49 protein-coding genes and 1 pseudogene (1 of these 50 running past the window's edge) are annotated in these 57,671 nt (G+C 61.0%); 30 read left to right on the top strand and 20 right to left on the bottom strand.

Going from position 1 to position 57,671, the window contains the following annotated elements; genetic code table 11:
- Together arsA and NN484_RS23075 are read right to left on the bottom strand one after the other, a co-directional pair.
- Positions 1-987, bottom strand: the 5' portion of a protein-coding gene (gene arsA, locus NN484_RS23070) for an arsenical pump-driving ATPase (RefSeq protein WP_274657991.1). The gene continues 774 nt to the left of window position 1, outside the view; 987 of the gene's 1,761 nt are visible here — the first part of the coding sequence; it begins with the start codon at positions 985-987; its stop codon lies beyond the left edge, outside the window.
- Between the two features lie 130 nt (positions 988-1,117).
- Positions 1,118-1,222 (bottom strand): annotated as a pseudogene (locus NN484_RS23075) (oxidoreductase); the annotation flags it as partial.
- Positions 1,223-1,350: 128 nt separating this feature from the next.
- Here NN484_RS23075 and NN484_RS23080 point away from each other — a divergent pair.
- Positions 1,351-2,898 carry a sensor domain-containing diguanylate cyclase gene (locus tag NN484_RS23080; RefSeq protein WP_274657992.1) on the top strand — a complete coding sequence of 516 codons (1,548 nt, stop codon included), beginning with the start codon at positions 1,351-1,353 and terminating at the stop codon, positions 2,896-2,898.
- 247 nt (positions 2,899-3,145) lie between these two features.
- Here the strand turns inward: NN484_RS23080 and NN484_RS23085 are convergent, their stop codons facing one another.
- Positions 3,146-4,108, bottom strand: coding sequence for an AraC family transcriptional regulator (locus tag NN484_RS23085; RefSeq protein WP_274657993.1), 963 nt, complete (start codon positions 4,106-4,108; stop codon positions 3,146-3,148).
- A 67-nt stretch (positions 4,109-4,175) separates the two neighbouring features.
- On the opposite strand from NN484_RS23085, the gene NN484_RS23090 reads away from it, so the two are divergent.
- Positions 4,176-5,033 (top strand): sterol desaturase family protein, encoded by an 858-nt coding sequence (locus tag NN484_RS23090; protein WP_215500309.1) that lies wholly within the window; start codon positions 4,176-4,178, stop codon positions 5,031-5,033.
- The gene (locus tag NN484_RS23095; protein WP_274657994.1) at positions 5,030-5,623 is read left to right on the top strand and encodes an NADPH-dependent FMN reductase; all 594 of its coding nucleotides are present in this window, start codon (positions 5,030-5,032) and stop codon (positions 5,621-5,623) included. The genes NN484_RS23090 and NN484_RS23095 overlap by 4 nt, the downstream gene beginning before the upstream one ends.
- 89 nt (positions 5,624-5,712) lie before the next feature.
- Here NN484_RS23095 and NN484_RS23100 read toward each other — a convergent pair whose 3' ends face one another.
- Positions 5,713-7,839, bottom strand: coding sequence for a TonB-dependent siderophore receptor (locus NN484_RS23100; RefSeq protein ID WP_127646870.1), 2,127 nt, complete (start codon positions 7,837-7,839; stop codon positions 5,713-5,715).
- Positions 7,840-7,995: 156 nt separating this feature from the next.
- A complete protein-coding gene (locus NN484_RS23105) occupies positions 7,996-8,217 on the bottom strand; it encodes a hypothetical protein (protein WP_127646868.1) in 222 nt (73 codons plus the stop codon).
- A 383-nt stretch (positions 8,218-8,600) separates the two neighbouring features.
- Between NN484_RS23105 and gabP the strand changes: the two genes are divergently transcribed.
- Positions 8,601-10,001, top strand: coding sequence for a GABA permease (gene gabP, locus NN484_RS23110; protein WP_215500312.1), 1,401 nt, complete (start codon positions 8,601-8,603; stop codon positions 9,999-10,001).
- 140 nt (positions 10,002-10,141) lie between these two features.
- Positions 10,142-11,488, top strand: a complete 1,347-nt coding sequence (locus NN484_RS23115; protein ID WP_274657995.1) for a HEAT repeat domain-containing protein — start codon at positions 10,142-10,144, stop codon at positions 11,486-11,488.
- A 150-nt stretch (positions 11,489-11,638) separates the two neighbouring features.
- Here NN484_RS23115 and NN484_RS23120 read toward each other — a convergent pair whose 3' ends face one another.
- On the bottom strand, positions 11,639-12,352 hold the full coding sequence (locus NN484_RS23120; RefSeq protein WP_274657996.1) for a DUF695 domain-containing protein: 714 nt from the start codon (positions 12,350-12,352) through the stop codon (positions 11,639-11,641).
- Between the two features lie 194 nt (positions 12,353-12,546).
- On the opposite strand from NN484_RS23120, the gene NN484_RS23125 reads away from it, so the two are divergent.
- Complete coding sequence (locus tag NN484_RS23125; protein WP_127646849.1) at positions 12,547-13,038, top strand: DUF2059 domain-containing protein; 492 nt, start codon at positions 12,547-12,549, stop codon at positions 13,036-13,038.
- A 131-nt stretch (positions 13,039-13,169) separates the two neighbouring features.
- Here NN484_RS23125 and NN484_RS23130 read toward each other — a convergent pair whose 3' ends face one another.
- Together NN484_RS23130 and NN484_RS23135 are read right to left on the bottom strand one after the other, a co-directional pair.
- A complete protein-coding gene (locus NN484_RS23130; RefSeq protein WP_274657997.1) occupies positions 13,170-14,366 on the bottom strand; it encodes an MFS transporter in 1,197 nt (398 codons plus the stop codon).
- An 88-nt stretch (positions 14,367-14,454) separates the two neighbouring features.
- Complete coding sequence (locus tag NN484_RS23135; RefSeq protein WP_215500314.1) at positions 14,455-15,504, bottom strand: NAD(P)-dependent alcohol dehydrogenase; 1,050 nt, start codon at positions 15,502-15,504, stop codon at positions 14,455-14,457.
- 190 nt (positions 15,505-15,694) lie between these two features.
- On the opposite strand from NN484_RS23135, the gene NN484_RS23140 reads away from it, so the two are divergent.
- From NN484_RS23140 to NN484_RS23160, 5 genes are all read left to right on the top strand, one after another.
- Positions 15,695-16,627 carry an AraC family transcriptional regulator gene (locus tag NN484_RS23140; protein WP_274657998.1) on the top strand — a complete coding sequence of 311 codons (933 nt, stop codon included), beginning with the start codon at positions 15,695-15,697 and terminating at the stop codon, positions 16,625-16,627.
- Positions 16,628-16,714: 87 nt separating this feature from the next.
- Entirely contained in the window at positions 16,715-17,170 is a 456-nt protein-coding gene (locus NN484_RS23145; RefSeq protein ID WP_274657999.1) for a (2Fe-2S)-binding protein, read from the top strand.
- Positions 17,170-19,422 carry a xanthine dehydrogenase family protein molybdopterin-binding subunit gene (locus tag NN484_RS23150; protein ID WP_274658000.1) on the top strand — a complete coding sequence of 751 codons (2,253 nt, stop codon included), beginning with the start codon at positions 17,170-17,172 and terminating at the stop codon, positions 19,420-19,422. Before NN484_RS23145 ends, NN484_RS23150 begins: the two co-directional genes overlap by 1 nt.
- Positions 19,423-19,439: 17 nt before the next feature.
- Positions 19,440-20,792 (top strand): c-type cytochrome, encoded by a 1,353-nt coding sequence (locus tag NN484_RS23155; RefSeq protein ID WP_274658001.1) that lies wholly within the window; start codon positions 19,440-19,442, stop codon positions 20,790-20,792.
- A gap of 11 nt (positions 20,793-20,803) precedes the next feature.
- On the top strand, positions 20,804-21,808 hold the full coding sequence (locus tag NN484_RS23160) for an XdhC family protein (protein WP_274658002.1): 1,005 nt from the start codon (positions 20,804-20,806) through the stop codon (positions 21,806-21,808).
- A 9-nt stretch (positions 21,809-21,817) separates the two neighbouring features.
- Here NN484_RS23160 and NN484_RS23165 read toward each other — a convergent pair whose 3' ends face one another.
- Positions 21,818-22,405 carry a TetR/AcrR family transcriptional regulator gene (locus tag NN484_RS23165; protein ID WP_274659330.1) on the bottom strand — a complete coding sequence of 196 codons (588 nt, stop codon included), beginning with the start codon at positions 22,403-22,405 and terminating at the stop codon, positions 21,818-21,820.
- Positions 22,406-22,554: 149 nt separating this feature from the next.
- Here NN484_RS23165 and NN484_RS23170 point away from each other — a divergent pair, with 149 nt between their 5' ends.
- The 4 genes from NN484_RS23170 to NN484_RS23185 all read left to right on the top strand — a co-directional run bounded on the left by NN484_RS23170 (position 22,555) and on the right by NN484_RS23185 (position 26,476).
- Entirely contained in the window at positions 22,555-23,655 is a 1,101-nt protein-coding gene (locus NN484_RS23170) for an alkene reductase (protein WP_215500320.1), read from the top strand.
- 39 nt (positions 23,656-23,694) lie between these two features.
- Positions 23,695-24,483, top strand: a complete 789-nt coding sequence (locus tag NN484_RS23175) for an SDR family NAD(P)-dependent oxidoreductase (RefSeq protein ID WP_215500321.1) — start codon at positions 23,695-23,697, stop codon at positions 24,481-24,483.
- 78 nt (positions 24,484-24,561) lie between these two features.
- Entirely contained in the window at positions 24,562-25,431 is an 870-nt protein-coding gene (locus NN484_RS23180; protein WP_215500322.1) for an alpha/beta fold hydrolase, read from the top strand.
- 46 nt (positions 25,432-25,477) lie between these two features.
- Positions 25,478-26,476, top strand: coding sequence for an NADP-dependent oxidoreductase (locus NN484_RS23185; RefSeq protein WP_274658003.1), 999 nt, complete (start codon positions 25,478-25,480; stop codon positions 26,474-26,476).
- A gap of 65 nt (positions 26,477-26,541) precedes the next feature.
- On the opposite strand, the gene NN484_RS23190 is transcribed toward NN484_RS23185, so the two are convergent.
- The 3 genes from NN484_RS23190 to NN484_RS23200 form a co-directional block, all read right to left on the bottom strand.
- The gene (locus NN484_RS23190; protein ID WP_274658004.1) at positions 26,542-28,047 is read right to left on the bottom strand and encodes a sensor domain-containing diguanylate cyclase; all 1,506 of its coding nucleotides are present in this window, start codon (positions 28,045-28,047) and stop codon (positions 26,542-26,544) included.
- 362 nt (positions 28,048-28,409) lie between these two features.
- Positions 28,410-31,499 carry an efflux RND transporter permease subunit gene (locus tag NN484_RS23195; protein ID WP_274658005.1) on the bottom strand — a complete coding sequence of 1,030 codons (3,090 nt, stop codon included), beginning with the start codon at positions 31,497-31,499 and terminating at the stop codon, positions 28,410-28,412.
- Positions 31,496-32,605, bottom strand: a complete 1,110-nt coding sequence (locus tag NN484_RS23200) for an efflux RND transporter periplasmic adaptor subunit (protein ID WP_274658006.1) — start codon at positions 32,603-32,605, stop codon at positions 31,496-31,498. The genes NN484_RS23195 and NN484_RS23200 overlap by 4 nt, the downstream gene beginning before the upstream one ends.
- Before the next feature lie 214 nt (positions 32,606-32,819).
- Here NN484_RS23200 and NN484_RS23205 point away from each other — a divergent pair, with 214 nt between their 5' ends.
- Entirely contained in the window at positions 32,820-34,280 is a 1,461-nt protein-coding gene (locus NN484_RS23205; protein WP_274658007.1) for an efflux transporter outer membrane subunit, read from the top strand.
- A gap of 83 nt (positions 34,281-34,363) precedes the next feature.
- Here NN484_RS23205 and NN484_RS23210 read toward each other — a convergent pair whose 3' ends face one another.
- Together NN484_RS23210 and NN484_RS23215 are read right to left on the bottom strand one after the other, a co-directional pair.
- Positions 34,364-35,635: an OmpP1/FadL family transporter gene (locus tag NN484_RS23210; RefSeq protein ID WP_127646821.1), complete on the bottom strand. Its 1,272-nt coding sequence runs from the start codon at positions 35,633-35,635 to the stop codon at positions 34,364-34,366.
- A 196-nt stretch (positions 35,636-35,831) separates the two neighbouring features.
- Positions 35,832-36,458, bottom strand: a complete 627-nt coding sequence (locus NN484_RS23215) for a TetR/AcrR family transcriptional regulator (RefSeq protein WP_127646819.1) — start codon at positions 36,456-36,458, stop codon at positions 35,832-35,834.
- 400 nt (positions 36,459-36,858) lie between these two features.
- Here NN484_RS23215 and NN484_RS23220 point away from each other — a divergent pair, with 400 nt between their 5' ends.
- Together NN484_RS23220 and NN484_RS23225 are read left to right on the top strand one after the other, a co-directional pair.
- A complete protein-coding gene (locus NN484_RS23220; protein ID WP_127646817.1) occupies positions 36,859-37,554 on the top strand; it encodes an SDR family NAD(P)-dependent oxidoreductase in 696 nt (231 codons plus the stop codon).
- A 90-nt stretch (positions 37,555-37,644) separates the two neighbouring features.
- Entirely contained in the window at positions 37,645-38,664 is a 1,020-nt protein-coding gene (locus NN484_RS23225) for an AraC family transcriptional regulator (protein WP_274658008.1), read from the top strand.
- 5 nt (positions 38,665-38,669) lie between these two features.
- Here NN484_RS23225 and NN484_RS23230 read toward each other — a convergent pair whose 3' ends face one another.
- Entirely contained in the window at positions 38,670-39,083 is a 414-nt protein-coding gene (locus NN484_RS23230; protein WP_127646813.1) for a cupin domain-containing protein, read from the bottom strand.
- A 303-nt stretch (positions 39,084-39,386) separates the two neighbouring features.
- On the opposite strand from NN484_RS23230, the gene NN484_RS23235 reads away from it, so the two are divergent.
- A complete protein-coding gene (locus NN484_RS23235; protein ID WP_274658009.1) occupies positions 39,387-40,442 on the top strand; it encodes an alpha/beta fold hydrolase in 1,056 nt (351 codons plus the stop codon).
- Between the two features lie 25 nt (positions 40,443-40,467).
- Here the strand turns inward: NN484_RS23235 and NN484_RS23240 are convergent, their stop codons facing one another.
- Together NN484_RS23240 and NN484_RS23245 are read right to left on the bottom strand one after the other, a co-directional pair.
- Entirely contained in the window at positions 40,468-41,490 is a 1,023-nt protein-coding gene (locus NN484_RS23240) for a GlxA family transcriptional regulator (RefSeq protein WP_274658010.1), read from the bottom strand.
- Positions 41,491-41,556: 66 nt separating this feature from the next.
- Positions 41,557-42,483 carry a LysR family transcriptional regulator gene (locus NN484_RS23245; RefSeq protein ID WP_215500333.1) on the bottom strand — a complete coding sequence of 309 codons (927 nt, stop codon included), beginning with the start codon at positions 42,481-42,483 and terminating at the stop codon, positions 41,557-41,559.
- 124 nt (positions 42,484-42,607) lie between these two features.
- Between NN484_RS23245 and NN484_RS23250 the strand changes: the two genes are divergently transcribed.
- The 5 genes from NN484_RS23250 to phnE all read left to right on the top strand — a co-directional run bounded on the left by NN484_RS23250 (position 42,608) and on the right by phnE (position 46,412).
- A complete protein-coding gene (locus tag NN484_RS23250; protein WP_127646805.1) occupies positions 42,608-43,006 on the top strand; it encodes a RidA family protein in 399 nt (132 codons plus the stop codon).
- 157 nt (positions 43,007-43,163) lie between these two features.
- Complete coding sequence (locus tag NN484_RS23255) at positions 43,164-44,033, top strand: putative selenate ABC transporter substrate-binding protein (RefSeq protein ID WP_127646803.1); 870 nt, start codon at positions 43,164-43,166, stop codon at positions 44,031-44,033.
- Positions 44,030-44,827, top strand: coding sequence for a phosphonate ABC transporter ATP-binding protein (locus tag NN484_RS23260; RefSeq protein WP_274658011.1), 798 nt, complete (start codon positions 44,030-44,032; stop codon positions 44,825-44,827). Before NN484_RS23255 ends, NN484_RS23260 begins: the two co-directional genes overlap by 4 nt.
- The gene (locus NN484_RS23265; RefSeq protein WP_215500336.1) at positions 44,821-45,648 is read left to right on the top strand and encodes a PhnE/PtxC family ABC transporter permease; all 828 of its coding nucleotides are present in this window, start codon (positions 44,821-44,823) and stop codon (positions 45,646-45,648) included. Before NN484_RS23260 ends, NN484_RS23265 begins: the two co-directional genes overlap by 7 nt.
- The gene (gene phnE / locus NN484_RS23270; RefSeq protein ID WP_274658012.1) at positions 45,645-46,412 is read left to right on the top strand and encodes a phosphonate ABC transporter, permease protein PhnE; all 768 of its coding nucleotides are present in this window, start codon (positions 45,645-45,647) and stop codon (positions 46,410-46,412) included. Before NN484_RS23265 ends, phnE begins: the two co-directional genes overlap by 4 nt.
- Before the next feature lie 9 nt (positions 46,413-46,421).
- Here phnE and NN484_RS23275 read toward each other — a convergent pair whose 3' ends face one another.
- A complete protein-coding gene (locus tag NN484_RS23275; RefSeq protein WP_127646795.1) occupies positions 46,422-47,195 on the bottom strand; it encodes an AraC family transcriptional regulator in 774 nt (257 codons plus the stop codon).
- Between the two features lie 199 nt (positions 47,196-47,394).
- Here NN484_RS23275 and NN484_RS23280 point away from each other — a divergent pair, with 199 nt between their 5' ends.
- The 6 genes from NN484_RS23280 to NN484_RS23305 all read left to right on the top strand — a co-directional run bounded on the left by NN484_RS23280 (position 47,395) and on the right by NN484_RS23305 (position 54,914).
- A complete protein-coding gene (locus tag NN484_RS23280; RefSeq protein WP_274658013.1) occupies positions 47,395-49,023 on the top strand; it encodes an APC family permease in 1,629 nt (542 codons plus the stop codon).
- A 22-nt stretch (positions 49,024-49,045) separates the two neighbouring features.
- Entirely contained in the window at positions 49,046-49,972 is a 927-nt protein-coding gene (locus NN484_RS23285) for a 4-hydroxyproline epimerase (RefSeq protein WP_274658014.1), read from the top strand.
- A 51-nt stretch (positions 49,973-50,023) separates the two neighbouring features.
- Positions 50,024-50,971: a dihydrodipicolinate synthase family protein gene (locus NN484_RS23290; protein WP_127646789.1), complete on the top strand. Its 948-nt coding sequence runs from the start codon at positions 50,024-50,026 to the stop codon at positions 50,969-50,971.
- 59 nt (positions 50,972-51,030) lie between these two features.
- Positions 51,031-52,608, top strand: a complete 1,578-nt coding sequence (locus NN484_RS23295) for an aldehyde dehydrogenase (NADP(+)) (protein ID WP_274658015.1) — start codon at positions 51,031-51,033, stop codon at positions 52,606-52,608.
- Between the two features lie 3 nt (positions 52,609-52,611).
- Positions 52,612-53,877: an FAD-dependent oxidoreductase gene (locus NN484_RS23300; RefSeq protein ID WP_274658016.1), complete on the top strand. Its 1,266-nt coding sequence runs from the start codon at positions 52,612-52,614 to the stop codon at positions 53,875-53,877.
- Between the two features lie 68 nt (positions 53,878-53,945).
- A complete protein-coding gene (locus NN484_RS23305) occupies positions 53,946-54,914 on the top strand; it encodes a Dyp-type peroxidase (protein WP_274658017.1) in 969 nt (322 codons plus the stop codon).
- A 27-nt stretch (positions 54,915-54,941) separates the two neighbouring features.
- Here NN484_RS23305 and NN484_RS23310 read toward each other — a convergent pair whose 3' ends face one another.
- Both NN484_RS23310 and NN484_RS23315 read right to left on the bottom strand, forming a co-directional pair.
- Positions 54,942-56,930 (bottom strand): peptidase U32 family protein, encoded by a 1,989-nt coding sequence (locus tag NN484_RS23310; protein ID WP_215500346.1) that lies wholly within the window; start codon positions 56,928-56,930, stop codon positions 54,942-54,944.
- A 204-nt stretch (positions 56,931-57,134) separates the two neighbouring features.
- Positions 57,135-57,515, bottom strand: coding sequence for a RidA family protein (locus tag NN484_RS23315; protein WP_127646776.1), 381 nt, complete (start codon positions 57,513-57,515; stop codon positions 57,135-57,137).
- Positions 57,516-57,671: the final 156 nt, after the last annotated feature.

The raw sequence follows: 57,671 nt of genomic DNA on the forward strand, positions 1-57,671 counted from the left end.
CCCGCGTTCGTCAGTCGCAAGCTCGGCAACCAGTTCCGAGAGCGTGTGATGTTCCAAGGGTGAGCGTGCTTGTGGTGCAGTCGTTGTTGGCCTCTCAAGTTCCGGGGAAAGCAGACCGCGGAGCGCGGGCAAGCCAACGGAATCTATGGCCTTGAGCGAAATGTAGTCAGTTGAAAGCTGGCGCAGCGACGTGGGCATCTCGTCGAGCGCTTGCTGGCCGATCGCTTCGATGGCGGCTGCGATCGGGTCATTCAAGTCGCTGCGTTTGAACACAGCGTTCACCACTAAACGCTGATTTTCCAGACCCAGCTCACGGAGTTCATCGGAGGAACGCGCGGCCTCGCCCAGTGCGCCTTTGTCCGGTCGAGCCACTAGCACGACGGTGGTCAGGGCTGGATTGTTGAGCGCCGCCAATGCCTGATTGAACAGTTGCTCCTGCATTTTCAACCCCGAGTGCGGCCCCAGGCATGACGCACCGCGATCATTGCCTTCCAGAAATCCGCTCCACGCTTTGGGCAGGCTCAACAGCCTGAGCGTGTGCCCCGTGGGGGCGGTATCGAACACAACATGATCATAGGCCGCGCCGCCCTGTGACAGGAGGTGGGAGAACTCATCAAAAGTTGCGATTTCGGTCGTGCATGCTCCCGAGAGTTGCTCACGCACCAGCGCAATATCTTGATCGCTGGCCTGGGGGCCCATTTGCTCGACCACCCGGGCCCGGTAGTCGATGGCAGCGGTCCCGGGGTCGATGTTGAGCACGAACATTCCAGGCACATTCGGCACCGCGACAGGCTGATTACTCAGCTCGACATTGAGCATCTCATCAAGGTTCGAGGCCGCGTCTGTGCTAACCAGCAGCACCTTCTTGCCTGAATCAGCCAAGGCGATTGATACCGCTGTGGAAACCGACGTTTTGCCAACCCCGCCCTTGCCAGTGAAGAACATATATTGGGTGGGCTGAGCGAGCAGTTTGAGGGTGGACTGCATGGCACGCTAGCCTCGCTGCGGAGCACAATTGAGGCTCAGAGTTTAGACCGATGTTCGGCACCTATCACTTTATCTTATGAATCAAGCGGAAAGTTTTAGCCCGCATTGCCAGACCGAGACAATGAATGCGCGCGCGCGTGGTGCCGGCGCTGGATCCGGACAAGATGATTGAACCACCCCGCCCCATCAGCGGCAGCGCTTTCTGGACCGTGAAAATCCGGCCCTTCACGTTAGTGCCCGAGACTTCATATAAAGCCCCTTGCGGTAACGCCTGATTTATAAAGATAACGACCAGCGTGCCGATACTCCAAAAGCACTCAAGGTCACTGCACACTGTTTTTGGCGATGAGCAAGGAACACAAAATGATGTCTACTCGTCAGAACGCACTCAAAGCATCAGACGTGGCCCTTTGCGGTCTGGTGTGCCTGGCTGGGGTGGCCGTCACGTTCTTGGTGCTGATCCTGTTCGTAAGGTCGGAGCAACGTACCGTTAACGTTGCGTTCCAACTGGAGGTCGACGAAAGATTCAGTCGCCTGCAACGACGCTTCAATACCCAGGTCTTGAAACTGGACGTTGTGAGGCGTTTCTTTATCAACGCTGACGATGTCACTGAAAAAGAGTTTCTGGGATTCGTTACGCCTCTGGTTGGAGAGGACGAAGCCTATAGCTGGGTATCAAGGATTCTCGAGAAGGATCTCCAAGCGTTCCGCGCCAAGGCGCTTCGCAACGGCACCAGCGATTTTTCATACCATGAAATCAATCCCGACACTGGCGAAAGAGTCCCCCTCACCCGCCGGCCCGAACACTGGATATTGCTCTACTTATTGAAGCGCGATGACGTAAAGATCATACCCGGCATGGATGTTCTGGCTCGCCCGGGTCGCCAGGCCTTGATGAGCAAGGCACGAGAAACACGTCAGATCGTTGTGTCGCAACCATTGAAAATGACCAATGGGCAGTCGGGAATTTTCTTTGTCGCACCTGTATTCCAGGAGCTCTCTGGGGTTCCATTGAGCGATGATAATTTGCAGGGGTTCGTTGTCTCCACCGTACGCCTGGCTTCTTTGATGGAACAAGGCATTCCATTGCCAAGTCTGCAACGACTGAACGTGACGCTTTCATTGATCGACACGCAGCATCAAGGGGAAAACATTTATCAGAGTTCGGCCCCTGCTGCCCCTTCAGCGCTGTACGCGCAGCGGCTGCTGAAAGTAGCCGACCAAAATTACTTGATCCGGTTCAGACCCAGCTCAACCTTTCTGGTCGCCAACAGCTACACACTGTCCATCAGCCTGATTATCGTATTCGGATCAGGATTGACGCTGCTGCTGACCCTGATGGTGTACTTGCTGATTACGCAGCGCGCCCGCGCGCTCTCGCTGGTTGATGAACGCACGCAAGACTTGCGCTTGTTGAACATTACCGATCACCTGACCGGAGTCTATAACCGCCGATACTTCGAAGAGTTGATGGAACGCCTGCTCATCGAGGCTAACGTGCAATACCGCCCTCTGTCGCTGATCATGTTTGACGTCGATCACTTCAAACAGATCAACGACCGCTGGGGCCATCAGTGCGGCGATAACGTTCTGAAGTCGTTGTGCGCACGGATACGTTCGGCAACACGCAAAACCGATCTACTGTGCAGAACCGGCGGAGAAGAGTTTGCATTGATCTGCCCCGATACCGAACTGAATAACACAAGACTGCTGGCCGAAAAGCTTCGAGCTCTGATAAGCACCCTGCCATTCGATGAAGTTGGGCAGGTGACTTGTAGCTTCGGCGTTGCGACGTGGATTCCATCAGAATCGTTTGACGCCTTCATTCGACGTGCCGATTCCGCGATGTACCGTGCAAAAGCAAGTGGTAGAGATCAAGTCCAACTTGCCGATATGGAGCAGATCGGCTAGCCGGATGTCACTGCGCAAACGCCAGGCTCGACAGCTTCGGATCATCCCATTGTCCGATACGCCTTCCTGGTAATGAGCGGCAGAAGACGAACCAAATCTACCCTTTGGGAAGCTCTCGTCGATGGTTTCAATGCGCTTTGATATCAGGTAAAGAAAACGATATGCCACTGCTCCGGGAAATTACTGGCGTGGGATGAGGTGATTTGTGAGGTAACGCTGTCGTTCCGAAAAATGCGGGCCCGCCACATTACTTCCTGTCACGCCATCGACTTCGGGCGTGGAGATACGCCGTCAAATCGCTGTAGCCTAGTTGAGCAGCAATCTCCGTTAACGACTCTCCTTGTAATTCAAGATGCAGTTCCAATTCTGCGCGAATCTGATCGAGCAATTGTCTGAAGGTTGTACCTTCCTCTTCCAGTCGTCTGCGTAAGGTCCTTGGCGTCTGGTGCAGCGCCTTCGCCAGAGGGGCCAGATTGGGCGTTTCACCTCTCGCTAGAGAGCGTCGCGCGCCTTCAGCGACCTTGGCTGACCAACCGCTGAAATTCCTATGCGCGGCGATCCGTCGATCCAGTTCCTGGGTCAATAACTCAAGCATCCCGTGATGATGAGTCTGCATCGGCAGGCTCAAGCTCCGAGCATCGAAATAGAAGCAGTTAATCGGGCAGTCAAACTCGACATGGCTCCCAAACCATTGGGTGTATTGCTTGTAATACGACGGACGTGAGTGGGTAAATCTTGCCAGGACCGGCTGCACCATCTGCCCTGTTCCCCGCCGCATCTGTGCGATGGACATTGCGCCGTAGTGCTCAATGACATAGCGCGCCAGCTCACTGGGTGCATCGACGCACAGCTCGATGCCGACGCCGTTTTCATCATTGAGCAGTCGCACCGTGTCCGTGTCTGACGCAAGCCGCGCGTAGCGGGCCCAAAGCTTCATGGAGGATAAAACGTCGGGGCTGTACAAGCACAGATAGGCCAGAACGTGCCAGTCCTGAGGCGTGAATAGCGTGAACAGTTTCAAGCCGATCGCCGGATCGATGCGCGCCGCCTCGCGCCAAAGCTGATCCAGCTCGATCAGGCTGTAATCGCTGTTTTCTCTCAAGGCCTGGCTATCCAGGAAACGCTCCAGCACCTGGCCCAATTTGCCGCGGTGAAAGCGCTGGGGGAAACGATTGGCCTGTTCTCGCTCAATTTTGTCCGTTTCGCGCATTGGGATGGCTTACTCGTTGGCTTCTAATGAAATGGCATTGCCCGCAGGGGCCTGAATCGAGAGTGCCATGAATACAATAATGCTCGTCAACAATCCTTCCGTCATAGTGGCCGGGATATTCCTTGCCTTCATCTTGCTGGAACTCGCGTGTTCTTCGCTCCGACAGCCGTCGAGCGGGAAGCGCGATGTACTGATCGAAGTCATAGGCTCCGGGATCCTGGTTGCAATCACGTTCCCCAGTGTCATGTGGCTCAGTGGAAAAATCATGAGCCTGGCTGTTCCGGAAATGAAAGGCGCCCTGGCCACCATTCCCTGGGTCGCAGGGTTCGTGTTGTTTCTAGTACTGGATGACATGACTCAATACTGGTGGCATCGACTGACACATCGGGTCCCGGCACTTTATGCGCTGCACCGCGCTCACCACTCCGCGCCCTACATGAGTGTCCGCATCGTTTATCGAAACAACAGCTTCTACTACATGCTGATGCCCAGCATCTGGCTGTCCGGCATACTGATCTATCTAGGGCTTGCGCATATTTACTATGTTTATCTGATCCTGAAGATGATCGTCATCTTCGCAGCGCACAGCAGCGTTGCGTGGGATGACAAACTGTATGGCATCCGTGTGTTGCGTCCTGTTGTCTGGGTTCTGGAGCGAACGATCTCCACCCCCTCCACTCATTCAGCCCATCACGGCTTGACTGCCGAGGATGGTGTCACGCATTACAAGGGCAACTTCGGCAACCTGTTGTTCTTCTGGGACATCCTGTTCGGAACGGCCAAAATTACCCGCCGGCGCCCGCCCTTATACGGTATCGAACACTTGTCGCCGATCAGCTGGAAAGAAGAGTTGTTCTGGCCCATCGTGCGTTCACGCCGCGTCGCCCCCAAAGCACACAACGCTAAACAGAAGGTGGCGCAATGAGCCGTCATATCGTTCTGCTGTCTGGATCGAATAGAGCAAACAGCCAATCACTCAAAGTCGCTAAATATTTGCGCGACCGATTAGAGCTACTTGGTCTTTGTGATTCAGGCGAACTGCTGAACCTGGCTTCTAGTCGGCTACCGCTGTGGCCAGAAGAAGACATTGATGGAATCTGGAGTGTCCAGCAATCCATCCTCAAAAAAGCAACCGCACTGATCGTGATCAGCCCGGAGTGGAATGGCATGGCTTGCCCGGCGCTGAAAAATTTCTTTTTATACGCGGGACTCGGCGAACTTGGACACAAGCCAGCGCTCCTGGTGGGGGTTTCGGCTGGGCTCGGGGGAGCCTATCCAATGACTGAATTGCGTGCTTCGAGCTACAAAAACAGCCGGATCCTGTATTTGCCTGAACAACTCATCATAAGAAATGTTGAATCGATGTTGAATGGCGAAATTCCCTCAGACGAAAATGATATTCGCATCCGCACACGTACCGACTGGGCTTTGCATTTACTTTGTCAGTACGATAATGCCTTGCGCACGATACGACCTTCAATCAAACACCCACCTGAGTTTTCTACGGGGATGTAAAACCGTCGCTGTTACGGAGTAACTATGAGACAGCCCCGAATACTCAGGGCTGTCTCATTTCTGACGCGTGAGATTTGCCTTCCTCCCTTTTACAAGGTGTAGGAAACACCCACTTGCACGGTTCGCGGCGCCCCCGGGTAGGCGTAAACGTTGCCGAATGCACCTTCTTCATAATCACGATCAAACAGGTTTTTCACGTCAAGGTTGAGCCGCACCTTGTCATTGATCTTGTAAAAGCTGAGCAAGTCGACAACGGTGTAGCTGCCCATCGAGAACGCGGTGTTGGCGGTTTGTCCGGCGCGCTCGTCGACGTACTTGAGGCCAGTGCCCAGACCCAATCCCTTGAGGGTGCCGTCCTGGAACTCATACATATTCAGCAGGCTGAAGCTGTTTTTCGGGATGTTCAGTAGCCGCGTGCCAGAGCGCAGCACGTTGTCCTTGGTCACTTCGGCATCGACATAGGCGTAGCCGCCAATCACGCGCCATTCGGGCGTGAGGTTGCCGGCAACGTTGACGTCGAAACCACGGCTGCGTACCTCACCGGCCGCAACGCTGAAGGTCGAATCAACAGGGTCGGTGGTCAACACGTTACGCTTTTCGATCTGATAGACCGCCGCATCAACACTCAACTGCTGATCCAGTGCTTCCCACTTGATACCCATTTCGTAAGACTTGCCCTTCTCCGGCGCAAATCCACCACCCTGGCGACTTGCCCCGGTGTTCGGCTTGAAGGAGCGCGCGGTGTCGGCATAGACCGCCAATGTCTCGGTCAGGTCGTAGGTCACGCCGATGCGCGGGGTCACCGCGTTGTCACTCGCCTGCCAGCTCTTGGCGCCGGGCACATAGGTGTCGTAATCATGTTCGAAGCGTTCGAAACGCGCCCCGGCCAGCACCTTCAGTTTGTCGGTCAGTGCCACCTGATCCTGCACGAACGCGGCATAAGTCTTGAGGTTTTCCTTGTCATGAGTCGGCGTGCGGGTGAGTGCCGGGCGCGGCTGGCCGTACACCGGATCGAAGATGTCGATCGGGTACGCGCCGACAGCACCGCTGGAGCGTTGAATGATCGACTTGTAGTCGTAATCCTCATACTCGATGCCGGTGAGCAACGTGTGCTGTAAACCAGCGGTATCGAAATGGCCGGTCAGATTGAGCTGGGTATCCTTGTCGGTCCACTCCAGCTTGCGATAGTTGAAGTTGCGCCCCAGGGTGCGGCCGTCAGCGGCAATACCGTTGGCCTCGATTGCGTTGCCCTTGAGCGAACCATCAAGCCACTGGAAGCCGCCCCCCAGCGTCCAGTCGTCGTTGAGCATGTGCTCGAAACGCAGTTGCGCCATGTTGTTGTCGTTATGCAGTTTGCCCGCGTCTTTCTCGCCGAAAAAACTGTCGCGCGAGGCGGTACCTGTCTGCTTCGCATAACGTGTCACGCCTCGATCCAGAGGCGCGTTGTTACGCATGAAATCGCCTTCGAAAATCAGCTTGGTCGCGTCGGTTGCCTGCCAGGTGAGCACCGGCGCGATGCCGTAGCGCTCGGTTTCGACGTGATCGCGGAAGGTGTCGCCACCCTCGCCCACCACGTTCAGTCGATAGGCCAGGCGCCCTTCTTCGTCGAGCGGACCGGAAGCGTCCAGGGTGCCACGCTTCATGCCCTGATCATTGAGTTGGCTGCCCAAGGTGACGGTGCGCTCGGGCAACGGCTGTTTGGAAACCACGTTGAAGGTACCGCCAGGATCACCCCGACCATAGAGCATGGTGGCCGGGCCGCGCAGCACTTCGAGGCGCTCAATCGTGTTGGCATCCGGCATGTTCGGATAGCCGCGGTTGATCGGAAAACCGTTGCGATAAAACTCGCCAGTGGTGAAGCCGCGAACGGTAAACGTGGTCAGGCCCTGGCCACCAAAATTGTTCGCCCGCCCCACGCCCCCGGCGTAGTCCAGCGCGTCCTGCAAACGGGTGGCGCCCAGATCCTCGACTGCATCCTTCGAGACCACACTGATCGATTGCGGGGTTTCGTGGATCGACGTATCGGTGCGTGTGGCGCTGGCCGAGCGCGTCGCCCGATAACCCTGGACCGGGCCGTCCGCCCTTTCGTAATTCGCAGTACCGATAACATCGGTGGCGTCCAACTCGAGGGTTGAGGGTGATCCCCCCGTTTGTTCAGCCCATGAGGCAGGCGACAATGCTTGCAGCACACAAATGGAAAGCAGGGTTCGACGCATGGAGGGAGAAACCTTTACGAATAGGCCAATGCAGGGAGTGAAACCGCCAAAAAACTCCCGCGCATGCTATACAAAACCATTCGCAATTAATACAAGATCCCATTAACGCCTTATGCCGCTCCTTGGTACCGACGATCGCGATCGTCCGCAAAGTTTCTATGTTCCGCCCGAAAGCCCCTCAATGGCCTGGGCGAACCTCGCGCCGGCCTTGCGCACTAGCTGACGCCATTCAGTTGCTGTAATCAGCCCTTCCTGCTCCATCGTATCGGCCATTTTCAGCAGCTCGTCATATTGATCCTCGATGTCCATACGGATCTCTGGCTCTTCAAGTAATTTTCGCCAGGCGGCCAACGCCTGCTCCTTCCGACCGTCGCTCATGGTCATGCCCCCCGGGTGACTTGTTAGTCGGTAGAGGGCTGCGATTCTGGAGTGTTCAGTGGCGGCGACTGACGGCGCGACAGATGGTTTCGCAGGTCATCAATGAAGTTGCCGTTGCAGGTGACCGACCGGTTTCCACCTTGAACGCAAGGTCCAGGCGTGTCGATATCAGGCACGGTTGTGGCGCAATCAGGCTACTGAGGCGTCGGACAGGCCGGGTAAGGTGACGGTGTTTTACGTCAAAATAACCACATCATGATGATGCGGTTGATAAGAACTGCGGCGGTTGAAGGGGACTTCTTTCGGGGATCTCGATCGGCAACGAGGGTGATCGATTGCCCCGTCAACTCGCTTAAATGTCGACCAGCAGAGAATAAAAACCAATGATCAGCCCGAACTCCATGGATTCGAGTAGCCAATTGGCGCAGGGCTTCAAGCCTCGTCACGTAACAATGCTGTCCATCGCCGGCATTATCGGCGCCGGTTTGTTCGTAGGCTCGGGACATGCCATTGCGGCGGCAGGGCCGGCGGTGCTTCTGGCTTATCTGTTCTCGGGTTTGCTCGTGGTTCTGGTCATGCGCATGCTCGGCGAAATGGCGGTCGCCAATCCCGACACAGGCTCGTTCTCCACCTACGCCGATCAGGCCATCGGGCGCTGGGCTGGCTTTACCATCGGCTGGCTTTACTGGTGGTTCTGGGTTTTGGTGATTCCCATCGAAGCGCTGGCGGCCGGCCATGTACTGAACCAATGGTTTGTGCAGGTCGATGCCTGGCTGTTCGCATTGGGATCGATCATCGCGCTGGTGGTGACCAACCTGTTCAGCGTGTCCAAATATGGTGAATTCGAATTCTGGTTCGCCATGGCCAAGGTCGTGGCGATCATCGGGTTCATCGCCGTGGGGTTTGCCGTGTTGATGGGCTGGGTGCCCGACCGCGAAGTCAGCGGTTTGAGCGGCCTGATGGCCGAGCACGGCGGATTTGCACCCAATGGCCTGTCAGCGGTCGTCGGCGCCTTCATCACCATCATGTTCAGCTTCATCGGTACTGAAGCGGTCACCATCGCCGCCGCCGAATCCAGCAACCCGGCGCAGAACATTGCCAAGGCCACACGCTCGGTGATCTGGCGTATCGGCGTGTTTTACCTGCTTTCGATCTTCGTGGTCATCTCCGTGGTGCCCTGGAACGATCCGTTGCTGGCTTCGGTAGGCTCTTATCAGCGCGCTCTGGAAATCATGAACATTCCCCATGCCAAGTTCATGGTCGATGTCGTGGTATTGATCGCCGTGGCCAGTTGCATGAACTCCTCGATCTACATTGCCTCGCGCATGTTGTATTCGCTGGGCCGTCGCGGCGATGCACCGAAGGCACTGAAGGCGACTTCTGCAGAAGGCGTTCCACGTGCAGCCGTCATTGCCAGCACTGTGCTCGGCGCGTCGATCACCGTTTGGAGCTACTTCATGCCCGCCGGGTTGTTCGAGTTCCTGCTGGCCAGCTCCGGGGCGATTGCTTTGCTGGTGTACCTGGCGATTGCGGTATCGCAGTTGCGCATGCGTCGGATATTACGTCGACGCAATGTCGAACTGACCTTTCGCATGTGGCTGTTTCCATGGCTGACGTGGCTGGTGATCGGGTTCATCTGCGCAGCGCTGGCGGTCATGATGATCACCCCGGAGCACCGCACCGAAGTCACCACAACCATTGGCCTGGCACTGGCGATTTCCTTTATCGGCCTGATGACGTCGCGTCACCCGGTGCCGGCGGCAGGGGCAACGTCGGCGGGATAGATGTTTGCGCGTCGATGCCACCCATTCAAAGGGCACAAAGGCCGGGCAGCAAGGATTTTTTTGCCCACGGGAGCAAGTCGCGTAGGCTGGCGCTTTTGCGCAAACAATTTGCCCCCGCAAGGACGCACAGGACGGCCCCAATGAACACGACACAAGACTGGCTGGCCCGGTTGGTACGCAAGCAAGGCCAGCCTTGCACTTATGAAGATTATCGGCGCAATGAGGCGCTGGAGATACTCAGCCGCCTCGGCAACACCGGGACTTGGGCAGACGTGAGCAATGACTCGAACGGCTTCGTTCGAGAAGTTGCGGTGCGAGAACTGTGCAGGCAGCCGTCGCCCGAAGCACTGACGGTGTTGATCGAACGCCTGAACGATTGGGTACCTCAGGTTCGCGATTTGGCAGCGGCGGGCCTGAAGCACTACTTGTCGCCTGCTCATACCCACGCATGGCTGTTCGCACTTGAACCCCTGATGGCATTGGCTGCACAACGCCGTGTCGACCACGGTCAGACACTGTCGACGGTACGTGCGATGCTGCAATCGGTGGATTGCCGGGATGAAGTCTACGCCGACTTTTTGAATCGCCAGGGCAAAACCGCGCGCTACCTGTTTACGCTTTTGCTGGAAAACCCCGAGGCTCCCGAAACGCTGATACGCAGCGCTCTGGCTCATCGCGAATCGACCGTCCGGTTGATGGCGGTGTCGGCAAGTCTGACGTTGCCGAAGGCGCAAAGTCTGCCACTGCTGCTTGAAGCCATGTCACGCCCGGGTGCCAGGATCCGCGTGCGCGTGCTGTATGCGCTGCTACCGCTCCTGTCCGATCCGAAACCTGTACTGCGCGAAGCCTTATTGGATGTGTCGCCGGCAGTGCGCAATCTGGCACTTTGGGCTGCGCCTCGTAACGGTGTTGATCCGCACACCGTTCTGGCAGAGCGCTTGAACCAGCCTCTGCCCACGGCAAAACAGCACTGGCTGGGCGTGATCGGCCTGACCGCTGAGCTGGCTGCAGAGTTGCCAGAGCGCTGGCACACACCAGCATTACGCTCGGCCTGTGTCACCGTGCGCCAGGCAGCAGCGCGCCTGCTTCGCGATGATCAACTGCCGGAATTGTTCGAGGCACTCGATGATCCGTCGGATAAAGTGTTTTCGGCGGTGATTGCGCAACTGGACAAAGTATCGTGGCCTTTATTGCGTAGCGCATTGACGGCCAAACTCGATGGAGACTGGCATGAACTCACGCTGATGCGCCGCCGTGCCATTTTTCGACTGCTCCCGACATGGCAGCAACTGGGCTACTTATTGGCGCGCCTCGACACGGGGCACGCCGGACAAACCTACTGGCTCGGCCAGATCGAATCGTGGTGCGACAGACAATATCTCGTCGTTGATCCTATAACGCCCAAGACAGAGCGCGAAGCATTGCGGGAAAAACTTCGAGCGTTAACGGCAAAGGGGCTGATCCGCTCGGGAACGCGCTTGTCATGACGCGCCTCAACAAACTCCTGTTGATCCTCTTCAACTGATCCGCCGCATCGAAGCTCGAACGCACGCCTCTGGCTCAGACGCGCCGGGTTCGCGGGCCTGGAAACAGGCGACGACGCCGTTTCAGATGCGTCTATTCTTCTGCGGATCAGATCACTCCACGCACTGTTTGGGCGTGATGCGGATCGCTTGATTTACCCTGTCGCCACCTGACTCCTCTGCACTCAAGGCAGGCTCTTTGCGGCTGGTCAATTCGACAGGATAAGGTCCGGTCGGGGCCAAGACGGTGTGTATTTGGGTGATAAATACAGCATCGTTCCGGGCGTAGAAGATCCACTCCCGTTGATGTACACCGGTCACCGTACACACCCACTTCGCCAATCCGTTATCCGTCGCGGCTGATCGAATCAGGCTTTCCATTTCAGCCATTCGCGCACGATCCCGAGACTTCAGCATCGCGGTGGTCGGGGCATGTTTCCAGGTGACTCTGACTTTGAACGGCAGCGCCTGCCTTTCGCGCGCGGATATCGAATCAGCAATGCGAAAAGTCGCGGGGATGGGCGAGTCTGGAAAGTCGGATAATTGAAAGGAGTTTTCGTCGGGCTCGGCAAGTTGCAGTTGCCGGTGATCGGCGGGGTCATCGCTGAGAAGGACACGGAGTGCTTGCGCTTTGCGCTCTTCCCGATCAGCCACACAACTATCGTAGGCCGTGCTTTTGACCGGGCCGGCGTCCAGGCACGGGTCGCGCTCTACTGGCGGGGGGTTATGGGAGCACCCAGCGGTGATCACGGCTGCCAATGTCAATAACAGAGCGAATGGCCCTGCGGCCATTGGTTTCTTTGCATCGTTGGTTTGGGTGTGCTTCAAGTTACCTTCCCTGGAAAGTGTGGCGAAATGAGGACAGGATTTGATGTTTAGCGGAGTGATATTACTATGCTATCGCTCTTGTGTTCGCGATGTTAAGTTGCGGCCGACGGATCGATAAGTTGCTGAACGTTCGTCAGGACTCATCTGATCGCCACCCATCAAGGCTTCTCCATACCCTTTAAGGAAAAAGGCTCATGTCCATGAGAAAACTGACGCTGGCCATATTGCTGTCAGTAACGCTAAGCGCCTGTGGCGCCGGCAAAGACAAGGCCCGTGAGTTGATCGAGGCCAGCCCAGCCAACGATAAGTTCCAGGCTATCGTCGACATGGCAGTGCAACACTACTCGCCGCGTTTCGAAGATGTAATGGATCAGGACATTTACGATGTCGTGATGGCAAAAATCGATCTGAACGAATTGAAAAGCATGGCGGTTGACCTCTATGCCGCACATTTCAGTGATGAAGAAATGGACGTGATGATGCGCGCCAACAGGAATCCTGAAAAAGCCGAGAGCATTCTGAGCAGTTCCAGCGAAGGCCAGGCGCTGCTCGACAAGGTGCTGGAGGTTCAGGAAATCTCCGATCAACAGACACACGACAAGTTGCTGGCCTGGGACAGTGTCATTGTCGATACGCTCACTAAAATGAACGATGACGCGAGACGCCAGGGGATGTCGACTCAGTGATCATCAAGGCATGGAGCGAGCTACGCTAAATGCGACCCACCGTAGCCGTTTCGTTGAGCCTCTGCGCCACCGCAATCACCGATGCATCTCGATAGTAGCCGGCGCTTCGAAAGCCGCGTCTGCCGATCTCGTCAGGCTGTCGCGCTCGTCTCGCCAAGATGAACTTCCGTGGCTTTGCGCCCCGCCAGCCAGGCAAGCACAGACGCGGCAACCAGGACAGCAGCACTCAGCTCAAATGTGGCTTTATAACCGCTCAGGTCAAATGCCAGCCCCCCAACGATGGCCCCTGCCGCGATCGCCAGTTGGACAATGGCCACGAGCAAGCCGCCACCCGCCTCCGCATCATCGGGAAGCGTTTGCGCCAGCCAGGTCCACCAGCCGACCGGCGCGGCGGTGGCAACCAGCCCCCAGAGTCCGAGCAACACGGCGGTCAGCACGGGTGATTTGCCGAAGCTGACCAACGCCAGCGCGATGGCCGCCATGATCAACGGGATGACAGTCAACGTGCGGTAGAGGCCGCGGCCCATAAACCGTTCGATCAAAAAGGTGCCGATAAAACCGGCCAGGCCCAGCCCCAGCAGCATGAACGACAAGGTTGAGACACTGACGCCAGTCACGCCTTCGAGAAATGGCCGCAGGTAGGTGAACAGCATGAACTGGCCCATGAAAAAGACGCTGACGGCGACCATGCCCAAGGCCACTGGCAACTGCTTCATCAGCCGCAGAACGTTGCCGCTACCGGCCTGGCGCTCGGCCTTGAAAGACGGAAGGCTTATCAGCAGCCACACGGCCGCCAGCGCTGCGACAGGAACCACACAGAAGAATGCACCGCGCCAGCCAATCAGCGAGCCAAGGAAGCTGCCCGCCGGCGCGGCGATAACCGTCGCCAGAGCGTTACCGCCATTGACGATGGCCAGCGCACGGGAAACCTGCTCGGGCTGCACCAGACGCATGGCGGTCGCCGCCGAGAGTGACCAGAAACCGCCAATCGCGATCCCGATCAAGGCACGCCCGAACATGAATGAAGGGTAGCCCGGGGCGAACGCGACGATCGTACCGGAGACGATCATCAGCAAGGTCAGGCCCAGCAGCAACGTCTTGCGTTCGATGCGAGCGGCGACCGAGGCAATCAGCAGGCTGGTGATCAAGGCGAAGGCACCGGACACGGAGATCCCCTGCCCGGCCTGGCCTTCGGTGATGTGCAGGTCTGCCGCAATCGGCGTCAGCAGGCTGACGGGCATGAACTCTGAAGCGACCAGGGCGAATGCGGCCAACGACATGGCCAGCACGGCGCTCCAGCCGCGTTTTTCTGTAGAAAGAGAAGTCATTGGAACTACCTGTGGGGCAGAGGCGTGTTGGCTTTGCTTGGGGACAAAAGAGGAACGCGTCCGGACGATTGCCCGGACGCGTGATTTTTCACGGTGCCAAGGTCGCGTTGTCGATCACGAAACGGTATTTGACGTCACCCTTGAGCATGCGCTCGTACGCCTCATTGATCTGCTCGGCGCGTATCAGCTCGATGTCCGAAACGATGCCGTGCTCGGCGCAGAAATCGAGCATCTCCTGGGTCTCGGGGATGCCGCCGATCATCGATCCAGCCAGGGTGCGCCGCTTCATGATCAGGTTGAACACGTTGGGCGATGGATGCGGCGAGGCCGGCGCGCCCACCAGGGTCATCACGCCGTCGCGCTTGAGCAGAACCAGCAGTGCGTCCAGGTCATGCGGGGCGGCGACGGTGTTGATGATCAGGTCGAAGCTTTTCAGGTGCGCGGCCATTTGCTGCGCATCGCTTGAGACGACCACTTCATCGGCACCCAGGCTTTTCGCGGCTTCACGCTTGGATTCAGAGGTGGTGAACGCCACCACCTGCGCGCCCAGCGCATGGGCCAGTTTGATGCCCATGTGACCCAGGCCACCGATGCCCACCACGCCGACTTTCTTGCCGGGGCCGGCGTTCCAGTGGCGCAGCGGCGACCAGGTGGTGATGCCCGCGCACAGCAGCGGCGCCACGGCAGCCAGTTGTGCCTCGGGGTGGCGAATGCGCAAAGCGTAGCGCTGATGCACGACGATCGCCTGCGAGTAACCACCGAGGGTCCAGCCGGGTGCGTCCGGGGTCGGAAAGTTGTAGGTGCCGATCATGCCGTCGCAGTAGTTCTCGAGGCCCTCGGCACACTCTTGGCAATGCTTGCAGCTGTCGACGATGCAGCCCACTCCGACCAGATCGCCCGGGGCGAACCCGGTGACTTTCTGGCCGACAGCGGTGACCCGACCGACGATCTCGTGACCGGGCACACAAGGGTATTGCGTCCCTTCCCATTCGGCGCGTACCTGGTGCAGGTCCGAGTGGCAGATACCGCAATAGGCAATCTCGATCTGCACATCTTCCGGGCCGGGATCACGGCGAGTGATACGCAGGGGTTCAAGCGGTTTGTCGCCCGCATGGGCACCATAAGCGAAGACTTGCATAGGGGCTCTCTCCTTTAAGGGCTTTCCTGTAAGGACTTTCCTGTAACAGTTGGACACATTCTCCCGGTCGATCGACCTCTGCCCTAGCGCATTCCTCTTGAATGCTTGCCTGATCCTCTGAGGATGCAGGGTGATGGATAGGAAACACCTCGGTAGCAGACTAGAGTTCGATCAACAGGAGTGACCTGACATGATCGATACCCCCCTGCGCCATGAATCACCTTTGGCGTTGAACATAGACCCGCGCGTGAGCGCACCGGGTGACTTCGCCACCGCCATACCCGGGTTGGCGCTGTTTCGTCGCGACCAGCCGGCGCCGCCCGTGGTGTGCATGATCGAGCCGAGCCTGATTCTGGTGGGTCGTGGCGAAAAGCGTCTGTGGGTCGGTGGTGAGGGTTACAGCTATGACCCTTCACGGTTTCTGGTCACGTCGCTGGACCTGCCCGCCAACTCCGAAGTGATGCTTGCCAGCCCCGACCAGCCCTGTGTCGGGCTGGTGCTGAAACTGGATGTCGGCATGCTCGCCGAGATCCTCAGCAAGGGGGGCTTGCCTGCGAAACGGCAGCCGTCCATGAGCACAGGCGCGGGCATCGGCAACATGTCGTCCGCCCTGGAAGAAGCGCTCGATCGCCTGCTGGCGTTGCTCGATGAGCCTGAAGCGATCCCGGTGCTGGCGCCGCTGATCCTGCGGGAAATCCACTATCGGCTGCTCAATACCGATCAAGGGCCACGGCTGCGACAGATCACTGCCGTCGATGGTCAGGGGTATCGCATCGCCAAAGCCATCGACTGGCTCAAGGTCAATTACACCGAGGCGTTGCGTATCGATGAGCTGGCGGCGCGGGTGCAGATGAGCGCGCCGACCTTTCACCATCACTTCCGCCAACTCACCGGCATGAGCCCCCTGCAATACCAGAAGTGGCTGCGGCTCAACGAGGCCCGCCGGCTGATGCTGACCGAGCACCTGGACGTTTCGCGGGCGGCGTTTGCGGTCGGGTATGAAAGCCCTTCGCAGTTCAGCCGCGAATATGGCCGCCTGTTCGGCACCGCGCCCAGCCGTGACCTTGCGCTGCTGCGCGGGCAGCCACTCGAGGCAGAAGCGCTCGGCAACGCGGCCAGTTGAGCGAAAGACACGCTTTACCGTGATGCGCCTCGCCGCGTGTCACTGCTGATAACAATACACGTCAACCGATGATCAAGCGGGTGAACCATGGAACTACGAATCAACCAGAAGACCTATCAGGTCGATGCCGACGCCGATACGCCCTTGCTGTGGGTGATCCGCGATGACTTGGGCATGACCGGGACCAAGTACGGCTGTGGCCTGGCGCAATGCGGCGCCTGCTCGGTGTTGGTGGACGGCAACGTCGTGCGCTCGTGCGTCACGCCGGTGGCCGGTGTGGTCGGCCGCGAGGTCACCACGATTGAGGCCATCGAGGCCGATGACGTGGGCAAACGGGTCGTCTCGACCTGGGTCGATCTGCAAGTCGCGCAGTGCGGCTACTGCCAGTCCGGGCAGGTGATGGCGGCCACCGCGTTGCTCAAACAGAACCCCAAGCCGAGTGACGCGCAGATCGAGGCGGCGATGGTCAACCTGTGCCGCTGCGGCACGTACAACGCCATTCATGCTGCTGTGCATGAGCTTGCCAGCAAGGGAGACGCCTGATGAACGTTCGTATCGACCCTTCTCTGCAAGCATCGGCACTGGCTCTGCATGATCCGGTCAACTTGTCGCGCAGACGATTCCTGACCGGCACCGCCGTCGGCGCCCTGGTGCTCGGCTTCGGCCTGCCGCTGGGGGTGACACGCGTGCAAGCTGCAGTAGCGACGGCCACTGCCGAGCGCGGCACGCAGGTGCCCGCGTTTCTGGAAATCCGCCCGGACAACCGCGTACGCCTGCTCTGCCCGTTCATGGAGGGCGGCCAAGGTACGTTCACCGCGATGGCGCAAATCGTCGGTGAGGAGCTGGATGCCGATCCGGCGACCTTCCTGGTCGAAGCCGCCCCGCCCGGCGAAGCCTATGTGGTCATGGACAACGGCATGCGCATCACCGGCGGCAGCATGTCGGTGCGCATGAGCTACCCGGTCATGCGCCGCCTCGGCGCCCTCGCACGCGCCATGCTGCTGCAGGCCGGCGCGCAGAAGCTTGGGGTACCGGTGAGCGAGCTGACCACTGAGCCTGGCAAAGTGGTGCATGCCAAGTCGGGACGTTCGTTGGCCTACGGTGAACTGGCCGAGCAGGCGATGGATCTGCCGGTGCCCGATCCTACTTCTGTGAAGCTGCGTGATCCGAGTCAGTTCCGCTGGATCGGCAAACCGGTCAAGCGCGTCGATGCCTACGACAAGTCCACGGGCAAGGCGCTGTACAGCATCGACCTGAAGGTCGACGACATGCTGCACGCCGCCGTTCAACATGCCCCGCGTCTGGGCATGACGGTGGGCAACCTGCGCAACGAAGACCAGGTCAAGGCGATGAAAGGCGTGCATTCCGTGCATCGCCTGCCGGGCGCCGTGGCGGTGGTTGCCGAACGCTGGTGGCACGCCAAACGTGCGGTGGAAGCAATTCAGGTCGACTGGCAGGAACCCACCGCAGACAGCCAAGTGCGGCCGATGCCCGCCGACTTTTCCAGCGATGCCTGGCTCAAGCGACTCGCTGACGATAAAGGGCCAGCCCGGGATGATGAAAATGAAGGGGACGTGGCGTCGGCTCTGACCGGGGCCAAGACCCGGATCGACGCCACTTACCACAACCAATACCTGAACCACGGGCAACTGGAACCGCCTTCTGCGCTGGCCCGATTCAACCCGGACGGTTCGCTGGAGGTCTGGCTGCCGAATCAGGCGCCGGACATGTTCCGTGCGGACATCGCCAAACGCACGGGGCTGGATCCGTCGCGCATCACCTTGCATTCACCACTGCTGGGTGGATTCTTCGGTCGGCATTTTCTCTACGACTCGGCCAGTCCCTATCCTCAGGCGATCGCCCTGTCCAAGGCGGTGGGCCGCCCGGTCAAACTGATCTGGAGTCGCGAGGAAGAGTTCCTGCGTGACGTGCTCCGTCCGGTTGCCGCGGTGAATTTCCGCGCGGCGCTGGACAACGATGGCTGGCCGCTGGCAATCGAAGCGATCAGTGCCACCGAAGGCCCGACCGAGGCCCTCGCCGGCAAGCAGGGTGAGAAGCTCGACCCCACGGCGCTTGAAGGGTTGTCGGGCAAGTCCTACGCGATCCCCAACAAGCGGATCGCGCAGATCTACGTCAAAGGTCCGGCGATGCTGGGTTACTGGCGTTCGGTGGGCAACTCCCTCAACGACTTCTTCTATGAATCGTTCCTTGACGAACTGGCGGACAAGGGCGGCAAAGACCCGTTCGAACTGCGCCTGCACCTGCTGCGTGACAACCCGCGGCTGACCACGCTGCTGCACGCGGTGGGCGAGCTGTCGGGCGGCTGGAAGCGCGGGCCGTTTACCGCCGAGGACGGGACTAAACGTGCGCGAGGCGTGGCGATGGCTTCGCCGTTCGGCACGCAGACGGCGGTGATCGCCGAGGTGTCTATCGAGAACGGCCAGGTCAAGGTGCACGACATCTGGCAGGCGATTGACCCGGGCAGCATCGTCAATCCGGCGATTGTCGAAGCGCAGGTCAATGGCGCGGTGGCGCTGGGGCTGTCGCAGACGCTGGTGGAGGAATCCGTCTGGGTGGATGGCAAACCTCGGGCGCGCAACTACGACTTGTATCCGATCCTGCCGCCTGCGCGGATGGCCCGGGTGCACGTGCGTGTTGTCGAGAGCGGAGAAAAAATGGGTGGCATCGGCGAACCGCCATTGCCCGCCGTCGCGCCTGCCGTCGCCAATGCGGTGGCGACGCTGACCGGTCAGCGGGTGCGCAGCCTGCCCATGAGCCGACACACTTTCACCTGATCAGCGACGGAGCGTCCATGAATAACAGCCGATTCGCAAGAACCGCAGGCTGGCTGGCAGTGCCGTGCCTGGTCGCGGCAGGCCTGCTGGCCTGGTATGTCACCCGCGAGCCTGTCTCGCGCCTGGAAAACCATCAGATCGCCGTGGCCGACATCGACCCGGCGCTGGTCACCCGTGGCGAATACGTCGCTCGGCTCAGCGATTGCGTGGCCTGTCACAGCGTGCCGGGCGGCGCGCCGTTCGCCGGCGGCCTGGAAATGGCCACACCGCTGGGCGCGATCCATGCGACCAATATCACCCCGGACACGGAAACCGGCATCGGCCACTACAGCCTGGCGGATTTCGACCGTGCCGTGCGTCACGGCGTGGCCCCCGACAGTCGCCGTCTGTATCCGGCGATGCCCTACCCGTCCTACGCCAAGCTCAGTGACGACGATGTGCGTGCGCTGTATGCGTTCTTCATGAAAGGCGTGGCGCCGGTCAAACAGGCGAACATCCCGAGTGCCATTCCCTGGCCGTTGAACCTGCGCTGGCCGATTGCAATGTGGAACGGCATGTTTACCGACACCGAGCCCTACGTGGCCAAACCGTCGCAGGATGAACTGTGGAACCGCGGCGCGTATCTCGTTCAAGGCGCCGGGCACTGCGGCAGTTGCCATACGCCCCGTGGCCTGGCGTTCAACGAGAAGGCACTGGATGAATCCGGCACGCCATACCTCGCCGGCGCCTTGCTCGATGGCTGGTACGCGCCAAGCCTGCGCGATGATCACAACACCGGCCTGGGCCGCTGGAGCGAAGCGCAAATCGTGCAGTTCCTCAAGACCGGGCGCAACCAACACGCGGTGGTTTACGGCTCGATGACCGAGGCGTTCAACAACTCCACGCAGTTCATGAGCGACGCTGATTTGACCGCGATCGCCCACTACCTGAAATCGCTGCCCGGCGACCGCGCGCGCGATGGCGCGCCCTGGCAGTATCAAAACGCATCGGCAGCGGAACGTCCGGACACGCCCGGTGCTCATACCTACGTGACGCGCTGCGCCTCGTGCCATGGCCTGGACGGCAAGGGCCAGCCCGAATGGATGCCGCCACTGGCCGGTGCGACTTCTGCACTGGCCGGGGAAAGCGCCTCGGCGATCAACATCACCCTCAACGGTTCGCAGCGGGTCGTGGCGGCCGGAGTGCCCGACGCTTATCGCATGCCGGCCTTCCGTGAGCAGTTGTCGGATCAGCAGATCGCCGAAGTGCTGAGCTTCATGCGCAGCGCCTGGGGCAATCAGGGCAGTGCTGTGGATGCGCAGACGGTGGGCAAGCTGCGTGAACGCACCGATCCGGCCAGCAGCAGCCCGATCATCCTGCAGATGCGCTAGAGGAGAAACGGATGGAAAGTATCGACTTGCTGGTCCTGCGCACGGCGCGGGACTGGCTGGCCGCCGGCGAGCGCGTGCTGCTCGCCACGGTGGCGCGTACCTGGGGTTCTTCGCCGCGCCCGACAGGGTCGATGATGGCCCTGCGGGACGACGGTCGCGTGGTGGGCAGCGTGTCCGGCGGCTGCATCGAGGATGACCTGATCCATCGCTACACCACGGCCCATGGCGGCAGCGGTTTCAGCGACAGCGCACCGCAAGTGGTGCGTTATGGCGTCAGCGCCGATGAGGCGCATCGCTTCGGCTTGCCCTGCGGCGGCACGCTTGAACTGATCCTTGAGTTCAACCCCGCGTGGCCGTCACTCGACGAGCTGCTGGCGCAACTGGACGCCGGGCAACTGGTTCGCCGTCAGCTCACGTTGGCGACCGCTCAGGTCACGCTCGAACCCACCGCGACGCCGGAACAATTCAGCTTTGATGGCGCGCAGATGCTCAACACCCTGGGGCCGGGCTATCGGATGCTGATGATCGGTGCCGGCGCGCTGGCCGAGTATCTGGCGACCATGGCGTTGTTCAACGGCTTCAAGGTCGCGGTGTGCGACCCGCGTCCCGAGTACATCGAGACCTGGGCGGTAGACGGCGTGGAGCGCATCGTCGGCATGCCGGATGACGTGGTCCGCGATTTCGCGGTGGATCTGCGCACCTGCATTGTCGCCCTGAGCCATGACCCCAAACTCGACGATCTGGCCTTGCTCGAAGCGCTCCACGGCCCGGCGTTCTATATCGGTGCCATCGGCTCGCGGCGTAACAGCCAGCTGCGCCGCGAACGCCTGATCGAGCATTTTGGTGAGACCCAGGCGTCACTTGAGCGCCTGCACGGGCCAATCGGCCTCTACATCGGCAGCAAGACACCTGCGGAAATCGCGGTCAGCGTGATGGCCGAGATTCTTGCGGCGAAGAATGGCGCCCGCCTGCCGAAAGCGTTTTCCATCGCCAGGGCCAAAGCGCTCGCAGAATGAGCCGCGCGGCTACTGCGCGTCGACGTCATCGGCCGGCAATGAAGCCAGCATCTGCGCGCGGCACACCTCAAGAATCTCGTCCGCCAGCGCGGAATCATCCGGGCAGGCGCGCGACAGGATAATCGCGCCGACCGCCCGTGCCAGCAGGTCGATCATCTTCCTTCGCCCCTCACCCGCTTCGGCATCCGGCCCCGTCGGGTATTTGTCTCCCAGGGTTTGCAGGGTGTGCTCAATGCCCTCGGCAAACGTCGCCTTCACTTCGTCCGACTGACGCGCTGCGTCGCCGCCCAACGCGGCCAGGGTGCATCCGCAGCCACGACCGTCCCGATGTTCCCTCGTCAGATAGACGTTGAGGAAACCTGGCACATCCAGCGCTTGGGCGGCGTCCAGCGACTTGGCAAGACTGCAGGCCGAGGCTTCGGCCATGAGATCGGCCTTCGACCCGAAGTGTTTGTAGAAGCCTCCGTGGGTGAAGCCGGCGGCCGCCATGAGATCCGCCACACCGACGCCGTCAAAACCACGTTCACGGAACATCTCAGAGGCCGTCTCAACGATGTGTTCTCGATTGGCCTGCGCCTGGGCCTTGGTCACTCTCACGTGCAATACCTCGTGTTTACCGGGAAATCCTGCGTTCGATGATACATAGATGTTGTCCATAATCAAAACCATTGACAGTTTAGATTTCGATCATCATCCTAATTGCACGCATCACCGATTTCCATCAACGGGCACGGAAGATTCATCAGATGACCCAGCAGACTTTGTTCACCTCTTACTCGCTCGGCAGCCTCACACTGTCGAACCGCGTCGTTCTCGCACCGCTGACACGCAACCGCGCAGGCCAGGGCTTTGTCCCCAGCGAATTCGCGGCCACCTACTACAGCCAACGCGCCAGCGCCGGCTTGCTGATCAGCGAAGCCACCCAGATTTCCCGACAGGGCCAGGGTTACCAGGACACCCCGGGGATCTACACGCAGGCGCAGATTGACGGCTGGCGTGCAGTGACCGATGCCGTGCATGCCAAGGGCGGAAAAATCTTCCTGCAACTGTGGCATGTCGGCCGCGTGTCACATGTTGATCTACAAGAAAACGGCGCCGCCCCCGTGGCCCCTTCTGCGCTGCGTGCCGCCACCAAAGTGTTCGTCAACAATCGCTTTGAAGACGTCTCCGAGCCGCGCGCACTGGACATCAGCGAACTGCCGGGGATCGTCGCCGATTTCCGCCAGGCTGCGGCCAACGCGGTCGCTGCCGGGTTCGATGGCGTGGAGATTCATGGCGCGAACGGCTATTTGCTGGATCAGTTCCTCAAGGACAGCGCCAATCTGCGTACCGATGCTTACGGCGGCTCGATTGAAAATCGTGCGCGTCTGTTGCTCGAAGTGACGGCGGCCGTGATCAATGAAATCGGCGCGGATCGCACCGGTGTGCGCCTGTCTCCGGTGTCGCCGGCCAATGGCGTATCCAGCAGTGATCCGCAGGCGCAATTCGATTACGTCGTCGAGCAACTCGACGCCCTCGGCGTGGTTTACCTGCACATGGTCGAAGGTGCGACCGGTGGCCCGCGTGACGTGGCGCCCTTCGATTTCGGCGCCCTGCGCCAGCGCTTCAAAAACACCTACATCGCCAACAACGGCTATGACCTGGACCTGGCGACTGCAAGGCTCGCTGACGACCAGGCCGACCTGATCGCCTTCGGTCGCCCGTTCATTGGCAACCCGGATCTGGTGGAGCGCCTCAAGCGTGGCGCGCCGCTGTCCGCGTTCAATCCCGCCACCCTCTATGGCGGCGGTGCAGCAGGCTACATCGACTACCCGACATTGGCTGAATCGAGCGCCAGCGCAAGCTGAACGCTTTCTATTTCTCACACCCTGAAAAAGAGATACCCCATGAGCACTCGCCCTACTGTTCTTGTCACTGGCGCCTCCACCGGCATTGGCGCGGTCTACGCCGAGCGCTTCGCGCAACGCGGTCACGATCTGGTCCTGGTCGCCCGCGATCAGGCTCGCCTGGACGCACTGGCCGCGCGCTTGCGCAGCGAACACGGCGTCGCCGTCGATGTCATTGCGGCGGACCTGACCCAACCCGGCGATCTGACAAGCGTCGAATCCCGCCTGCGCGACGACGCCCGTATCGGCATCCTCGTCAATAACGCCGGCGCCGCGCTGTCCGGCAACTTCATCGATCAAAGTACCGACAGCGTTGCGCAACTGGTTGCCCTCAACACCACGGCGCTGGTGCGGCTCGCCAGCGCCATCGCCCCGCGCCTGGCCAAAGCCGGCGACGGTGCGATCATCAACATCGGTTCGGTGGTGGGCCTGGCGCCGGAGTTCGGCATGACGGTCTACGGTGCGACCAAGGCCTTTGTGCTGTTCCTTTCCCAGGGCCTGAGCCTGGAGCTCTCGCCTCAGGGCGTCTACGTGCAGGCCGTGTTGCCGGCCACCACCCGCACGGAAATCTGGGATCGCTCCGGCGTCGACATCAACACCCTGAGCGAAATCATGGAAGTGGGCGATCTGGTAGACGCTGCACTGGTCGGTTTCGATCGTCGCGAACCGGTGACCATTCCGCCGCTGCACGAAGCTGAACGCTGGGATGGCCTGCAGACTGCACGTCAGGGCCTGCTGCAGCAGATCCGCCAGTCGGCGGTTGCCGAGCGCTACCAGAGCCAACCGTGATCTTTCAGTAGCGAGCATTCGCGACGGATTCGATGCAGGAAGATACGGCATCGAATCCGGCCGCTGTCCGGAGTAGACATGAATTCAATGCAGACAAATCCCCCCTCGGCTTCGTCGAGGTCGTTCATCAACGCGGCGAACCAGTCGATCACGGTCAACGGTGTTCGCTTTGCCTATCGCGACAGCGGCCCCGCAACCGGCGTGCCCCTTGTGCTGTTCAACCATTGGGGCGCCGTACTGGACAACTTCGACCCCGTAATCATCGATCATCTGGCGCAAACCCGGCGCGTCATCATCACCGACTATCGCGGCATCGGCGGCTCGGGTGGCACCGCTCCACTGACCGTCGGTGAAATGGCTGACGATGCCATCCGGTTGATCCAGGCGCTGGGGCTGGTAACCGTTGATGTGCTCGGTTTCTCCCTCGGCGGCTTCGTCGCTCAGGACATCGCCCTGAAAGCACCTGATCGGGTGCGGCGTTTGATTCTCACCGGCACCGGGCCGGCCGGCGGCAGCGGTATCGACAAGGTCGGCCCGGTGTCGTGGCCATTGATTCTCAAAGGCTTGCTGACCCTGCGCGATCCCAAGTTCTACCTGTTCTTTACTTCGACGCTCAACGGTCGTCGAGCCGCTTCGCAGTATCTGCAACGCCTGAAAGCACGCAAAAACAATCGCGACAAAGGCCCGACACCCCGCGCGTTCCTGCGGCAGTTGAAAGCCATCACCGCGTGGGGCCAGCAGGCGCCGCAAGACCTCGGGCGTTTGCGCGCGCCGACGCTGATCGTCAACGGCGACACCGACATCATGGTGCCCAGCGTCAATTCGTTTGAGCTGGCCAAGCGTATCCCCAACGCAGAGCTTGTGATTTATGAGGACGCCGGGCACGGCGGCATTTTCCAGCATCACACTGATTTTGTGGCCAAGGCCCAGGCGTTTCTCGATGCCTGACCACGCACCGGCTACCCTCCTTACAACCGACAAGAGCCGCACCCCGATGAAAGCCTTTCTGATTGATCGCTATGGCAAGCACCCCGGACGCATCGGCGAAGCACCCGCCCCCGTCGTGGGTGCCCACGACGTCTTGATCGAGGTCCATGCCAGCAGCGTCAACGTGCTGGACTCGAAGATCAGCAAAGGCGAATTCAAGTTGATCCTGCCCTACTCGTTTCCGCTGGTCATGGGTAACGACCTGGCAGGCGTGGTGATTGCGGTGGGCTCGCAGGTGACACGCTTCAAAGCGGGAGACGCGGTGTACGCCCGCCCGCCAGAAACGCGGATCGGTACGTTCGCTGAGTTGATCGCCGTGAACGAAAACGCGATCGCCCTGAAACCGGCCAATACCAGCATGGCGCAAGCCGCTTCCCTGCCCTTGGTGGCATTGACGGCCTGGCAAGTGCTGGTCGACACCGCCCGACTGCAAAAGGGCCAGAAAGTGCTGATTCATGCCGGCTCCGGTGGCGTCGGCACCGTTGCCATTCAGCTCGCCAAACACCTTGGCGCCTTCGTCGCGACCACCACCAGTACCGCGAATGTCGAATGGGTCAAGGCGTTGGGGGCCGATCAGGTGATCGACTACACCCGGCAGAACTTCGAAAGTGTCTTGCACGGCTACGACGTGGTGTTGAACAGCCTCGGCGCCGATGTCCTGGCAAAATCACTCAAGGTGCTCAAGCCCGGTGGCCAGCTGATTTCCATCTCTGGGCCGCCCACCGCGCAATTCGCCCAGGAGCAGGGTTTGTCCTGGCCGTTGCAGCAAGTCATGCGCTTGCTGAGCCTCGGTATACGGCGCAAGGCACGCAAGCAGGACGTCAGTTACAGGTTTGTGTTCATGCGCGCCAACGGCGCCCAACTGCAACAAATCAGCGCACTCGTCGAGGCCGGCATCATCAAACCGGTGATTGATCGCGCCTTCACTTTTGAGGCAACGGCAGAGGCGCTGAAGTACGTCGAACAGGGACGGGCCAAGGGCAAGGTGGTTGTCACGATCAAATGACTACGCCGGGTTTCGGTGAACCCAGCGTGCAGTGCAAACGCATCCAGGCGCGCCGAAAACGCAGCTCACCCATGCCCCTTCACAAACTGGTTACGCCCCAGCGCCTTGGCGGTGTACAGCGCCTGGTCTGCCACCTCGATCAGCCCTTGCAGATGATCCAGTTGCGACCCCGTGGCCGTCGCGATCCCGATGCTCACACTCAGTCGCCCGAACGGACTGGCGTGGTGCGGGATGTTCTCTTGCTGCAGGCGGTCGAGGATGAGCTGCGCCACCACCGCAGCGCCGTCCCCGTCGGTGTCCGGCATGATCACGCCCATCTCCTCGCCACCATAACGCGCCACCAGATCCGACGGGCGTCGCACGCAGGCCTCGAGGATTTTGCCCACAGCTTGCAGACAGGCATCGCCGGCGACATGCCCGAACGAGTCGTTGTACAGCTTGAAGTAGTCGATATCGATCATCAGCAACGCCAGCGTCGTGCGGTCACGTTTTGCCCGCCGGGCTTCCATCGCGAGGCTCTCGTCAAAGCAGCGCCGATTGGCCAGCCCCGTCAGGGCGTCTTTCATCGCCAGTAACTCAAGCTGGCGATTGGATGACAGCAACTGCTGCTGCGTCCCGCGCAACTGATCCTCTGCCTTGGTGCGCCGACGGATATCCAGGATCAGGAACCAGCCGATCAGGCCGGTCAGCCCCAGCAGCCCGGTCACCACCACCGCCGACAGCCATGCCTCCATGCGCCACGCCGCGAGCGCTTCGTGCTTGCCAAGGGCGACGGTGGTGATCAATGGCAGCCGATCGCTCTTGCGGAAGGCGTAGAGCCGCTCGACGCCATCCAGGCTGGAGGTATACGACGCCGTGCCGACTGAACGATCGACGAGGTACTTGGCATAGATCGGCGATTTGGAAAAGTTGCGCCCCATGTCCTGCTCGCGGAACGGATAGCGCACCAGCAACGTACCATCGGTATAGGACAAGCCGATGGCGCCCTCCTGCCCGACGTCGATCTGGCCAAACAGGCGCAGGAAGTTTTCGACCCCCAGGGTAACCGCCACCACGCCGGCAAACTCGCCACCGGGACCATTGAAACGGCGGCTGACGGTGATCACCCATTCCTGATTGGAGCGGCTCTGAATCGGTGGACCGATAAAGGTCTCGCGGGAGGGATCGTCGCGATGATGGATGAAATAGACCCGGTCACGGCTGTTCGCCCCGGCGGGAATCGGCTGGTTGGAAGACATCAGCCAGCGCCCCTGATTATCGTAGATGGTGATGCCACTGAGCTGTGGCATCAACGGCTCCTGACGGTTGATCAGAGCACTCAGCCGCTCGATCTGCGCCGGACCACTGCCTTCGGTTTCCAGACGTTCGACGAGGCCGAGCAACAGCAACGAACTTTGCCGGACGATGCCTTCGGAGTACGTCGCAAGCGCCTGAGTCAGGTTCAAGCCATGGACGTTGACTTCCTCCAGTGCCCGTTCACGAGAGGCCAATACTTTCCAGACCGTCAGTGACGCCAGGGAACAGCCGATCACCAACAACAAAAGTACTACCAGATGGGTGTCACGCTTCACATTACTACCTTTGGGAAAGTCCGGTTTTCCGTTCCAGCGACTAATGGGTCGACTCAATGGCTGCAGCCGCCTGTCCTTGTCGTGAGCAAGGATACAAGCAGCGGTGAATCGCTGCAGCAACAGATTATGTGGCGGACTAAAGTACATTTCTGCTGCGCGGCGCCTCGTCCAGACGAGACGCGTCAGAGACTTCAAGAGAGAGGATTCGCACCGGGCGAAACGACAACAAGCATGCCAGCCCAAACTATCGCCAGGCTTTCAGGATTTGATTTGCCCGGGAATACCGAGGCAACGGGCGCGGGCTGTACCCGCGAAGGGCAAAGAGGCCTGCCGGAGCAGGCCTCGATTTCAGGCGTCTGGATCTAAGCCGGGCTGACTGTTTTGATCTGCCCATTATCGTCAGGACGAATCTTGAACCAGATCGAGTACATCGCTGGCAGGAACACCAGCGTCATGATGGTTCCGACGAACGTGCCGCCGATAAGGGTATAGGCCAGCGTCCCCCAGAACACCGAGTGTGTCAGGGGAATAAAGGCAAGGATCGCCGCCATCGCCGTTAACAGCACCGGTCGGGCACGTTGCACCGTGGCTTCGACAACCGCGTGAAACGGGTCCAGCCCTTCTTGCGTGTTGTGATGAATCTGCCCGATCAGAATCAGCGTATTGCGCATCAGGATCCCCGACAGTGCAATCAAACCGACCAGCGCATTGATGCCAAACGGCTGATTGAAGATGAGCAGCGTCGGCACCACACCAATCAAGCCTAACGGCGAGGTGAGGAACACCATGATCATCGCCGAGATCGAACGAACCTGCACAATGATGATGATCAGGGTCATGGCGATCATGATCGGCAGCAGTGGCAGAATCGCCTTGCCCGCCTTGCCGGACTCCTCGATGGCGCCCGCCTGCTCAATCCGGTAACCGGAAGGCAGTTGCTCGATGATCGGCTGCAACTGCTTGAGGATCACACTCGACACATCCGGTGGCTGCAAGCCTTCGGCAATGTCGCCACGCACCGTGATGGTCGGGGTGCGATCACGCCGGCGCAGGATCGGATCCTCCATGCGCACATCGACCTCGCCTATCTGCGACAGCGGGATACGCTGGCCCGACGCGCCGACTAACGTGAAGCCTCTGATCTGCTCGGGGTCGAGCCGGATATCGCCCGCTGCCCGCCCCACGACCTGCACTGAACGAATATCCTCACGCACCACCGTGATCGGTACTCCACTCAGCAGGAACTGCAATTGCTGTGCAACCGCATTCGATGTCAGCCCCACCGCCTGCAAGCGATCCTGATCCAGGCTGAAATGCAACGCCGGGGTCAGCGGGCCCCAGTCAGTGTTCACGGTTCTCATCATGGGGCTATCCTGCATCACGCTCCTCACCTGCTCGGCGATCACGCGCAATTTCGCCGGATCAGGCCCCATCACCCGGTAGGCCACTGGAAATGGCGAGTAAGGACCGAACACGATTTGCGAGGCCCTGAGGCGAGCTTCCGGGGCGAGCCCTTCGGCAACGGCTTGACGAAAACGGACCTTGAGGGTTTCCCGTGCTTCCTGACTGTCGGTCAGCACCACGATCTTGGCGAACGACGGATCGGGCAGTTCCGGCGCCATCGCCAGGAAGAAACGTGGTGCACCCTGGCCGATATAGGCCGTGACGATTTTTGCCTCTTCCTGCTGGTGCAGCCAGGCCTCAACCTTGGCAGCCGTGGCACTGGTCTGCTCGATGGAAGTGCCGTAGGGCATTTGCACCTCGATCATCACCTCGGGCCGGTCAGACGTCGGGAAGAACTGCTTCTTCACCAGGCCCATGCCTGGAACCGCCACCAGGAACAGCATGACAACCGTGCCTGCGACCAGCCATTTGCGGGCGATGACCCCTGTCAGAATCCGGCGGAAACGGTTGTAGCGCGGCGTGTCGTAGATTGCCGCATGCCCACCTTCGACCGTCTTGATGTCTGGCAACAATTTCACGCCCAGATACGGCGTGAAAGCCACCGCGACGACCCAGGAAGCGATCAGGGCAATACCCACGATCCAGAACATGTTGCTGGTGTATTCGCCGGCAGTGGACTGAGCGAAACCGTTCGGCAGAAAACCGATCGCCGTCACCAGGGTACCGGACAGCATCGGCGCCGCCGTATGACTCCAGGCATAGGCCGAAGCCTTGATGCGATCGTAGCCCTCCTCCATTTTCACCACCATCATTTCAATGGCAATGATGGCGTCATCGACCAACAGCCCGAGCGCCAGGATCAATGACCCGAGGGTGATACGGTCGAAATTCTTGCCGGTGGCCGCCATCACCACAAACACGATCGCCAGGGTCAACGGCACGGCCGCAGCAACCACGACGCCGACACGCCAGCCCATACTCAGAAAGCAGACCAGCATGACCACCAGCAGCGCGACAAAGAACTTGACCATGAACTCGCCGACGGCCGAGTCGATATTCACCGCCTGGTCAGTGACCTTGGAGAGGCTCATGCCCAAGGGCATTTCCTCATTGATCCTGACGGTCTCTGCATCCAGCGCCTTGCCAAGATCAAGACCATTCCAGCCCTCGCGCATCACAACGCCCAGCAACAGCGCATCTTCGCCGTTATTGCGCACCCGAAAGGTGGCTGGGTCTTCGTAACCGCGCTCAACCGTCGCCACATCCGAGAGCTTGAGTGTCCGCCCCTGCACGATCACAGGGGTGTCGCGAATTTTCTGCAGCGTGTCGAACGCGCCATCGAGACGCAGAAAAACCTGTGGCCCACTGGTGTCGATGGATCCAGCCGGGGTCAGTACGTTCTGACTGTTCAGCGCAGCGAAGATATCCTGCGGTGACAAGCCCAAGGTCGCCAACCGGTCATGCGAGAACGAAACAAATATCCGCTCGGCTTGCTCGCCAATGATGTTGACCTTCTTCACCCCCGGCACATGCAGCAGGCGCTGTCGCATGGACTCCGCATCGCGTACCAGCAGGCGCTGCGGCTCGCCTTTGGCTTTGAGGGCGAACAGCGCAAAGGTCACGTCCGAATATTCATCGTTGACCATCGGCCCGATGACGCCCGCCGGCAACTTGATGGCTTCGTCGTCGAGCTTTTTACGCGCCTGATAAAACTCCTCCTGCACTTGCGAAGGGGGCGTGCTATCGAGCAACGAGACCATGGTGAAAGCCAGCCCTGGCCGCGTATAGGTTTCCGAGCGGTCGTACCACTTGAGTTCTTGCAGGCGCTTTTCCAGTGGCTCCGCGACCTGATCCTGCATCTCCTGCGCAGTCGCTCCCGGCCACGCGGTAATGACGGTCAACTGCTTGACCGTAAACGGAGGATCTTCGGCACGCCCCAACTGGAAGAACGACAAGATGCCGGCAACGGCGATCAGAAAAATCAGAAAGACCGTGATCGCTCGCTCGCGAACGGCGATGGCGGAAATGTTGAATCGTCCCTCGTTCATGGACGACTCCCGGCAACCGTCGTTTCACTCTGCGCAGGCATTCTCACGGTCTCCCCTTCGCGCAACAGATGAGCGCCCAGCGCGACAATCTGCTCGCCGACGTTGAGATCGCCGACCACTCGCGCCGAATCGTCGCTCAACCCCAACACCTGAACCCGTCGCCAGGTCACTGTTGGCGGTGTGCCGGCGATGACCCACACGCCAGGACCTTTACCCGGGTCGTAAACCGCAGCGATGGGCACTCGCAACGACACCACGGGTGCGGAGCCCTCGGCGATACTGAGGGTGACGGTCGAACCGATCGGTGCATTGGCCAATGCGCCCTCCAGTACATACCGCGCCTCAAACGTGCGCGTCGTACGGTCTGCCGAGTCCGACAGCAACCGCAGTTTTGCTGTCACGGCACCCGAGACGTCGCCATAGAGCGTGGCTTGCGCGGTGGATCCTGCTGCGGGACGCACGGTCTCGGGCAGGTGCACGATGGCCTCGCGCTGCCCTGCCCGCGCCAGACGAACCACCGGTTGGCCCGGGCTGACGACCTGCCCTGGCTCGGCGAGTGTTTCCACCACAACACCGTCAGCATCGGCGACCAACACCGCATAACCCGAGGCATTGCGGGCGACGTCCGCTTGCGCTTCAGCGGCGCTGAGCTGCGCCTTGGCCGTGTCTGCGGCCGCTTTGATCTGATCGTAGGCCGATGCCGAAATAGCGCCGGCGGCAACCAGATCGCGATAGCGGGCCTCGTCGTCGGCTGTCTGCCTGGCACGGGCTCGAGCGGCGATGACTGACTCCTGCTGTGCTCGCGCTTGCAGCCCGAGGTCGATGGGGTCGAGACGCATCAGCGGCTGACCACGCTTGACGGTCTGCCCCGTATCAACCAACCGTTCGAGCACCTTGCCCGATACGCGAAACCCCAGGTCACCCTGGACGCGCGCAGCCACCACGCCGGTGAAAGACCGAGCACCGTCAGACGAAGCCTGAACAGCAGTGGTCCTGACCAAAGGCGCCTGCGTACGCGGGTCTGCAACGGAGGAGGAATCACCGCACGCCGCCAGGGCGAGAGGCAACAGGCATGCGGCAATGGGAAAAGGTCGGAGCCGGCGCATAGGTTCCCTTACTGAAATAGGATGAGCATCATATTCTCAGCCTAGTGACCAGCATCGTCAATAGTCACAAGCAGTGAAGTGTTTTGCGCCTTAGGAAAATCGCTCAATATTTCCAGCATCCATTAAGGATCATTCCAATCAGCGCGAACAGGGTTAATTGACACAAAGTGACCATTGCGTAATATGGTCACAAACATCCCACTAAGGAACTCCAATGCCTCCCCTCCGCCCAATTGCTCTTTTGGTTACCGCCGGCTTGATGGCAGGTTGTGCGGTGGGTCCGGATTACCAGCGTCCAGACGCCCCGCTTTCGGACCATTACCTGGGGCAGCGAGCTGTCGAACCGCACTCCGAATCGACGCCGAGCAGCCTTGTCGCCTGGTGGGAAAACTTTAATGATCCGGTGCTGACCACCCTCATCACCCAGGCACTGCAGCAGAATCTGGACCTGGCGCAGGCATCGGCGCGAGTCACCCAGGCACGGGCCGGACTGGGTGCGGCAAACGCAGCACTGCTGCCCTCGGCAGACATCGGCGCACAGGCCGCACGCTCTTATCAGTCAGTCGAGACGCCACTGGGCCAAGTGTTGAATTCAACCCCTGGCTATGACCGTTACGGAAATGCCTACGAGGTCAACCTTGAGGCTGGCTGGGAGATCGATGTATTTGGAGGACTGCGCCGAGGGCGTGAGGCTGCACTGGCTGAATACCAGGCCTCAGCCGCAGGTTTCACGGCGACACGCCTGGCGATCGCTGCGCAAACGGCTGATATCTACATCACCCTGCGCGGATTACAGGCACGGCTGGATATTGCCAACCAGCAAGTCAACACCCGGCGCGCGTTGCTGGAGAAGGTCCAGTTGCTTTACAGCAAAGGCCTGGCCGCGACCTACCAGGTTCGTCAGGCTGAGGGAGAACTGTCGCAGGTCCAGGCGAGCGTTCCGGTACTGCAGAGCGGTCTGGAGGCAGCCATGAACGCAATGGATGTGCTGCTCGGCACGCCTCCCGGCACGCACCGTACGCAACTGGCACGAGAGGGAAGCATTCCTGTTGCGCCGCCGTTAAATGCGCTGGGAACACCGGCCGAACTGTTGCGACGCAGACCGGATCTGATCGTGGCCGAGCGCCGTCTTGCAGCCTCCAACGCGCGCATCGGTGAAGCGATTGCCGAGTACTACCCGAAGTTTTCCCTCAGCGCATTGCTGGGCAGCGCGACGGCTGTATCCGGCGGTAATCTTTTTACCAACGGCGCGAGCCAATCGAGCGGTGTTCTGGGCCTGCGCTGGAGGCTTTTCGACTTTGGACGCATCAACGCCCAGATCGATCAGGCCAAAGGTCAGGAAGCTGAGGCGTTGGCCGCGTACCGTCAGTCGGTGCTGCGCGCAACAGAAGATGTAGAGAACGCGCTGTCCTCACTGGTGAATCGGCAAGCCCAGACCACCACCCTCACCGGCGGCGAGGCGGCGCTGACACAAGCCCGCCAGTCCTCGTTCACCGCCTATGAAAAAGGCACGGCCAGCCTGATCGATGTCCTGCACGCCGACGAGACGTTGCTGCAGACCTCCGATGCCAGAGCGCAGGCGCGAACGGAATCGGCCCGCGCGGCGGTGGCGGTATTCAAATCGCTGGGGGGTGGCTGGCAACCCGAAGAGTCGCGGTCTGTAGCGGCGCGCTGAACAGCAACGCCAGACAGTTTTCAGATCCAGCTTTGGAGAGTCGGGAGACAACACGTACTCCCGACCCGCTTAACAGCGCTCGACTAGAAGCGGTAGCTCACCGAAGTACCGAAGCCGCTGGCACTGTTCTTGTACTTGGCACTGTACGCACCTCGGGTGGCCGAAGTGTCGTTGATCTGTACGCTTTCCTCCCACAGATAGGAATACGCGAGGTCGATCGTGACATTGTCCACGGGCGTCCAGCCGGCACCGAAGCTGACAACCTTACGGTCGCCCGTAGGAATGCGCGGCCCGCGATTGGTATTGTTGGTGGGTGACTGATCCACCGAAAACCCGCCACGCAGCACCCACTGGTCATTCAATTGATAGGCCGCCCCGATCGCGTGAGCCCACGTGTCATGCCAGTTCTGCTCTTCGCTGATCGTTCCCAATTGGCCGCTGAGTAATGGCGGCAAGCCGCTGTTCTCAATCGTCAGCTCCTTGAAGCGGCTCCAGCGCGTCCAGGTACTGCCCGCGTAGAGTGTCCAGTCGTTATTGAGTTGATGCGTCACCGAAAAGTCCACCGACTCCGGCGTGTCCACATCCAGCGATGCGTCGTAGCTACGGCCGCTGACACCCAGCACGCTGAAGATGCCATCGGTGACCTTGGTTTTGGCATCCAGGTGGTAACTGACTTTGGAGTGATACGTCAGGCCCAGGCGGGTCTGATCGGTCGCCTGCACCAGCACGCCGGCGTTGAAGCCCAGTGCGGTGTCATCGCCCGTGCTTTTGAGCTTGCCGTCATTACGCCCCGGACTTAGCGGGTTGGGCACCATGCCCGATATCTCTCCGCCGATACGGTTAATGGTCGGCCCGAATCCGATCGAGACTTTTTCGTTGAAGGCGTAGCTGATAGTGGGTTGGAAGGTCAGCGTGGTGACTTCACTCTTGTTGGCGTAATAGCGCCCGGCAAAACCACTGCCGTAGTCGGTGATCAACCCGAAAGGCACATAAAACCCGACGCCGAATGCCCAATGCTCGTCGATGGGTTTGACGTAATACCCCATCGGTACAGTGGTGGTGGGAACCATGTCGCCGTCTTCCTTCCCCCCAAACGTACTGCGTGTCTGGCTGATGTCAGACTTGGCGAACAGCGTCGCCGCCCCCACGCTGGCCTGCTCTCGTTTAAGCCGCGCCATACCCGCCGGATTACCGAAGACCGTACTGGCGTCTTCGGCAGATGAAGATCGACCGGCGAAACCGGAGCCCATCCCGCTGATGCTTTGTTCGTTGAGTGCAAAGCCACCGGCCAACACATTGGAGGACGCCAGCACGACGGCCAGGCCAACGGGACTCTTGAGCGTTATTTTTTTCATTGTCTGGACTCTATGGGTCGCTGAAAAAGAACATCGAAAACTGCAGCGAAGCCATATTATCCAAGTGACCATTTCAGTCAATGGTCACAAACAGCTAAATTGAATGCCCTCCCGGCACGAAGGTGCCGGGAACAGGAGACGAATGAGAGGGATGTCGGCTTGACTCGAATCAGCTGAATATTGGGTCAGCGCCGGGTCAAGGCATGAGGCTGCGCAAGATAAGGTTGGAGGTCAGCGTGGGCGCTACGTCAATAAAATCCAGATTGTGCTGCAGCAGCAACGGGTTGACGAAGGGACGCAGGGCCAGATGGATCGCTTCGACGGTCTCGTCCAGTGGGGTCTTGCGCTCGAACTCTCCAAGCTCTCGCCCTTCACGCACGATATCGAAGATAAAGCGCTTGATCTGTTCCTCATAAACCTGGGCACTGGGCCAGCGCTCCGACGCGGAAAATGCCGCGATGTCGTAGAGCTTGCGATCATTGAAGAACAGGTTCACACCCGTAGCAATCACGGTTTTCACCAGTCTGCGCAAACGCTCGGTCGGTGAAATCGCCTCTGCGTTAACCGCCAGTTCGACTGCTGCAACGATTTGCCCCAAACAGTTTGAGCAGATCGCTTCGCCGATCGCCTGTTTGGAATCAAAGAATTTATAGATGTACGCCTTGGAAAAACCGATGGCCCTGGCCAGATCGGAAACCGTGGTTTTACCGTAGCCATACTGGCTGAAATGCTCGTTGGCAGCCGCGACAATCTGATCGCGAATGTCATGATCGGCGGGGCCACGAGTGCTGGGCGCAGATGAAGTGATAGATGGCTGATTCATGAGAGCAGCTTACTCACCCTCTCGTGGGCTGACAACGTGTGACTGACACTGAATACAGTCACGCATCCTCGAACAAAACTACTTGTCCCCAGATACCCGGCCGAACGCTTGACGGGTTCTCGGGCTGCATATTCCTTGCGCCTTGACCGCCAAACGAGCTGTCGGCGCTCTCCGGGTTGTTGCTATCGGCAGATTCCGCTCCTTGGCTATGAAACGGCATTTTCCGAGGTCTCGGCGCCCCTCGAAAGCCAAGTTTCTGACGCCTGTTTAACGACCCTTTGCGCAGGTTTCTTCAAGCATAAAAAATTGGCACTTTTGCACAACAAGTTGACATCCAAAAGCATGCCATGGGCGGCCGATATCATTAGAGTATGCGCCCTTAAAAAGGAAAGGACTCTTGATGACTCAGTCACTCTCACGGCGCGTTGTGGCGATTACCGGCGCCCTGGGGAATCTCGGCGAGACCCTGGCGGACATGGCCGCGGCCCAGGGCGCAGATCTGGTGCTGATCGATCAGGCGACAATTGCGCTGCCCAGTTCGCACAATCGACTGGTCCTGTCTGGCGTGGATCTGGCCTCCCTTGCCGATTGCCAGGAGATCGCCCGGCAGATCAACCGCTATTTCGGCCGCCTCGATGCGCTGGTCAATGGCGCCGGCGGCTATGCGTGGGAGCCGTTGCTCGGCGGGACGATAGACGCCTGGGATCGGCTCTACACGCTGAATCTTCGAACCGCATTGAACGCCAGCAAAACCTTGCTGCCGTTACTGCTGCAGTCCTCGGCGGGGCGCATCGTCAATATCGGTGCGAGCATGGCGGCGAAGGCCGGGCTGGGCATGGGCGCCTACGCCGCGTCGAAATCCAGCGTGCTGCGCCTGACCGAAAGCCTGGCCGAAGAGCTCAAGGACATGAGCATCACCGTCAATGCCGTGCTGCCCAGCATTCTCGACACCCCGCAAAACCGTGAAGCCATGCCCGACGCCGAGCATCAGCGTTGGGTAACGCCGGCCCAGTTGGCGGCGGTCATTCTGTTTCTGATCTCGGAACAAGCTTCGGCGGTCACCGGCACCGGCATTCCGGTCATCGGGCGCATGTAGGGTCTATTGACGCCGCGCGCCTTGGCGACGTCGCTTTCTTCATCTTTCGGAAAAGCAAGATCACCGGATTACCGGACTTCCCCTCCCCCCATGCGACCCGCCACTTCCAGCGCTGCCTTCGTTAACCACGTCCTTGATGTCGCCGAACAACACGGCTGCGATGGCGAGTGGCTGTTGCACCAGACCGGACTGTCACGCGAGCAGTTGTCCGACTCCATCGTGCGCATCCCCATGAAGCAACTGCGTGCCCTGCTGGAACTGGCGGCGCGCAGCAGCAACCTGAGGCATTTCGGCCTGCTGGTCGGCGCCGCCGCGCGCCCAGGCACTTACGGTGTGTTGGGTTATGTACTGATGACCAGCGCGACGCTGGGTGACTCGCTGAACATGATTCTGCGTTTCGGCAAGATCGTTTACGACAGCCCGTCCAGCCAGACCCGGATCGTCATCGGCGACGGCCGCGTGACCCTCGAAGATCAGCGCACCAATGAACTGGAACCTTACTGCGCCCTGCACCAGGAAGCCTTGATGGTCGGCTGGGCCGCGTTCGGGCGCTGGTTGATCGCCAGCCACCCACCGCTGCTGGAAGTGCGAATGATGCATGCCGCGATCGGCGAACCGGCACTGTACGAGCGCTTTTTTGGCTGTCCGGTGCAGTTCGAGGCCGGCAGCAATGCGCTGGTGTTTGCCGAGTCGGCACTCGCGACGCGAATCCAGGGCGCCGACCCGCGCATGCATCGCAGCATGCTGCTGGAAGCCGACTGGCAGTTGTGTCTGTCGTACCCGGCATTTTCGGTGACCGACCGATTGCGCGCCCTGCTCACCGAACAGTTGCCGACCGGCGATTTCAGCCTGAAAAGCCTGGCCCGGCAATTGGCGATTTCGCCGCGCACCTTGCAGCGCAAACTCGCGGCTGAAGGGGAAAACTTCAATCAGGTGCTGGAAACCATGCGCATGGAACTGGCCGACCATTACCTGCGTCGCACCGATACCAGCATCATGAACATCGCCCTGATGCTGGGTTACTCGCAGGCCAGTTCTTTCAGCCATTCCTTCCGCCAGGCACGCGGGATCTCACCGGTGGATTACCGCAAATTGCTGCGGGCCAGATAGGCCGGTCATGGCTTCAACTGCAACAACGACTCGCCCTTGTTCACGACATAGGTCGCCAGTTCGACGCCCTTGTCGCTGCCGACGTTTTTCGCCACATGGGCAACGCCTGCCGGGATGAACAGCGAATCCCCGGCCTTTAGGGTCACCGCTGGCCGGCCCTCGAGCTGGTATTCCAGGGTTCCGCTGATCACGTACGCCACCTCGACACCCGGATGTGCATGCCGTGGCGCAGTCACCCCCGGTTCGAAATCGATACGCGCCTGTATCACTTCGCGATCCGCCGCGCCCAGGTCCTGACGGATCAGGTCGGTACGGCTTAGGCCTTGCTGCCAGCTCATGGCCTGAGCGTCCGCGGCCTGCGCCAGGCCGGTGAATGAAACCAGTGCGGCCACGGTGGCCAGAATCAGTGTGCGTTGCATGGGAGTGCCCTCTCGACAGTCGTGGTGTGAAGGCCACGACTGTGCGTGCGGCGTGTAGCGGCGATGTGTCAGGAGGTGGGCGTTTAGTCTCGGCGTGTGTCGCACGCACGGCTGGATACACAGCCGTACAAAGCAACGCCGCCACCGGGTCGGCTGTGTATCACAGTGTGTACAGACGCCTCAGCGATACATGTGCTTGAGTCAAAGCGCTTTTTCGACATGGGCCAGATACGTCCCGGCGCTCAAATGCCTGCACGGGTTGCAGAACCTCCCCCCACAAAGGCTTGCCAAGGAGACATCACCATGAAGATCGTTGAGAAGAACCGCAAAACCGCTAAAGCCCCTAGACATTCGATCCTGGCCCTCGCACTGTTTGGCGCGGCTGCAGTCGCTCAGATACAGACGGCCACCGCCGCACAACCTGAATCCAGTGACCAGGCCATCACCTACTCCGCGCCCTCGCCGTTCGGCCCACTCAAGCACGTGAAGGCCGGATTGTTGGACGTGGCGTACGCCGAAACCGGCCCTGCGCAAGGTCCGGTGGTGATTCTGCTGCACGGCTGGCCTTACGACATTCACAGTTATGACGCGGTGGCGCCGTTGCTCGCCGCCAAGGGCTATCGGGTGTTGATGCCGTATGCCCGGGGTTATGGCGACACGCATTTCCTCTCGGAAAAAACCCTGCGCAACGGCCAACCCGCAGCGCTGGCCAGCGACGTGATCGACTTCATGGATGCCCTGAACATCAAGCAGGCTGTGCTCGGCGGCTACGACTGGGGCGCACGCTCGGCAGACATCGTCTCTGCCCTGTGGCCGGAGCGGGTCAAGGCGCTGGTGTCGGTCAGCGGCTACCTGATCGGCAATCAGGCCGCCGGCCAGACCCCGTTACCACCCAAGGCCGAGTTGCAGTGGTGGTATCAGTTCTACTTCGCCACCGAGCGTGGCCGCGAGGGCTACCGGAAAAACACCCACGACTTCGCCAAATTGATCTGGCAGCTCGCCTCGCCGAAGTGGGCGTTCGATGACGCCACGTTCGAGCGCAGCGCCAAGGCCCTGGAAAACCCCGATCACGTCGAGATCACCGTGTTCAACTACCGCTGGCGTCTGGGCCTGGTGCAAGGCGAAGCGCAGTACGCGGCGCTTGAGCAGAAACTCGCCGGCGCACCGTCGATCAACGTGCCGACCATCACCCTTGAGGGCGACGCCAACGGCGCACCGCACCCGGCGCCCGAGGATTACGCCAAGCGTTTCACCGGCAAGTATCAGTTCCGGCTGATCAACGGTGGCATCGGCCACAACCTGCCGCAGGAAAATCCACAGGCGTTCGCTCAGGCGGTGATCGACGCCGACCACCTCTGAAGCCACCGGCAGACAATGGCTCGGGCTATTTGACCAGGCGTTTTTCCTTGGACGGTCGATAGCCGAAAAACGCGCTGTAGCATTTGCTGAAGTGGCTCGGCGAGACAAAACCGCAGGCCACCAGCACTTCCATCTGCGACAGCTCGGTGTGCTGCAACAGACGCCGGGCTTCGGTGATGCGCAGTTCCAGGTAATAACGCTGCGGTGTGGTGCCCAGTTGCTCCTTGAACAGACGCTCCAGTTGCCGCCGCGAGCGGCCGGCGTACACCGCCAGTTGCTCCAGCTCCAGCGGTTCTTCGAGGTTGGCGTCCATCAGTTTGACCACCTCGCGCAACGGCGCGCTGACGCAGAGGTTTTCGTCCGGCTTGATCCGCCGATAGCGCGATTCCTCGAACGCCAGAATGTCCTCGATGCCTTCGACCAGCGCCTTGCCGTGCAGGCTCTTGATCCAGTCCAGCGCCATGTGGAAAGCCCCGGACGGACTGGACGCCGTGAGCCGGTCGCGATCGATCACATAAGGTTCGCTGCTGACCTGAGTGGACTTGGCAATCTCCGTGAGCGCGGGACGGTGTTCCGGGTGAATCGCGCAACGATAACCATCGAGCAAGCCGGCGCGCCCGAGAAACCACGCCCCGTTCCACAAACCGGCCAGACTCACCCCGCGCTCCGCGGCCCCGCGCAGCAGACTGATCAACTCCTCGCTCGCCTTCAGTTCCGTCCGGTAACCGCCACACACCACCAGCAAATCCAGTTCGGCGAGGCTGGCCGGATCAATCCGTGCATCGGGGCGAATGACCAGGCCCAGATCGCTGATCACTTCCTCCTCACCCAAGCCGAACGTGCGCGAGGCAAACAGCCCGGCGCGCAACAGGTTGGCGGTGATGATGGTGTCCAGCGCCTGGGTGAAGGCCGGTAATGAAAAGTGTTCCAGCAGCAGGAAACCGGTGCGGGTGAGGCGCGAATCTGCAGATTGTTCATTCAGATAGCGGAGGTTTTTGCCCTTCATGCCTCCGCTGAATTGACGTCGTTCGATCAAGGTCTGGCCCATCGGTCATGTTGTTATCCGCCGATAGTTGGCGCGATGGGCCAAAGAGTCAATCACGCTTGCGGCTGATCACTCACCTCGGCGAGCAATGACCGGCGCATGTTGCGCCATCAACTCGACGATCCAGTCGATGAACACCCGCAGTTTCAGGCTGACATGCCGGTTCGGCGGGTACGCCACGTAGAGCGGCATCGGCTCCAGTTGCCAGTCCTCGAACAGCGGCACCAACTCGCCCCGAGCCTGATGTGAGTCCGACATGTATTTGGGCAACCACAGCACGCCCATGCCGGCCAGCCCTGCCGCGAGATAGGCATTGCCGTCATCGACTGCCAGCACGTGGCGCCCCTTGATCTGCAGGTGTTCGCCGCCCCTGTGCAAGGTGTAAGGCACCGGTTTGCCGGTACGCGCCCAGATAAAACCGACCACCCGATGATCGGAATCTTCCAGCTCCTGCGGGTGCACAGGCGTGCCGACGCGGGCCAGATAACTCGGCGCAGCGAATACCCCGAGCTGCAGATCGGCCACCCGCCGGGCCATCAGCGACTGATCCAGCAACTCTCCGCCGCGCACCACGCAATCGACGTTCTCATCGATGATATCGACGATGCGATCGCTGACGCCCATGTCGATCTGAATGTCCGGATAGCGCTGGTGAAAATCCGGCAACGCCGGCATCAGAATCAGCCTCGCCAGCGGACTCGGCACATCCACCCGCAAGCGCCCCCGGGGTAACGCCGAGGCGCCGGACAAGCCCGTCTCGGCATCGTCCAGATCGGCCAGCAAGCGAATTACCCGCTCGTAGTAAATCGCGCCATCGGCGGTGACGTTGACCTTGCGTGTGGTGCGATTGAGCAACTTGACCCGCAGCCGGGCTTCCAGTTGCTGGACGAGTTGGGTCACGGTGGTCTTGCTCATGTGCAAGGTCTCGGCGGCTTTGGTGAAGCTACCCGCCTCGACCACCCGGGCGAACGCCTGCATTGCATCGAAACGGTCCACTTTTCGACCTCCGATTGTTTGGAATCTGCAAACAGTGAACGCCAAGGTTGCGCGTTTATCGGCGCTGCGCAAGCCCCTACAGTCGCTCCATCGTCAACACTCAAACAATGATGGAGACACAGCCATGACCCAACGTGATGCCGTTTTCCCACCCGCCCGCCATGCCCTGTACGAGCGCCATCGCTACTCGCCGGCGATTCGCTCCAACGGTTTCCTGTTCGTCTCGGGGCAAGTCGGCAGCCTTGAAGACGGCTCACCCGAGCCGGACCTGCAGAGTCAGGTGCGCCTGGCCTTCAACAACCTGAATGCAATCCTCGATGCCGCCGGTTGCAGCTTCGATGATGCGGTGGACGTGACCGTGTTCATGGTCGATCCGCAAGCGACGTTCGAAACCATCTGGGAAGTGGTGCCGGAGTTCTGGGGCCAGGCGCCCTATCCGACGATTACCGCGGTGGGCGTGACCTGGCTGGCGGGCTTTCGCTTCGAGATCAAGGTGATCGCCAGATTGCCGGAAAACACCTGATCGTAACCTGGGGTAAAACATCGCAAGAGACCACCGCTGGCCTTTAACTGCCCGGCTGCGTATAACCTCGCCGTTTCGTCTAACCTGATTGAGCGCACGGGCGCGACACCTCGCCCCGTGGCGCTTAGAATGCGACGCTCATGAAACGGAGATTTCCATGCTCAAACGCACCCTCGCACTGACCGCTGGCCTGGCCCTGTCTTTTTCCGCTCTGGTGACGCACGCCGCCGATGTGCTGCGGGTCAGCGCGATTCCCGATGAAGCACCGACCGAGTTGCTGCGCAAGTTCGAACCGCTGGGGGCTTATCTGGAGCAACAGCTGGGCATGAAAGTGCAGTTCGTGCCGGTGGCCGACTATCCGGCGGTGGTCGAGGCACTGGCGACCGATCGCCTCGACATGGCCTGGCTGGGCGGTTTCACCTTTGTTCAGGCGCAGTTGAAGACTCAGGGCGAAGGCAAGACCCCGGTGATCCCGCTGGTGCAGCGCGAGCAGGATGCGCAGTTCACCAGCAAGTTCATCACCGCCGACCCGAACGTGAAGAGCCTGGCCGACCTCAAGGGCAAGACCTTTGCCTTCGGCTCGGTGTCGTCCACGTCCGGCAGCCTGATGCCGCGTTACTTCATGCTGAAAAACGACAACATCAAACCTGAAGCCTATTTCAGTCGTGTCGCCTATTCCGGCGCCCATGACGCCACCGTCGCCTGGGTCCAGGCCGGCAAAGTCGATGCCGGTGTGCTGAACGCCAGCGTCTGGCAGAAACTGGTGGACGCCGGCAAGGTCGACACCAGCAAGGTTCATGTGTTCGCCACCACCCCGGCCTACTTCGATTACAACTGGACCGTACGCGGCACCCTCGACCCGGCGCTGGCAGCGAAGATCAAAAAAGCCTTCCTCGACCTCGACCCGGCCAACCCTGAGCAGAAGAAGATTCTTGATCTGCAGGCGGCCAGCCGTTTCATCGACACCAAGCCCGAGAACTACAAGGGCATCGAGGAAGCTGCTCGCGCCGCCGATCTGTTGAAATGACCCTGAGCCTCACACAAGGCCGCCTGCACCACACCAACGGGGTCGATGCGCTACGCGGCGTCGACCTGCAGATTGGTGCCGGTGAACAGGTGGCGATCATCGGTCCGTCCGGGGCCGGCAAGTCGAGCCTGTTGAACCTGCTGGCCACGGCTATACGCCCCAGCAGCGGCGATATCGAGGTGCTGGGCGAACGCCCCTGGCACCTCTCCGCCCACCAGCGCCAACGCCTGCGCGCGCGTATCGGTCTGGTCCATCAGGCACCACCGCTGCCGCCGCGCCAACGCGTGGTAACGGCGGTGCTGGCCGGCAAGCTCGGGCAATGGAGCCTGGGCAAGAGCCTGTTGAATCTGCTGCATCCGCTGGACATTCCCGGTGCCCGCGCGGCACTCGCACGACTGGATCTGGGCGACAAACTGTTCGCCCACTGTCAGCAACTGTCCGGCGGTCAATTGCAGCGCGTGGGCATTGCCCGGGTGCTGTATCAGGCGCCGGAGATTCTGCTGGCGGACGAACCCGTTTCTGCGATGGACCCGGTACTGGCCGGGCACACCCTGTCGATCCTCTCGCAGCATGCCCGGGCGCATCGCGTGACGCTGGTGGCGAGCCTGCACGCGGTGGAATTGGCGCTGGCGCATTTCCCGCGCATCATCGGTTTGCGCGACGGCCAGATCCTCTTCGACAGCCCTGCCGAACAGGTCAGCCGCGACATGCTCGACACGCTGTACGCCAACGAACAACTGCAAAGCCCGACGACACCGAGTGCGCCACTGATCGTGCAGATTCCGCGATGCTGAGGGCCGATTCACGAGACCCGGCTAGCGCGCCGCGACTGCTGCTGACCTTGTTGGCGATCGCCTTGCTGTGGCCGGGCATTCAGCTCAGCGAACTGGATTTGGGCGTGCTGCTGCACAGCGACAGCCAGACGGAAATGGGCCGCTTCATCGCCGGCTTCTGGCCACCGGCCCACGACGCCGATTTTCTCCAGCTGCTGCTTAAAGCCACCCTGCAAACCCTGGCCATTGCCACCGCCGGTATGGCCTTGGCTTTGCTGCTGGCGGTGCCGACCAGCCTGATTGCCAGTCGCGCGCTGTCGCTGTCGGCGGCGTCGCGCGGCGGCATTCCGAGCCGGGTCGGGCGCTTGTTGCGCTGGCCGGTGCGCGGGCTGCTGATCTTCCTGCGCAGCGTGCCGGAAATCGTCTGGGCGCTACTGTTCGTGCGCGCTGTGGGCCTCGGCCCGGCAGCGGGTGTGCTGGCGATCGCCATCACCTACAGCGGCATGCTCGGCAAGGTCTACGCGGAAATTTTCGAGTCCACCGACCAGCGTCCGGCGCATGCCCTGATGCAGGCTGGCAGCGGACGGCTCGCAGGTTTTGCCTACGGGATTGTGCCGAATGTCGCGGCGGAGCTGCTGTCGTACACGGTCTATCGCTGGGAGTGCGCGATTCGTGCGTCGGTGGTGATGGGGTTTGTCGGGGCTGGAGGTCTCGGGCAGCAGATCGACCTGTCGCTGCGCATGTTCGCCAGCGGTGAAGTGGCGAGCATGTTGCTGACCTTCCTGATCCTGGTGCTCGGCGCCGATCAACTCAGCCGCCTGCTGCGCTGGAGGCTGACATGAACCGCCTGATCAATCTGTTGCTGATCGTCGGTATCGGCGTCGCCGTCATCGCCTCGTTCGGCTATCTGCAACTCGACCTGAGTGACCTGGGCAGCAGCGCCAGCCTCAAGCAGATGGGCGCCTACGCGCAGCGCTTTCTCAGCCCGGACCTGAGCGCCACACACCTGCAAGCGATTGCCAAAGGCGCAATGGAAACCCTCGCCATGTCGGCCCTCGGCACCCTGCTCGCGGCGGTGTTCGGCATTGTGCTCGCGCTACCGGCCGCCGGGCGTTTCGGCTGGCCGCTGCAAAGCGCCTCGCGGTTGTTGCTCAACGGTCTGCGGGCGATTCCGGAGCTGGTGTGGGCGGCGCTGATGGTGCTCGCCGCCGGCCTCGGCCCGAATGCCGGCACCCTGGCGCTGTCCCTGCACACCACCGGCGTGCTCGGCCGATTGTTCGCCGAAGCGCTGGAAAACACCCCACCCGAGCCTGCCGAAGCGATCCGTTTGCAGGGCGGCAATCCGGTTCTGGCGTTCTGCTACGGCACCCTGCCCAACCTCGCCCCGCAGTTACTCGCCTATTGCCTGTACCGCTGGGAAAACAACATCCGCATGGCCAGCGTGCTGGGCTTCGTCGGCGCCGGTGGACTGGGGCAGATGCTGTATGTCAGCCTGAGCCTGTTTCAGGAGGCGCAGGCGAGCACGGTGATTCTGGCGATGCTGATTCTGGTGTTGGGCGTGGATTCGCTGAGTGCATGGAGTCGGCAGCGATGGGTCAAGGCCTGACGAGAAGCCTCATTGCCCCGTCGCTAACCGATACTGGCGCGGGGTAAATCCGGTCGAGGCCTTGAACTGCCGAGTAAACGCGCTGTGGTCGGTATAACCGCACTGCAGCGCCACCTCGGTGATCGGCAAGTCGCCGTGCAACAGCCGGTGCGCATGCTCAAGACGCACTTTCTGGATCATCTGCCGCGGCGTCAGGTGGAACACCCGTTTGCAGTAACGCTCCAGTTGCGCCACTGAAATCCCGGCGATGCGCGTCAGTTCGCCGAGGCTGACGCGACGATTGAAGTTCGCCCGAATGTATTCATCCACCGCCGCCAGACGCTGATAGGCCGGATGGGTTTCGCTGGCGGTTTGCAGATCAACGGAGATTCCCGCCAGGCCGATGATCCGATTGTTGCGGTCGTACAACGGACGCTTGTGAGTCAGGCACCAGCCCGGTTCGCGGCTGCCGTACAGATGCAGTTCCAGCTGATCCTCCAGCACCCACCCCTCCTCCAGCACCCGTCGATCCTGCTCGGTGTAGCCCGGGCCCAATTGCGCCGGAAACACTTCGGCGCTGGTCTTGCCGAGCAACGGGCGCAGGTCTTTCAAACCACAGCGCTGCACCAGCGTACGGTTGGCCATGACGTAGCGCGCCTGCAGGTCCTTGATGAAGATCGCCGCGTTGGGAATCACGTCCAGCATCGGTAGCAGCAGCGCCATGCCCGCCAGCAGATCGTCAAGCGTCTGCGGCCGGCTCGCCTCGTTGTGTTGGCTCAGGATTGCAAACGCGTTCTGCGGCATACCTCTGACTCCCACTCGGTTTTGTCACTTGCACGCAGATTGCCCCAAGGCTGACAGCCTGTCGAGCCGGGGCTTTGATGTGGGTCATTATGCTGATTTCGTCATCGCTGCCGGCAAAAAACATCAATCGCGCCGCGCTTGATGAGTTCACTGTAGCGCCACTGCACGCCCCTCCAACAACCAACAAGAAGGCGACGCTATGACAGGCCAAGGCAAGTTCAAGAAACAACTTTCATTGATAGACCTCACGTTCATCGGACTGGGGGCGATCTTCGGTTCGGGCTGGTTGTTCGCCGCCAGTCACGTGTCCGCCATCGCAGGTCCCGCGGGGATTTTTTCCTGGCTGCTCGGCGGGTTCGCCGTGTTGCTGCTGGGCATTGTCTACTGCGAACTGGGTGCCGCGCTGCCCCGTGCCGGCGGTGTGGTGCGCTACCCGGTTTACTCCCACGGGCCGCTGCTCGGCTACCTGATGGGTTTCATCACACTGATCGCGTTTTCCAGTCTGGTGGCGATCGAAGTGGTCGCCTCACGGCAGTACGCGGCGGCGTGGTTTCCCGAACTGACCAAGGCCGGTTCCAGTGACCCGACCGTACTCGGCTGGTTCGTGCAATTGGGTCTGTTGTGCCTGTTTTTCCTGCTCAATTACCGCAGTGTGAAAACCTTCGCCATGGCCAACAACCTGGTCAGCGTGTTCAAGTTCATCGTGCCGTTGCTGGTGATCGGCGTGCTGTTTACCTTCTTCAAACCGGCCAACTTCGACGTGCATGGCTTTGCGCCGTTCGGCCTGTCCGGCATCGAAATGGCGGTGTCGGCCGGCGGTGTGATCTTCGCTTATCTGGGCCTGACGCCGATCATTTCGGTGGCCAGTGAAGTGAAGAATCCGCAACGCACGATTCCGATTGCGCTGATTCTGTCGGTGCTGCTCTCCACTGCTATCTACGTGCTGCTGCAAACCGCGTTCCTCGGCGGCATCCCGACCGAAATGCTCGCCAATGGCTGGGCGGGCGTTGCCAAGGAACTGGCCCTGCCGTATCGCGATATCGCCCTGGCACTCGGCGTCGGCTGGCTGGCGTATCTGGTGGTGGCCGATGCAGTGATCTCGCCCAGCGGCTGCGGCAACATCTACATGAACGCCACCCCACGGGTGATCTACGGCTGGGCGCAAACCGGGACCTTCTTCAAGATCTTCACCCGCATCGATGAGAAGTCCGGCATCCCGCGTCCGGCGCTGTGGCTGACCTTTGGCCTGTCGGTGTTCTGGACCCTGCCGTTCCCGTCGTGGGAAGCGCTGATCAACGTGGTTTCCGCCGCGCTGGTATTGAGCTACGCCGTGGCCCCGGTGACGGTTGCCGCATTGCGCCGCAACGCGCCGGACATGCCGCGCCCGTTCCGGGTCAAGGGCATGAACGTGCTCGGGCCGCTGTCGTTCATTATCGCTGCGCTGATCGTCTACTGGTCGGGCTGGGGCACCGTTTCATGGCTGCTCGGCCTGCAAATCCTGATGTTTGTCATCTACCTGTTGTGTGGCCGCCTGGTGCCGACCGCGCACCTCAACCTCGGCCAGCAAGTGCGCTCCTCGGCGTGGCTGATCGGCTTCTACGCGGTGACCATCGTCCTCTCCAAGCTCGGCAGCTTCGGCGGTATCGGTGTGCTCAGCCATCCGTTCGACACGGTGATCGTCGCGGTCTGCGCACTGGGCATCTACTACTGGGGCGCCGCCACCGGCGTACCGGCGCACCTGATTCGCCTGGAAACCGAGGACGACGAAAGCGAAGCCGCCGAATCCTCCGCCAGCACCGCCACCGGTCAACGCCCGGCTCACGCCTGACTTTCACGCAAGGGACGAGTTCATGAAACGAATACACATCATCGATTCCCACACCGGCGGTGAGCCTACGCGTCTGGTGATGCAAGGCTTCCCCGAGGTGCATGGCAACAGCATGGCCGAGAAGCGCGACAGCCTGCGCACCCACCACGATCAATGGCGCCGCGCCTGCCTGCTGGAGCCGCGTGGCAACGACGTACTGGTCGGCGCGCTGTACTGCGAGCCGGTCTCGCCGGATGCGACCTGCGGGGTGATTTTCTTCAACAATGCCGGCTACCTCGGCATGTGCGGCCACGGCACCATCGGCCTGATCAACTCGCTGCATCACCTGGGCCGTATCGAACCGGGCGTACACAAGATCGACACCCCGGTCGGCCCGGTCAGCGCCACTTTGCACGAGGACGGCACCGTGACCCTGCGCAACGTGCCCGCCTACCGCCATCGCAAACAGGTGCCGGTGGAAGTGCCGGGCTTCGGTCGCGTGTTCGGCGACATCGCCTGGGGTGGCAACTGGTTTTTCCTCGTCTCCGAGCACGGCCAGGACCTGCAGATGAGCAACGTCGAAGCCCTGACCGATTACACCTGGGCGATGCTCAAGGCCCTGCAAGCCCAAGGCATCCACGGCGAGGATGGCGCCCTGATCGATCACGTCGAACTGTTTGCCGACGACGACCAGGCCGACAGCCGCAACTTCGTCATGTGCCCGGGCAAGGCCTACGACCGCTCGCCGTGCGGCACCGGCACCAGCGCCAAACTGGCCTGCCTGGCCGCCGACGGCAAACTCGCCGAAGGTCAGGTCTGGGTCCAGGCCAGCATCACCGGCAGCCAGTTCGAAGGCCGCTTCGAATGGGAAGGCGAGCGCGTGCGCCCGTTCATCACCGGCCGCGCCTACATGACCGCCGACGCCACCCTGCTAATTGACGAACAAGACCCTTTCGCCTGGGGCATCTGACCTGCCCCGCTTTTTAACCGATCTGAATGAATGTCCCGAGGAGCTACAACAATGAGCGATAACATCTTCACTGGCTGCATTCCGGCCCTGATGACCCCGTGCACCGCCGCACGCAAACCTGACTTCGACGCCCTGGTCGCCAAGGGCCGCGAGCTGATCGATATCGGCATGAGCGCCGTGGTTTACTGCGGTTCGATGGGCGACTGGCCGCTGCTGACCGAGGCCGAACGTCAGGAAGGCGTGGCGCGTCTGGTGGCGGCTGGCGTACCGACCATCGTCGGCACCGGCGCGGTCAACAGCCGTGAAGCGGTGGCCCACGCGGCCCACGCTGCGAAAGTCGGCGCCCACGGCCTGATGGTGATTCCACGCGTGCTGTCCCGTGGCGCTTCAGCGACCGCGCAAAAGGCCCACTTCGCCGCCATTCTCCAAGCCGCACCGAACCTGCCGGCGGTGATCTACAACAGCCCTTACTACGGCTTCGCCACCCGCGCCGATCTGTTCTTCGAACTGCGTCGCGAATACCCGAACCTGATCGGCTTCAAGGAATTCGGTGGTGGCGCTGACTTGCGCTATGCCGCCGAAAACATCACCTCACAGGACGATGCCGTGACCCTGATGGTCGGCGTCGATACGCAAGTGGTGCACGGTTTCGTCAACTGCAACGCCACCGGCGCCATCACCGGCATCGGAAACGCCCTGCCCCGCGAAGTCCTGCAACTGGTGGCGCTGAGCAAGCAAGCGGCCAAGGGTGACGCCAAGGCCCGGCGCCAGGCCCGCGAACTGGAAGCGGCGCTGGCAGTGTTGTCGTCGTTCGATGAAGGCTGCGATCTGGTGCTGTATTACAAGCACCTGATGGTCCTCAACGGCGACCGCGAATACGCCCTGCACTTCAACGAAACCGATGCCCTGAGCGACGCTCAGCGCCGCTACGCCGAGACCCAGTACGCGCTGTTCCGCCAGTGGTACAAAAACTGGTCCGCCGAACAGAACCTCGCCTGACCGCTGTCCCTGCCCCGGTATCACATACCGGGGCTTCACTTGAATTATCAGGAAGCGCCATGACTCTGACAGGCCACATGCTGATCGGCGGCCAAGCCATCGCCGGCAGCCGTGAAGCGATCTTCGCGATCAACCCCGCCACCGATGCCGTGCTGGAACCGGCCTACGCCGGCGGCAGCGCTGAGCATGTCGAACAGGCCTGCGCCCTGGCGTGGCAAGCGTTTGATCGTTATCGCGAGACGTCCCTGAGTGCTCGCGCCGAATTTCTCGAAACCATTGCCGACGAGATTGAAGCCCTCGGCGATGAGCTGATTGAGCGTGCGGTGGCCGAAAGCGGCCTGCCGCGTGCACGTATTCAAGGCGAACGCGGGCGCACCTGCGGGCAACTGCGCACCTTCGCCCGTACCGTACGCGCTGGTGAATGGCTGGACGTGCGGGTCGATCAGTCGCAACCACAACGCCAGCCGCTGCCGCGTTCGGATTTGCGCCAGCGGCAGATCGCGCTGGGACCGGTGGCGGTGTTTGGCGCCAGCAACTTTCCCTTGGCGTTCTCCGTCGCCGGTGGTGACACCGCTTCGGCACTGGCCGCCGGTTGCCCGGTGATCGTCAAGGCGCACAGCGCGCATCCCGGCACCAGTGAACTGGTGGGCCGAGCGCTGACCCGGGCGGTGAAAAAATCCGGTTTGCCGGAAGGCGTGTTCTCGCTGCTGTTCGGTTCCGGCAACGAAGTCGGCATCGCGTTGGTCAGCGATTGGCGCATCAAGGCCGTGGGCTTCACCGGTTCGCGCAGTGGCGGTCTCGCCCTGAGCAAAGCGGCGCAGGCGCGGCCCGAGCCGATTCCGGTGTACGCGGAAATGAGCTCGATCAATCCGCTGCTGCTGTTCCCGGCGGCCCTTGCGGCGCGGGGCGAAGCGCTGGCGCAGGGCTTCGTCGCCTCGCTGACCCAAGGCGCCGGGCAGTTCTGCACCAATCCCGGATTGGTCATTGCTCGCCAAGGGACGGCGCTGGACAGTTTCATCGCGGCGGCCGCTGAGCATGTCCAGCGCAGCCCGGCGCAGACCATGCTCACACCGGGCATTTTCCGCGCCTACGCAAGCGCTGTCGGCGCGCTGGCCGAACACCCGCAAGCGCAGCGCGTGGCCAGCGGTCTCCCGGCCGAAGGGCCGAACCCGTGTCAGGCGCAGTTGTTCGTCACCCGGGCGCAGGACTTCCTCGCCGACGCACGTCTGCAAGGTGAAATCTTCGGCGCGGCGTCGCTGATCGTACAGTGCGCCAACGACGATGAAATCCGTCAGGTTTGCGAGCATCTTGAAGGCCAGTTGACCGCCACCTTGCACCTGGATGACGCCGATCTGGACCGCGCCCGGGCCTTGTTGCCGACACTGGAGCGCAAGGCCGGACGCCTGCTGGTCAACGGCTGGCCGACCGGGGTCGAAGTGTGTGATGCGATGGTGCATGGCGGGCCGTTTCCGGCCACTTCGGACTCGCGCAGCACCTCGGTGGGCACGGCGGCGATCCAGCGTTTTCTGCGCCCGGTGTGCTATCAGGACTTCCCCGACAGTCTGCTGCCGTCAGCGTTGCAAAAAGCCAATCCGCTGCACCTGCGGCGCTTGCTCGACGGTCAGAGGGAAGCCTGAACCATGCCCGACAACCTCACAGCGGACAACGCCGACATCGCGGTGATCGGCGCCGGCATCATCGGCGTCGCCTGCGCCCTGCAACTGGCGCGTCAGGGCCGGCGGGTGGTGGTCATCGACCGTCAGCCGCCGGGCCATGGCGCCTCGTTCGGCAACGCCGGGCATCTGGCCACCGAGCAGGTGTTTCCGATTGCCGACGCATCGATCCTCAAGCGCCTGCCGGCGATGCTGATGGACCCGATGGGCCCGCTGCGCCTCGACTGGAAATACATGCCGCGCGCCGTGCCGTGGTTCACCCGTTTGTTGCTGAACCTGCGCCCGGCGCCGTTCCAACGCACCATCGCCGGGCTGCGTGCACTCAACGAAAGCAGCTTCGCCGCCTGGAATCGCTTGCTGCAGAGCATCGACCAGACGGGTCTGCTCAAAGAGGACGGCTCGCTGCTGGTGTTCGAGCGCGCCGAATCGCGGCAAGCCATCGAAGCCCTGCAGGCGCGCATGCGCCAGCAACAGGTGCCGGTGGATTTCTGGTCGGCCAGTACCGTGCAGAACAGCGCGCCGCAACTCAGCGCGCAGATTCAGGGCGGCTTGTTTTTCCCGCGCACCGGGCACTTTCTCGACCCGTATCGAGTGGTGTGTGAACTGGTGAGCGCCGCCAAAGCGGCCGGCGTGCAGTTTCTCGAGCAAGAGGTGCTGGGCGGCCAGTTGCAGGAACATGGTGTGTCGCTGATCACCCATCAGGGCCGCTTCACCGCGCGCCAGGTGCTGATCGCCTGTGGCGCGCACTCGGCAAAACTCACGGCTGCACTGACCGGCAAACAAGTACCGCTGGACACCGAACGCGGCTATCACCTGATGCTGCCGCATGAGCACGAGCGGCTGCCATTCGCGGTCACCTCGCTGGAGCGCAAGTTCATCATGACGCCGATGGCCGGCGGCTTGCGCCTGGCCGGCACCGTCGAGTTCGCAGGTCTGGAGCACCCGCCGTTCATGGAACGCGCCTGGCAGTTACACCGCTTGAGCAAGGGCCTGTTCCGCCGCGACTTGAATGCTGAAGACGCGACGCCATGGATGGGCTTTCGCCCGTCGCTGCCGGACTCGCTGCCGATCATCGACAAGGTCTGCGACGGCAAGGTGCTGCTCGCGTTCGGGCATCAGCATTTGGGGCTGACGCAGGCGGCGATTACGGCGGAACTGGTCGCGCAACTGGTCTCGCCGGGAACACATTCCGGCTTGCCGGCACTGGCGGCCTATCGACTGGCTCGCTTCTGAGATATCGATGAACCGTTTTTGGTTTCATAATGAGCGCCGATCTTAGCCCTGCGCACATGGAACCGACTATGACCTCATCAATGGAAACTCAGACACCCGAGCCGCAAGCCATCTGCAACCCGATCACCAGCGCCGCGATCTTCATCGTCGCCACGCTGATGCCCGGTAGCGACGCCGCCAGCCAGGTGCGCGGCTGGTGCGGCGACATCGCCGCCCTCACCCGTTCGGTCGGCAAGCGTGTGCCCAACGGCAACCTGTCGTGTGTCTGCGGATTCAGCGCCAATGCCTGGGACGCCCTGTTCGGCAGCCCACGCCCGGTGTCGCTGCATCCGTTCCGTGAGTTTGGCGTCGAGGGGCGCCGTGCGGTGGCGACCCCGGGGGACATCCTGCTGCACATCCGTGCCGACCAGATGGACCTGTGTTTCGAACTGGCGACGCAGTTGTGCAGCGCACTTAATGGCGCGATCACGGTGGTGGATGAGGTACAGGGTTTCCGCTACTTCGACATGCGCAGCATCATCGGTTTCGTCGATGGCACCGAGAACCCGGTGGGGCGCAAGGCGGACCATTTCACCCTGATCGGCAACGAGGACCCGGCGTTCGAATCCGGCAGCTATGTGCTGGTGCAGAAGTACCTGCACAAGATGGATGCGTGGAATGCGCTGAGCGTCGAGGCTCAGGAAAAGGTGATCGGTCGTACCAAGCTGGCCGACATCGAACTGGGTGAAGAGGTGAAACCGAGCAACTCCCACAGCGCCCTGACAACCATTACCAAGGACGGCCAGGAGCAGAAGATACTGCGCGACAACATGCCGTTCGGCCGCCCAGGCGCCGGCGAATTCGGCACCTATTTCATCGGTTACGCGCGCTCGCCGGAACCGATCGAGCAGATGCTGGAGAACATGTTTGTCGGCAACCCCGTCGGCAACTATGACCGGTTGCTGGACTTCAGCACGGCGGTCACCGGGGGTCTGTTCTTTGTGCCGTCAGCCGACCTGCTCGAAGCGCTGGCGGATCGCGAGCCGGAGCAGGCGTGACACCGTAGCGCCACGCCCGCCCGTCACTCAGTGTGGCGCGCGCGGGATGGTTTTCAGCAGGTCTTCCGGGCTGATGTGGCCGACCACACTGCCCGGTTGCGGCATGTTGAGGATGTGGCCTTTCATCTTGCCAATGATGTGCATCTCGCACGGCTTGCAGTCGAACTTCAGGGTCAGCACTTCGTCGCCGTGAATCAGCTGCATCGGCGCGACCTTGGTGCGCACACCGGTCACGCCCTTGGCCTGTTTCGGGCACAGGTTGAACGAGAAACGCAGGCAGTGCTTGGTGATCATCACCGGCACTTCACCAGCCTCTTCGTGGGCCTCGTACGCCGCATCGATCAGCTTCACGCCGTGACGGTGATAGAAGTCGCGCGCCTTCTGGTTGTAGACGTTGGCCAGGAACGACAGGTGCGACTCCGGGTACACCGGCGGCGGCGTGGTTTCGGCCTTGCGGCTGCCACGCGGGTGCGCCGCGACACGGGCGGCAGTCAGGGCTTCGATCACTTCACGGCGCAAGGCCTTGAGCTGCGAGTTCGGGATGAAGAACGCCTGCGGTGCATCCAGTTTCACGTCGATGGCGTGGTACTGGGTGGTGCCGAGCTGACCGAGCAGATCCTGCAGTTGCTCAAGCGCCTGCTCCGGCTTGTTGGCGACACCGAACGGACCGTTCAGGGTCACGCTGGCACTGATACCCTCTTCACTGGTGGCGGTCACTTCCAGTTGCTCTTCACGCAGACGCGCCACCCAGCTCAGGGCCACGCGGCGCTCGGCGGAAGTCTTCTGCAGCGCCTGTTGCCAGTTGTGGTCGAGGTTACGGTTCAGCGGATGATTCGGGCGCAGCTTGTACAGGCCTTCCGGCATCTCGTTCGGCTCGACGCGGTAGCGATAGCGCTTCTCGCCATCCTCTTCGAACTCGCCCTTCGGTTCGGCGATGTTGGCGCGAAAACCCACCACTTCACGCTTGACCAGCACGTTCAGGCCATCGCCGTTGGACAGCGGCTCCTGGGTCACGACCTGCATGTCACGCTTGCCGACTTTCTCGACCGTGCCCACTGGCAGACCGGTGAAGGTCGGCGAGTCGAACGCGCCGATGTCGATCTTGCGATCGGTGACGAAGTAGTCGGTGCTGCCACGGTGGAAGGTCTTTTCCGGGTCCGGCAGGAAGAAGTGCGCGGTGCGGCCGCTGGAGGCGCGAGCCAGGTCCGGGCGGTCTTCGAGCACGTCATCGAGGCGCTGGCGGTAATAGGCGGTGATGTTCTTCACATAGCCCATGTCCTTGTAGCGACCTTCGATCTTGAACGAGCGCACACCGGCCTCGACCAGCGCGCGGATGTTGGCGCTCTGGTTGTTGTCCTTCATCGACAGCAGGTGTTTTTCGTAGGCGATCACCCCACCCTTTTCGTCTTTCAGGGTGTACGGCAAGCGGCACGCCTGGGAGCAGTCACCACGGTTGGCGCTACGGCCGGTCTGCGCGTGGGAGATGTTGCACTGCCCGGAGAACGCCACGCACAGGGCGCCGTGAATGAAGAACTCGATGGCGGCATCGGTTTCGTCGGCAATGGCGCGGATTTCTTTCAGGTTCAGCTCACGGGCCAGCACCAGTTGCGAGAAACCGGCCTGATCGAGGAACTTCGCCCGCTCCAGCGTGCGGATGTCGGTCTGGGTACTGGCATGCAGCTCGATCGGCGGGATATCCAGTTCCATCACGCCCAGATCCTGGACGATCAGCGCGTCGACACCGGCGTCGTACAACTGGTGGATCAGCTTGCGCGCCGGCTCCAGTTCGTTGTCGTGCAGGATGGTGTTGATGGTGGTGAAAATGCGCGCGTGATAACGGCGGGCAAACTCCACCAGCTCGGCAATTTCGCTCACCTCGTTGCAGGCGTTATGGCGCGCGCCGAAGCTCGGGCCACCTATGTACACGGCGTCGGCGCCGTGCAGGATGGCTTCACGGGCAATGGCCACGTCACGGGCGGGGCTGAGCAGTTCCAGGTGATGCTTGGGCAAGGACATAGTTTTTTTAGTCAGGCTGTCACGGTTAAGGCACGCATTGTAGCTGCGAAACGCCCGGCCGGCACGCCTGTGCTGCCAAGTGGCAACTCAATCCGCCTCTGTAGGAGCTGCAGCACGCTGCGATCTTTTGACTTTGATTTTCAAGATCAAAAGATCGCAGCCTCGTTGCACTCGACAGCTCCTACAGAGAGATGCGGCATTACATCAGGCCTTGGCGGCCATCGCGGTGACTTCCACACGCATGCCTTCAACCGCCAGCGATGCCACGCCCACAGCGGCGCGAACCGGCCATGGCTTGGCGAAGAAGCGCTTGTAGACTTCGTTGAACGCCGCGCGGTCAGCCATGTCGGTGAGATAGATAGTCAGGTGCATGACCCGATCCATCGAACTGCCCGCCCGCTCCAGCGCCACTTTCAGCGCTTGCAAGGTGCATTCGCTTTGCAGGGTGATGTCGCCCAGCTCCAGGCTGCCGTCGGCGCGAGTCGGGATCTGGGTCGAAACCAGAATGCCGTTGAAACCGACAACGTCGGAGGAAATCGAATCCACATCCGGATCAGGGGTGAAGCTGAGGTCTTGATTAGCCATGTAAGTCTCTTGTCTGGAGAGAGTGAGGGTCGCCGGCGAACAACCTGCCGGGACTTTTCGCGGGGGAGTTTACAACAGTCCCCCGCTCCGGCTCAGGCAACCGTCGCGGCCAGACACAAATCGCACGCATAAAAAAACGCCAGCCCTTTCGGACTG

This window comes from Pseudomonas serboccidentalis (genome assembly GCF_028830055.1).
Taxonomy (GTDB): Bacteria; Pseudomonadota; Gammaproteobacteria; order Pseudomonadales; family Pseudomonadaceae; genus Aquipseudomonas; species Aquipseudomonas serboccidentalis.

What these genes read in the sequence shown, in the direction of transcription:
- NN484_RS23310 (WP_215500346.1), bottom strand. Translation starts at nt 56,930, where the DNA reads ATGTCCTTGCCCAAGCATCACCTGGAACTGCTCAGCCCCGCCCGTGAC.
- NN484_RS23295 (WP_274658015.1), top strand. Translation starts at nt 51,031, where the DNA reads ATGACTCTGACAGGCCACATGCTGATCGGCGGCCAAGCCATCGCCGGC.
- NN484_RS23210 (WP_127646821.1), bottom strand. Translation starts at nt 35,635, where the DNA reads ATGAAAAAAATAACGCTCAAGAGTCCCGTTGGCCTGGCCGTCGTGCTG.
- NN484_RS23230 (WP_127646813.1), bottom strand. Translation starts at nt 39,083, where the DNA reads ATGCAACGCACACTGATTCTGGCCACCGTGGCCGCACTGGTTTCATTC.
- NN484_RS23130 (WP_274657997.1), bottom strand. Translation starts at nt 14,366, where the DNA reads ATGACTTCTCTTTCTACAGAAAAACGCGGCTGGAGCGCCGTGCTGGCC.
- NN484_RS23135 (WP_215500314.1), bottom strand. Translation starts at nt 15,504, where the DNA reads ATGCAAGTCTTCGCTTATGGTGCCCATGCGGGCGACAAACCGCTTGAA.
- NN484_RS23305 (WP_274658017.1), top strand. Translation starts at nt 53,946, where the DNA reads ATGACCTCATCAATGGAAACTCAGACACCCGAGCCGCAAGCCATCTGC.
- NN484_RS23095 (WP_274657994.1), top strand. Translation starts at nt 5,030, where the DNA reads ATGAGCCGTCATATCGTTCTGCTGTCTGGATCGAATAGAGCAAACAGC.
- NN484_RS23290 (WP_127646789.1), top strand. Translation starts at nt 50,024, where the DNA reads ATGAGCGATAACATCTTCACTGGCTGCATTCCGGCCCTGATGACCCCG.
- NN484_RS23080 (WP_274657992.1), top strand. Translation starts at nt 1,351, where the DNA reads ATGATGTCTACTCGTCAGAACGCACTCAAAGCATCAGACGTGGCCCTT.
- NN484_RS23150 (WP_274658000.1), top strand. Translation starts at nt 17,170, where the DNA reads ATGAACGTTCGTATCGACCCTTCTCTGCAAGCATCGGCACTGGCTCTG.
- NN484_RS23280 (WP_274658013.1), top strand. Translation starts at nt 47,395, where the DNA reads ATGACAGGCCAAGGCAAGTTCAAGAAACAACTTTCATTGATAGACCTC.
- NN484_RS23225 (WP_274658008.1), top strand. Translation starts at nt 37,645, where the DNA reads ATGCGACCCGCCACTTCCAGCGCTGCCTTCGTTAACCACGTCCTTGAT.
- NN484_RS23185 (WP_274658003.1), top strand. Translation starts at nt 25,478, where the DNA reads ATGAAAGCCTTTCTGATTGATCGCTATGGCAAGCACCCCGGACGCATC.
- NN484_RS23250 (WP_127646805.1), top strand. Translation starts at nt 42,608, where the DNA reads ATGACCCAACGTGATGCCGTTTTCCCACCCGCCCGCCATGCCCTGTAC.
- NN484_RS23200 (WP_274658006.1), bottom strand. Translation starts at nt 32,605, where the DNA reads ATGCGCCGGCTCCGACCTTTTCCCATTGCCGCATGCCTGTTGCCTCTC.
- NN484_RS23170 (WP_215500320.1), top strand. Translation starts at nt 22,555, where the DNA reads ATGACCCAGCAGACTTTGTTCACCTCTTACTCGCTCGGCAGCCTCACA.
- NN484_RS23205 (WP_274658007.1), top strand. Translation starts at nt 32,820, where the DNA reads ATGCCTCCCCTCCGCCCAATTGCTCTTTTGGTTACCGCCGGCTTGATG.
- NN484_RS23260 (WP_274658011.1), top strand. Translation starts at nt 44,030, where the DNA reads ATGACCCTGAGCCTCACACAAGGCCGCCTGCACCACACCAACGGGGTC.
- NN484_RS23100 (WP_127646870.1), bottom strand. Translation starts at nt 7,839, where the DNA reads ATGCGTCGAACCCTGCTTTCCATTTGTGTGCTGCAAGCATTGTCGCCT.
- NN484_RS23220 (WP_127646817.1), top strand. Translation starts at nt 36,859, where the DNA reads ATGACTCAGTCACTCTCACGGCGCGTTGTGGCGATTACCGGCGCCCTG.
- NN484_RS23105 (WP_127646868.1), bottom strand. Translation starts at nt 8,217, where the DNA reads ATGAGCGACGGTCGGAAGGAGCAGGCGTTGGCCGCCTGGCGAAAATTA.
- phnE (WP_274658012.1), top strand. Translation starts at nt 45,645, where the DNA reads ATGAACCGCCTGATCAATCTGTTGCTGATCGTCGGTATCGGCGTCGCC.
- NN484_RS23265 (WP_215500336.1), top strand. Translation starts at nt 44,821, where the DNA reads ATGCTGAGGGCCGATTCACGAGACCCGGCTAGCGCGCCGCGACTGCTG.
- NN484_RS23255 (WP_127646803.1), top strand. Translation starts at nt 43,164, where the DNA reads ATGCTCAAACGCACCCTCGCACTGACCGCTGGCCTGGCCCTGTCTTTT.
- NN484_RS23195 (WP_274658005.1), bottom strand. Translation starts at nt 31,499, where the DNA reads ATGAACGAGGGACGATTCAACATTTCCGCCATCGCCGTTCGCGAGCGA.
- NN484_RS23240 (WP_274658010.1), bottom strand. Translation starts at nt 41,490, where the DNA reads ATGGGCCAGACCTTGATCGAACGACGTCAATTCAGCGGAGGCATGAAG.
- NN484_RS23275 (WP_127646795.1), bottom strand. Translation starts at nt 47,195, where the DNA reads ATGCCGCAGAACGCGTTTGCAATCCTGAGCCAACACAACGAGGCGAGC.
- NN484_RS23115 (WP_274657995.1), top strand. Translation starts at nt 10,142, where the DNA reads ATGAACACGACACAAGACTGGCTGGCCCGGTTGGTACGCAAGCAAGGC.
- NN484_RS23085 (WP_274657993.1), bottom strand. Translation starts at nt 4,108, where the DNA reads ATGCGCGAAACGGACAAAATTGAGCGAGAACAGGCCAATCGTTTCCCC.
- gabP (WP_215500312.1), top strand. Translation starts at nt 8,601, where the DNA reads ATGATCAGCCCGAACTCCATGGATTCGAGTAGCCAATTGGCGCAGGGC.
- NN484_RS23090 (WP_215500309.1), top strand. Translation starts at nt 4,176, where the DNA reads ATGAATACAATAATGCTCGTCAACAATCCTTCCGTCATAGTGGCCGGG.
- NN484_RS23180 (WP_215500322.1), top strand. Translation starts at nt 24,562, where the DNA reads ATGAATTCAATGCAGACAAATCCCCCCTCGGCTTCGTCGAGGTCGTTC.
- NN484_RS23125 (WP_127646849.1), top strand. Translation starts at nt 12,547, where the DNA reads ATGTCCATGAGAAAACTGACGCTGGCCATATTGCTGTCAGTAACGCTA.
- NN484_RS23235 (WP_274658009.1), top strand. Translation starts at nt 39,387, where the DNA reads ATGAAGATCGTTGAGAAGAACCGCAAAACCGCTAAAGCCCCTAGACAT.
- NN484_RS23300 (WP_274658016.1), top strand. Translation starts at nt 52,612, where the DNA reads ATGCCCGACAACCTCACAGCGGACAACGCCGACATCGCGGTGATCGGC.
- NN484_RS23140 (WP_274657998.1), top strand. Translation starts at nt 15,695, where the DNA reads ATGATCGATACCCCCCTGCGCCATGAATCACCTTTGGCGTTGAACATA.
- NN484_RS23285 (WP_274658014.1), top strand. Translation starts at nt 49,046, where the DNA reads ATGAAACGAATACACATCATCGATTCCCACACCGGCGGTGAGCCTACG.
- NN484_RS23215 (WP_127646819.1), bottom strand. Translation starts at nt 36,458, where the DNA reads ATGAATCAGCCATCTATCACTTCATCTGCGCCCAGCACTCGTGGCCCC.
- NN484_RS23315 (WP_127646776.1), bottom strand. Translation starts at nt 57,515, where the DNA reads ATGGCTAATCAAGACCTCAGCTTCACCCCTGATCCGGATGTGGATTCG.
- NN484_RS23145 (WP_274657999.1), top strand. Translation starts at nt 16,715, where the DNA reads ATGGAACTACGAATCAACCAGAAGACCTATCAGGTCGATGCCGACGCC.
- NN484_RS23160 (WP_274658002.1), top strand. Translation starts at nt 20,804, where the DNA reads ATGGAAAGTATCGACTTGCTGGTCCTGCGCACGGCGCGGGACTGGCTG.
- NN484_RS23175 (WP_215500321.1), top strand. Translation starts at nt 23,695, where the DNA reads ATGAGCACTCGCCCTACTGTTCTTGTCACTGGCGCCTCCACCGGCATT.
- NN484_RS23155 (WP_274658001.1), top strand. Translation starts at nt 19,440, where the DNA reads ATGAATAACAGCCGATTCGCAAGAACCGCAGGCTGGCTGGCAGTGCCG.